59 protein-coding genes and 1 pseudogene (1 of these 60 cut by a window edge) are annotated in these 52,356 nt (G+C 65.4%); 52 read left to right on the top strand and 8 right to left on the bottom strand.

Annotated features, from left to right (window positions below; translation table 11 throughout):
- From tuf to dsbD, 32 genes and pseudogenes are all read left to right on the top strand, one after another.
- Positions 1–312, top strand: a pseudogene (gene tuf / locus QTN24_RS23030) (elongation factor Tu); the annotation flags it as partial.
- 79 nt (positions 313–391) lie between these two features.
- Positions 392–700 carry a 30S ribosomal protein S10 gene (gene rpsJ / locus QTN24_RS23025; protein WP_006160488.1) on the top strand — a complete coding sequence of 103 codons (309 nt, stop codon included), beginning with the start codon at positions 392–394 and terminating at the stop codon, positions 698–700.
- Positions 701–1,049: 349 nt separating this feature from the next.
- The gene (gene rplC, locus QTN24_RS23020) at positions 1,050–1,694 is read left to right on the top strand and encodes a 50S ribosomal protein L3 (protein WP_066731279.1); all 645 of its coding nucleotides are present in this window, start codon (positions 1,050–1,052) and stop codon (positions 1,692–1,694) included.
- A gap of 12 nt (positions 1,695–1,706) precedes the next feature.
- A complete protein-coding gene (gene rplD, locus QTN24_RS23015; protein WP_313839996.1) occupies positions 1,707–2,327 on the top strand; it encodes a 50S ribosomal protein L4 in 621 nt (206 codons plus the stop codon).
- A complete protein-coding gene (gene rplW, locus QTN24_RS23010; protein WP_061956557.1) occupies positions 2,324–2,638 on the top strand; it encodes a 50S ribosomal protein L23 in 315 nt (104 codons plus the stop codon). The genes rplD and rplW overlap by 4 nt, the downstream gene beginning before the upstream one ends.
- 2 nt (positions 2,639–2,640) lie before the next feature.
- Entirely contained in the window at positions 2,641–3,471 is an 831-nt protein-coding gene (rplB, locus tag QTN24_RS23005) for a 50S ribosomal protein L2 (protein WP_124683031.1), read from the top strand.
- Positions 3,472–3,493: 22 nt separating this feature from the next.
- Positions 3,494–3,769 (top strand): 30S ribosomal protein S19, encoded by a 276-nt coding sequence (gene rpsS, locus QTN24_RS23000; protein WP_124683032.1) that lies wholly within the window; start codon positions 3,494–3,496, stop codon positions 3,767–3,769.
- Positions 3,770–3,778: 9 nt separating this feature from the next.
- Positions 3,779–4,108, top strand: coding sequence for a 50S ribosomal protein L22 (rplV, locus tag QTN24_RS22995; protein ID WP_092602198.1), 330 nt, complete (start codon positions 3,779–3,781; stop codon positions 4,106–4,108).
- A gap of 9 nt (positions 4,109–4,117) precedes the next feature.
- Positions 4,118–4,915 (top strand): 30S ribosomal protein S3, encoded by a 798-nt coding sequence (rpsC, locus tag QTN24_RS22990; protein WP_092602196.1) that lies wholly within the window; start codon positions 4,118–4,120, stop codon positions 4,913–4,915.
- Positions 4,916–4,917: 2 nt separating this feature from the next.
- Positions 4,918–5,334, top strand: a complete 417-nt coding sequence (gene rplP / locus QTN24_RS22985) for a 50S ribosomal protein L16 (protein ID WP_006576240.1) — start codon at positions 4,918–4,920, stop codon at positions 5,332–5,334.
- A 10-nt stretch (positions 5,335–5,344) separates the two neighbouring features.
- The gene (gene rpmC / locus QTN24_RS22980) at positions 5,345–5,539 is read left to right on the top strand and encodes a 50S ribosomal protein L29 (protein WP_008642937.1); all 195 of its coding nucleotides are present in this window, start codon (positions 5,345–5,347) and stop codon (positions 5,537–5,539) included.
- Positions 5,536–5,814, top strand: coding sequence for a 30S ribosomal protein S17 (gene rpsQ, locus QTN24_RS22975; RefSeq protein ID WP_008642939.1), 279 nt, complete (start codon positions 5,536–5,538; stop codon positions 5,812–5,814). Before rpmC ends, rpsQ begins: the two co-directional genes overlap by 4 nt.
- 271 nt (positions 5,815–6,085) lie before the next feature.
- Entirely contained in the window at positions 6,086–6,454 is a 369-nt protein-coding gene (gene rplN, locus QTN24_RS22970) for a 50S ribosomal protein L14 (protein WP_006576237.1), read from the top strand.
- A gap of 9 nt (positions 6,455–6,463) precedes the next feature.
- On the top strand, positions 6,464–6,772 hold the full coding sequence (rplX, locus tag QTN24_RS22965; protein WP_313839995.1) for a 50S ribosomal protein L24: 309 nt from the start codon (positions 6,464–6,466) through the stop codon (positions 6,770–6,772).
- Between the two features lie 25 nt (positions 6,773–6,797).
- Complete coding sequence (gene rplE / locus QTN24_RS22960; RefSeq protein WP_124683034.1) at positions 6,798–7,340, top strand: 50S ribosomal protein L5; 543 nt, start codon at positions 6,798–6,800, stop codon at positions 7,338–7,340.
- A gap of 9 nt (positions 7,341–7,349) precedes the next feature.
- Positions 7,350–7,655 carry a 30S ribosomal protein S14 gene (gene rpsN / locus QTN24_RS22955; RefSeq protein ID WP_008642942.1) on the top strand — a complete coding sequence of 102 codons (306 nt, stop codon included), beginning with the start codon at positions 7,350–7,352 and terminating at the stop codon, positions 7,653–7,655.
- A 27-nt stretch (positions 7,656–7,682) separates the two neighbouring features.
- Positions 7,683–8,078 carry a 30S ribosomal protein S8 gene (gene rpsH, locus QTN24_RS22950; RefSeq protein ID WP_124683035.1) on the top strand — a complete coding sequence of 132 codons (396 nt, stop codon included), beginning with the start codon at positions 7,683–7,685 and terminating at the stop codon, positions 8,076–8,078.
- Between the two features lie 9 nt (positions 8,079–8,087).
- On the top strand, positions 8,088–8,621 hold the full coding sequence (rplF, locus tag QTN24_RS22945; protein WP_124683036.1) for a 50S ribosomal protein L6: 534 nt from the start codon (positions 8,088–8,090) through the stop codon (positions 8,619–8,621).
- An 11-nt stretch (positions 8,622–8,632) separates the two neighbouring features.
- Entirely contained in the window at positions 8,633–8,989 is a 357-nt protein-coding gene (gene rplR, locus QTN24_RS22940) for a 50S ribosomal protein L18 (RefSeq protein ID WP_061956591.1), read from the top strand.
- Between the two features lie 21 nt (positions 8,990–9,010).
- Positions 9,011–9,529 carry a 30S ribosomal protein S5 gene (rpsE, locus tag QTN24_RS22935; RefSeq protein WP_124683037.1) on the top strand — a complete coding sequence of 173 codons (519 nt, stop codon included), beginning with the start codon at positions 9,011–9,013 and terminating at the stop codon, positions 9,527–9,529.
- 10 nt (positions 9,530–9,539) lie between these two features.
- Positions 9,540–9,722 (top strand): 50S ribosomal protein L30, encoded by a 183-nt coding sequence (gene rpmD / locus QTN24_RS22930; RefSeq protein ID WP_008642953.1) that lies wholly within the window; start codon positions 9,540–9,542, stop codon positions 9,720–9,722.
- Between the two features lie 19 nt (positions 9,723–9,741).
- Positions 9,742–10,176, top strand: coding sequence for a 50S ribosomal protein L15 (gene rplO, locus QTN24_RS22925; RefSeq protein ID WP_313839994.1), 435 nt, complete (start codon positions 9,742–9,744; stop codon positions 10,174–10,176).
- Positions 10,177–10,225: 49 nt separating this feature from the next.
- The gene (gene secY, locus QTN24_RS22920; RefSeq protein ID WP_124683039.1) at positions 10,226–11,569 is read left to right on the top strand and encodes a preprotein translocase subunit SecY; all 1,344 of its coding nucleotides are present in this window, start codon (positions 10,226–10,228) and stop codon (positions 11,567–11,569) included.
- 28 nt (positions 11,570–11,597) lie between these two features.
- On the top strand, positions 11,598–11,816 hold the full coding sequence (gene infA, locus QTN24_RS22915; protein ID WP_010812378.1) for a translation initiation factor IF-1: 219 nt from the start codon (positions 11,598–11,600) through the stop codon (positions 11,814–11,816).
- A gap of 31 nt (positions 11,817–11,847) precedes the next feature.
- Positions 11,848–11,964 carry a 50S ribosomal protein L36 gene (gene rpmJ, locus QTN24_RS22910; protein WP_008642959.1) on the top strand — a complete coding sequence of 39 codons (117 nt, stop codon included), beginning with the start codon at positions 11,848–11,850 and terminating at the stop codon, positions 11,962–11,964.
- Positions 11,965–11,983: 19 nt separating this feature from the next.
- The gene (gene rpsM / locus QTN24_RS22905) at positions 11,984–12,349 is read left to right on the top strand and encodes a 30S ribosomal protein S13 (protein ID WP_010812377.1); all 366 of its coding nucleotides are present in this window, start codon (positions 11,984–11,986) and stop codon (positions 12,347–12,349) included.
- A gap of 24 nt (positions 12,350–12,373) precedes the next feature.
- Positions 12,374–12,775 carry a 30S ribosomal protein S11 gene (gene rpsK, locus QTN24_RS22900; RefSeq protein ID WP_008642963.1) on the top strand — a complete coding sequence of 134 codons (402 nt, stop codon included), beginning with the start codon at positions 12,374–12,376 and terminating at the stop codon, positions 12,773–12,775.
- A 281-nt stretch (positions 12,776–13,056) separates the two neighbouring features.
- The gene (gene rpsD / locus QTN24_RS22895; protein ID WP_313839993.1) at positions 13,057–13,680 is read left to right on the top strand and encodes a 30S ribosomal protein S4; all 624 of its coding nucleotides are present in this window, start codon (positions 13,057–13,059) and stop codon (positions 13,678–13,680) included.
- 175 nt (positions 13,681–13,855) lie between these two features.
- Positions 13,856–14,836, top strand: a complete 981-nt coding sequence (locus QTN24_RS22890; RefSeq protein ID WP_124683041.1) for a DNA-directed RNA polymerase subunit alpha — start codon at positions 13,856–13,858, stop codon at positions 14,834–14,836.
- A gap of 160 nt (positions 14,837–14,996) precedes the next feature.
- A complete protein-coding gene (gene rplQ, locus QTN24_RS22885) occupies positions 14,997–15,392 on the top strand; it encodes a 50S ribosomal protein L17 (protein WP_011299296.1) in 396 nt (131 codons plus the stop codon).
- A gap of 101 nt (positions 15,393–15,493) precedes the next feature.
- Positions 15,494–15,874: a divalent-cation tolerance protein CutA gene (gene cutA, locus QTN24_RS22880; protein ID WP_313839992.1), complete on the top strand. Its 381-nt coding sequence runs from the start codon at positions 15,494–15,496 to the stop codon at positions 15,872–15,874.
- A gap of 99 nt (positions 15,875–15,973) precedes the next feature.
- Positions 15,974–17,869: a protein-disulfide reductase DsbD gene (dsbD, locus tag QTN24_RS22875; protein WP_313839998.1), complete on the top strand. Its 1,896-nt coding sequence runs from the start codon at positions 15,974–15,976 to the stop codon at positions 17,867–17,869.
- A gap of 30 nt (positions 17,870–17,899) precedes the next feature.
- Here the strand turns inward: dsbD and QTN24_RS22870 are convergent, their stop codons facing one another.
- The 3 genes from QTN24_RS22870 to yihA form a co-directional block, all read right to left on the bottom strand.
- Positions 17,900–19,189, bottom strand: coding sequence for a magnesium transporter CorA family protein (locus tag QTN24_RS22870; protein ID WP_313839991.1), 1,290 nt, complete (start codon positions 19,187–19,189; stop codon positions 17,900–17,902).
- Positions 19,190–19,199: 10 nt separating this feature from the next.
- Positions 19,200–20,198: a porphobilinogen synthase gene (hemB, locus tag QTN24_RS22865; RefSeq protein ID WP_124683044.1), complete on the bottom strand. Its 999-nt coding sequence runs from the start codon at positions 20,196–20,198 to the stop codon at positions 19,200–19,202.
- Between the two features lie 316 nt (positions 20,199–20,514).
- Positions 20,515–21,183, bottom strand: coding sequence for a ribosome biogenesis GTP-binding protein YihA/YsxC (yihA, locus tag QTN24_RS22860; protein ID WP_124683045.1), 669 nt, complete (start codon positions 21,181–21,183; stop codon positions 20,515–20,517).
- Between the two features lie 330 nt (positions 21,184–21,513).
- Here yihA and QTN24_RS22855 point away from each other — a divergent pair, with 330 nt between their 5' ends.
- The 6 genes from QTN24_RS22855 (at position 21,514) to msrQ (ending at position 28,407) form a co-directional block, all read left to right on the top strand.
- The gene (locus tag QTN24_RS22855; protein WP_124683046.1) at positions 21,514–22,176 is read left to right on the top strand and encodes a c-type cytochrome; all 663 of its coding nucleotides are present in this window, start codon (positions 21,514–21,516) and stop codon (positions 22,174–22,176) included.
- Between the two features lie 198 nt (positions 22,177–22,374).
- Entirely contained in the window at positions 22,375–24,618 is a 2,244-nt protein-coding gene (locus QTN24_RS22850; RefSeq protein ID WP_124683047.1) for a cytochrome c biogenesis protein ResB, read from the top strand.
- A 73-nt stretch (positions 24,619–24,691) separates the two neighbouring features.
- A complete protein-coding gene (ccsB, locus tag QTN24_RS22845) occupies positions 24,692–25,909 on the top strand; it encodes a c-type cytochrome biogenesis protein CcsB (RefSeq protein ID WP_313839990.1) in 1,218 nt (405 codons plus the stop codon).
- Positions 25,910–26,117: 208 nt separating this feature from the next.
- Positions 26,118–26,549: a hypothetical protein gene (locus tag QTN24_RS22840; RefSeq protein ID WP_124683049.1), complete on the top strand. Its 432-nt coding sequence runs from the start codon at positions 26,118–26,120 to the stop codon at positions 26,547–26,549.
- A 140-nt stretch (positions 26,550–26,689) separates the two neighbouring features.
- Entirely contained in the window at positions 26,690–27,700 is a 1,011-nt protein-coding gene (msrP, locus tag QTN24_RS22835; protein WP_313839989.1) for a protein-methionine-sulfoxide reductase catalytic subunit MsrP, read from the top strand.
- Entirely contained in the window at positions 27,700–28,407 is a 708-nt protein-coding gene (gene msrQ / locus QTN24_RS22830; protein ID WP_124683051.1) for a protein-methionine-sulfoxide reductase heme-binding subunit MsrQ, read from the top strand. Before msrP ends, msrQ begins: the two co-directional genes overlap by 1 nt.
- A gap of 56 nt (positions 28,408–28,463) precedes the next feature.
- Here msrQ and lysA read toward each other — a convergent pair whose 3' ends face one another.
- Together lysA and lptM are read right to left on the bottom strand one after the other, a co-directional pair.
- Positions 28,464–29,726 carry a diaminopimelate decarboxylase gene (gene lysA / locus QTN24_RS22825; RefSeq protein WP_313839988.1) on the bottom strand — a complete coding sequence of 421 codons (1,263 nt, stop codon included), beginning with the start codon at positions 29,724–29,726 and terminating at the stop codon, positions 28,464–28,466.
- A 14-nt stretch (positions 29,727–29,740) separates the two neighbouring features.
- The gene (lptM, locus tag QTN24_RS22820) at positions 29,741–29,992 is read right to left on the bottom strand and encodes an LPS translocon maturation chaperone LptM (protein ID WP_124683053.1); all 252 of its coding nucleotides are present in this window, start codon (positions 29,990–29,992) and stop codon (positions 29,741–29,743) included.
- Positions 29,993–30,120: 128 nt separating this feature from the next.
- Here lptM and cyaY point away from each other — a divergent pair, with 128 nt between their 5' ends.
- Entirely contained in the window at positions 30,121–30,453 is a 333-nt protein-coding gene (gene cyaY / locus QTN24_RS22815; RefSeq protein ID WP_313839987.1) for an iron donor protein CyaY, read from the top strand.
- Between the two features lie 107 nt (positions 30,454–30,560).
- On the opposite strand, the gene QTN24_RS22810 is transcribed toward cyaY, so the two are convergent.
- The gene (locus QTN24_RS22810) at positions 30,561–32,939 is read right to left on the bottom strand and encodes a penicillin-binding protein 1A (protein ID WP_313839986.1); all 2,379 of its coding nucleotides are present in this window, start codon (positions 32,937–32,939) and stop codon (positions 30,561–30,563) included.
- Between the two features lie 454 nt (positions 32,940–33,393).
- On the opposite strand from QTN24_RS22810, the gene pilM reads away from it, so the two are divergent.
- The 11 genes from pilM (at position 33,394) to QTN24_RS22755 (ending at position 49,084) form a co-directional block, all read left to right on the top strand.
- Positions 33,394–34,464 carry a type IV pilus assembly protein PilM gene (pilM, locus tag QTN24_RS22805; RefSeq protein ID WP_172966022.1) on the top strand — a complete coding sequence of 357 codons (1,071 nt, stop codon included), beginning with the start codon at positions 33,394–33,396 and terminating at the stop codon, positions 34,462–34,464.
- Between the two features lie 19 nt (positions 34,465–34,483).
- Positions 34,484–35,128 carry a PilN domain-containing protein gene (locus tag QTN24_RS22800; RefSeq protein WP_124683057.1) on the top strand — a complete coding sequence of 215 codons (645 nt, stop codon included), beginning with the start codon at positions 34,484–34,486 and terminating at the stop codon, positions 35,126–35,128.
- A gap of 2 nt (positions 35,129–35,130) precedes the next feature.
- On the top strand, positions 35,131–35,802 hold the full coding sequence (locus QTN24_RS22795; protein WP_124683058.1) for a type 4a pilus biogenesis protein PilO: 672 nt from the start codon (positions 35,131–35,133) through the stop codon (positions 35,800–35,802).
- A gap of 62 nt (positions 35,803–35,864) precedes the next feature.
- Positions 35,865–36,338 carry a pilus assembly protein PilP gene (locus tag QTN24_RS22790; RefSeq protein ID WP_124685021.1) on the top strand — a complete coding sequence of 158 codons (474 nt, stop codon included), beginning with the start codon at positions 35,865–35,867 and terminating at the stop codon, positions 36,336–36,338.
- Positions 36,335–38,467: a type IV pilus secretin PilQ gene (gene pilQ, locus QTN24_RS22785; protein ID WP_313839985.1), complete on the top strand. Its 2,133-nt coding sequence runs from the start codon at positions 36,335–36,337 to the stop codon at positions 38,465–38,467. Before QTN24_RS22790 ends, pilQ begins: the two co-directional genes overlap by 4 nt.
- Positions 38,468–38,768: 301 nt before the next feature.
- Complete coding sequence (locus QTN24_RS22780; protein ID WP_253700056.1) at positions 38,769–39,329, top strand: shikimate kinase; 561 nt, start codon at positions 38,769–38,771, stop codon at positions 39,327–39,329.
- A complete protein-coding gene (gene aroB, locus QTN24_RS22775) occupies positions 39,326–40,432 on the top strand; it encodes a 3-dehydroquinate synthase (protein ID WP_313839984.1) in 1,107 nt (368 codons plus the stop codon). Before QTN24_RS22780 ends, aroB begins: the two co-directional genes overlap by 4 nt.
- A 54-nt stretch (positions 40,433–40,486) precedes the next feature.
- On the top strand, positions 40,487–41,647 hold the full coding sequence (locus QTN24_RS22770; protein WP_313839983.1) for a deoxyguanosinetriphosphate triphosphohydrolase: 1,161 nt from the start codon (positions 40,487–40,489) through the stop codon (positions 41,645–41,647).
- 58 nt (positions 41,648–41,705) lie between these two features.
- Positions 41,706–42,425 (top strand): transposase, encoded by a 720-nt coding sequence (locus tag QTN24_RS22765; protein ID WP_313839982.1) that lies wholly within the window; start codon positions 41,706–41,708, stop codon positions 42,423–42,425.
- Positions 42,426–42,834: 409 nt separating this feature from the next.
- Positions 42,835–47,502, top strand: coding sequence for a glutamate synthase-related protein (locus QTN24_RS22760; protein ID WP_253700057.1), 4,668 nt, complete (start codon positions 42,835–42,837; stop codon positions 47,500–47,502).
- A gap of 115 nt (positions 47,503–47,617) precedes the next feature.
- Positions 47,618–49,084 (top strand): glutamate synthase subunit beta, encoded by a 1,467-nt coding sequence (locus QTN24_RS22755; RefSeq protein ID WP_124683064.1) that lies wholly within the window; start codon positions 47,618–47,620, stop codon positions 49,082–49,084.
- A gap of 270 nt (positions 49,085–49,354) precedes the next feature.
- Here QTN24_RS22755 and QTN24_RS22750 read toward each other — a convergent pair whose 3' ends face one another.
- Positions 49,355–49,891, bottom strand: coding sequence for a hypothetical protein (locus QTN24_RS22750; protein WP_313839981.1), 537 nt, complete (start codon positions 49,889–49,891; stop codon positions 49,355–49,357).
- Between the two features lie 131 nt (positions 49,892–50,022).
- Complete coding sequence (locus tag QTN24_RS22745; protein ID WP_313839980.1) at positions 50,023–50,535, bottom strand: GNAT family N-acetyltransferase; 513 nt, start codon at positions 50,533–50,535, stop codon at positions 50,023–50,025.
- A 173-nt stretch (positions 50,536–50,708) separates the two neighbouring features.
- Here QTN24_RS22745 and QTN24_RS22740 point away from each other — a divergent pair, with 173 nt between their 5' ends.
- Both QTN24_RS22740 and QTN24_RS22735 read left to right on the top strand, forming a co-directional pair.
- A complete protein-coding gene (locus QTN24_RS22740; protein ID WP_313839979.1) occupies positions 50,709–51,797 on the top strand; it encodes a tripartite tricarboxylate transporter substrate binding protein in 1,089 nt (362 codons plus the stop codon).
- A 149-nt stretch (positions 51,798–51,946) separates the two neighbouring features.
- On the top strand, positions 51,947–52,356 hold the 5' end (the start) of the coding sequence (locus QTN24_RS22735; RefSeq protein ID WP_313839978.1) for an ABC transporter ATP-binding protein. 442 nt of this gene lie beyond the right edge of the window; only the first 410 of its 852 coding nucleotides appear in the window; the start codon lies at positions 51,947–51,949; its stop codon lies beyond the right edge, outside the window.

The following is a 52,356-nucleotide window of genomic DNA, read 5'->3' as shown; positions in this document are numbered from 1 at the left end:
GTCCTGTGCAAGCCGGGCTCGATCAAGCCGCACACGCACTTCACCGGCGAGGTGTACATCCTGTCGAAGGACGAAGGTGGCCGTCACACGCCGTTCTTCAACAACTACCGCCCGCAGTTCTACTTCCGCACGACCGACGTGACCGGCTCGATCGAGCTGCCGAAGGACAAGGAAATGGTCATGCCGGGTGACAACGTGTCGATCACCGTCAAGCTGATCGCCCCGATCGCCATGGAAGAAGGCCTGCGCTTCGCTATCCGCGAAGGCGGTCGTACCGTCGGCGCCGGCGTTGTGGCAAAGATCCTCGACTAAGCAACCTTCCCGGGACATGCCTTCGGGCATGTTCCCGACAATCCGGGCACGCTGCCCATCGCTCTTTTAAGGAACAATCATGCAGAACCAGAAGATCCGTATCCGCCTGAAGGCTTTCGACTACCGCCTGATCGACCAGTCGGCCGCCGAAATCGTGGATACCGCCAAGCGTACCGGCGCGATCGTCAAGGGCCCGGTGCCCCTGCCGACCCGCATCCAGCGCTTCGACATCCTGCGTTCGCCGCACGTCAACAAGACCAGCCGCGATCAGTTCGAGATCCGCACTCACCAGCGCCTGATGGACATCGTCGATCCGACGGACAAGACCGTCGACGCGCTGATGAAGCTCGACCTGCCGGCCGGCGTGGACGTCGAGATCAAGGTGTAATCATGTGTCGGGCCGCCTGGCGGCCTGGTGCAGCGGAAACGGCGGACGCAAGTTCGCCGTTTTTGTTTATGCGGCGCCTGCCGCGCCGGCATATGCCCGGAACACCACGGCTTCGGCATGCAAAGTGCCGCATCGGACGCCGTCCCGGCGATTTCTACGCTTCCCAGCCAGAAAAAGCGCCACACATCTTGCCCTTTCCAAAAGCCTGCGTTATATTGTAAGGCTACCCGTTTCTCCGGGTAGTGGGGGCCGTTTTGGCCGGCGCAGTCCTTTTCGCGCAACCCGCAAATCGCACAGTTTTCGTGTATCAATCAGCCCCGGCCAATCGCAGCTGGGAATGGAGCAAACCATGAGCCTTGGCCTTGTAGGTCGCAAGGTTGGCATGACCCGTATTTTCACGGACGACGGTGATTCGATTCCCGTTACCGTGGTCGAGGTCGGCGACAACCGCGTGACGCAAATCAAGACGGACGAGACCGACGGTTACACCGCGGTTCAAGTCACCTTCGGCAGCCGACGCGCAAGCCGCGTTACCAAGCCGCTGGCGGGTCATCTCGCCAAAGCCGGCGTGGAAGCTGGTGAAATCATCAAAGAATTCCGCATCGATGCAGCCAAGGCTGCCGAACTGCAAGCTGGCGGTTCGCTGTCGGTCGACCTGTTCCAGGTCGGTCAGAAGATCGACGTGCAGGGCGTGACCATCGGTAAGGGCTACGCCGGTACCATCAAGCGCTACCACTTCGCATCGGGTCGTGCCACCCACGGTAACTCGCGTTCGCACAACGTGCCGGGTTCCATCGGTATGGCGCAGGATCCGGGTCGCGTGTTCCCGGGCAAGCGCATGACGGGTCACCTCGGTGACGTCACCCGTACCGTGCAAAACCTCGAGATCGCCAAGATCGACGCAGAGCGCAAGCTGTTGCTGGTCAAGGGCGCCATCCCCGGTTCCAAGGGCGGCAAGGTCATCGTGACCCCGGCCGTCAAGGCCAAAGCTTAAGGAGCGCATGTAATGGAACTCAAGCTCCTCCAGGATAACGGTCAAATCGGCGCCGGCGTTGCTGCCTCGCCCGAAGTGTTCGGCCGTGACTACAACGAAGCGCTGGTTCACCAGATCGTCGTTGCGTACCAGGCGAACGCCCGTAGCGGTAACCGCAAGCAGAAGGACCGCGAAGAGGTCAAGCACACGACCAAGAAGCCGTGGCGCCAGAAGGGTACGGGCCGTGCTCGTGCCGGTATGTCGTCCTCGCCGCTGTGGCGTGGCGGTGGCCGTATCTTCCCGAATACGCCGGAAGAGAACTTCAGCCAGAAGGTCAACAAGAAGATGTTCCGTGCCGGCATGCGCTCGATTTACTCGCAGCTCGCACGTGAAGGTCGTATCAATGTGGTGGACGGTTTCGCTGTCGACGCGCCCAAGACCAAGCTGCTGGCCGACAAGTTCAAGGCCATGGGCCTGGACTCGGTGCTGATCATCACCGACAGCCTCGACGAAAACCTCTACCTGGCTTCGCGCAACCTGCCGAACGTGGCAGTCGTGGAGCCGCGTCACGCTGATCCGCTGTCGCTGGTGCACTACAAGAAGGTGCTCGTGACGAAGGCAGCCGTTGCGCAGATCGAGGAGTTGCTGAAATGACGCAAGTAGCCAAGAACGATCATCGTTTGATGCAGGTGCTGCTCGCGCCGGTGGTTTCCGAAAAGGCAACCCTGGTCGCCGACAAGAATGAACAAGTCGTGTTCGAAGTGGCTCGCGATGCCAACAAGGCAGAAGTGAAGGCCGCCGTCGAACTGCTGTTCAAGGTCGAGGTGCAGTCCGTTCAGATCCTGAACCAGAAGGGCAAGCAAAAGCGCTTTGGCCGCTTCATGGGCCGTCGCAACCACGTCAAGAAGGCATACGTGGCGCTCAAGCCGGGTCAGGAAATCAATTTTGAAGCGGAGGCCAAGTAATCATGGCACTCGTCAAGACCAAGCCGACTTCCCCGGGTCGTCGCTCGATGGTGAAGGTGGTCAACAAGGACCTTCACAAGGGCGCCCCGCACGCTCCGCTGCTGGAAAAGCAATTCCAGAAGTCGGGCCGTAACAACAATGGTCATATCACCACCCGCCACAAGGGCGGTGGTCATAAGCACCACTACCGCGTGGTCGATTTCAAGCGCAGCGACAAGGACGGCATCCCCGCCAAGGTCGAGCGCCTGGAATACGATCCGAACCGCAGCGCCAATATCGCGCTGGTGCTGTTCGCCGACGGCGAGCGCCGCTACATCATCGCCACCAAGGGCATGGTAGCCGGCCAGTCGCTGATGAATGGCTCGGAAGCGCCGATCAAGGCCGGTAACAACCTGCCGATCCGCAACATCCCGGTCGGTACCACGATCAACAACGTCGAAATCCTGCCTGGCAAGGGTGCGCAAGTCGCACGCGCTGCCGGTGGTTCCGCCGTGCTGCTGGCCCGCGAAGGCCTGTACGCCCAGGTTCGTCTGCGCTCCGGTGAAGTGCGTCGCGTTCACATCGAATGCCGCGCCACCATCGGTGAAGTGGGCAACGAAGAGCACAGCCTGCGCGTGATCGGCAAGGCCGGTGCCACGCGCTGGCGCGGCATTCGCCCGACCGTTCGCGGCGTGGTGATGAACCCGGTCGACCACCCGCACGGTGGTGGTGAAGGCAAGACTGCTGCTGGTCGCGATCCCGTGTCGCCGTGGGGTACCCCGGCCAAGGGTTACCGTACCCGCAGCAACAAGCGCACGGACAGCATGATCGTCCAGCGCCGTCACAAGCGCTAATCGGTAGGTAGGAGCTAAAGATATGACTCGTTCCGCAAAAAAGGGTCCGTTCTGCGACGACCACCTGCTGAAGAAGGTGGAAGCGGCTGCAGGCGGCAAGGACAAGAAGCCCATCAAGACATGGTCGCGCCGTTCGACGATCATGCCTGAGTTCATCGGTCTGACGATCGCCGTGCACAACGGCCGTCAACACGTGCCGGTGTACGTGACGGAAAACATGGTTGGCCACAAGCTCGGCGAATTTGCGATTACCCGCACGTTCAAGGGCCACGCGGCTGACAAGAAAGCGAAGAGGTAAGGTGCCATCATGGAAGTGAAAGCGATTCATCGCGGTGCCCGTATCTCCGCCCAGAAGACGCGTCTGGTCGCTGACCAGATCCGCGGTCTGCCGATCGAGCGCGCGCTCAACATCCTGACGTTCAGCCCGAAAAAGGCTGCCGGGATCGTGAAGAAGGTGGTCGAGTCGGCCATCGCCAACGCCGAGCACAACGAAGGCGCCGATATCGACGAACTGAAGGTCAAATCGATCTTCGTCGACAAGGCAACCTCGCTCAAGCGCTTCACCGCACGGGCGAAGGGCCGCGGCAACCGCATCGAGAAACAAACCTGTCACATCACTGTGACGCTCGGCAACTAAGGAGTCACGATGGGACAGAAGATTCATCCGACTGGCTTCCGTCTGGCCGTCAGCCGTAACTGGGCTTCGCGTTGGTACGCCAACAACACGAAGTTCGCCGGCATGCTGAAAGAAGACATCGAAGTTCGCGACTTCCTGAAGAAGAAGCTCAAGAACGCATCGGTTGGCCGTGTCGTGATCGAGCGCCCGGCCCGTAATGCTCGCATCACCATTTACAGCTCGCGTCCGGGCGTGGTGATCGGCAAGAAGGGCGAGGACATCGAACTGCTGAAGGCCGAGCTGCAGCGTCGCATGGGTGTGCCCGTGCACGTGAACATCGAGGAAATCCGCAAGCCGGAAACCGATGCGCAGCTCATCGCCGATTCGATCACGCAGCAGCTCGAGCGCCGCATCATGTTCCGTCGCGCCATGAAGCGCGCGATGCAGAACGCGATGCGTCTGGGTGCCCAGGGCATCAAGATCATGAGCTCGGGCCGTCTGAACGGTATCGAAATCGCACGTACCGAGTGGTACCGCGAAGGCCGTGTGCCCCTGCACACCCTGCGTGCCGACATCGACTACGGCTTCTCGGAAGCCGAAACCACCTACGGCATCATCGGTGTCAAGGTGTGGGTCTACAAGGGCGATCACCTGGGCCGCAACGACGCGCCCGTGGTGGAAGAGCCGCAAGAAGACCGTCGTCGTCGTCCGGGTCGCCCGGAAGGCCGCCGCCGTGAAGGCGAAGGCCGTCCGTCGGGTAACCGCCGCGGTGGTGCCGGTGCTGGTCGTCGTGCTGCGCCTGGCGCAGACGCGAAGAGTGGAGAATAACAATGCTGCAACCGAAGCGTAGGAAGTATCGCAAGGAGCAGAAGGGCCGCAACACGGGTAAGGCTACCCGTGGCAACGCCGTGTCTTTCGGCGAATTCGGCCTGAAGGCAATGGGCCGTGGCCGCCTGACCGCTCGTCAGATCGAGTCGGCACGTCGTGCGATGACCCGTCACATCAAGCGTGGCGGCCGCATCTGGATCCGGATTTTCCCGGACAAGCCGATTTCGAAGAAGCCTGCCGAAGTCCGTATGGGTAACGGCAAGGGCAACCCGGAATACTACGTGGCTGAAATTCAGCCGGGCAAGATGCTGTACGAGATGGATGGCGTGAGCGAAGAGCTGGCGCGTGAGGCGTTCCGCCTCGCGGCCGCCAAGCTGCCGATCGCCACGAATTTCGTGGTGCGTCAGGTCGGTACGTAAGGAGATTGGGATGAAAGCATCCGAACTGCGCGGCAAGGACGCCGCAGGCCTGAACCAGGAGCTCTCCGAGCTGCTGAAGGCTCAATTTAGCCTGCGCATGCAAAAGGCCACCCAACAGCTGCAGAACACCAGCCAGCTGAAGAAGGTGCGCAAGGACATCGCGCGCGTGCAAACCGTGCTGACCGAGAAGGCGAACGCGAAATGACTGAAGCTGCGAAGACTGAAACGTCGCTTCGCCGGACCCTCGTGGGCCGTGTCGTGAGCGACAAGATGGACAAGACCGTCACGGTCCTGATCGAAAACCGCGTCAAGCATCCTCTGTACGGCAAGTACGTGCTGCGTTCGAAGAAGTACCACGCACACGACGAAGCCAACCAGTACAAGGAAGGCGACAAGGTCGAGATCCAGGAAACGCGTCCGCTGTCGCGGACCAAGTCCTGGGTGGTTTCCCGGCTGGTAGAAGCGGCGCGCGTCATCTAAGTACAACAGTACGACGTTGACTTGCAAGTCCAGGATTGTGTTGCTATAATCCTGGACTTCCGCTTTATTGCGCTCGCCTTGCAACATCACCCGGCGGCCTGTGAAGCGAGCCAAGGGCAGGCATCCGGCAGGTTTGGATGCGGCCACTACCGACTTCCAAGTTGATCAACCCAAGCGGCGCTGGCGCAATGCCTGGCTCCGACGGGACCAAGACTGACCGGCTGTCCTCAATTACAGAAGGACTGGCGGATTAAGTTGGGAAGATAACACCATGATTCAGACAGAAAGCCGGCTCGAAGTGGCCGATAACACCGGTGCGCGCGAAGTGCTGTGCATCAAGGTACTGGGTGGGTCCAAGCGCCGCTATGCGAGCGTGGGCGACATCATCAAGGTGACCGTGAAGGACGCGGCGCCGCGCGGTCGCGTGAAGAAGGGCGACATCTACAACGCAGTCGTCGTGCGTACCGCCAAGGGCGTGCGCCGCGCTGACGGTTCGCTCGTCAAGTTCGACGGCAACGCCGCCGTACTGCTGAACAACAAGCTCGAGCCGATCGGCACCCGTATCTTCGGGCCGGTGACTCGTGAACTCCGTACCGAGCGCTTCATGAAGATCGTGTCGCTCGCTCCGGAAGTGCTGTAAGGAGCCGCCATGAACAAGATTCGCAAAGGCGACGAAGTCATCGTGCTGACCGGCAAGGACAAGGGCAAGCGCGGTGTCGTCCAGGCAGTGCAAGGCGACAAGGTCGTGGTCGAAGGCGTGAACGTTGCCAAGAAGCACGCTCGCCCGAACCCGATGCTGGGTACCACCGGTGGCGTGGTCGACAAGGTGATGCCGCTGCATATTTCCAACGTTGCGCTCGTGGATGCCAATGGCAAGCCGTCGCGTGTCGGTATCAAGGTCGAAGACGGCAAGCGCGTGCGCGTGCTGAAGTCGACCGGTGCCGTCCTGGCCGCTTGATTCTGGGCACAGATAGGAGTTGAGCATGACAGCACGTCTGCAAGAGTTTTACAAAGAACAAGTTGTGCCGGCGCTGATGAAGCAGTTCGGCTACAAGTCGATCATGGAAGTGCCGCGTTTCACCAAGATCACCCTGAACATGGGTCTCGGTGAAGCCATCAATGACAAAAAGGTCATTGAGCTGGCCGTTGGCGATCTGACCAAAATCGCCGGTCAGAAGCCCGTGGTGACGAAGGCCAAGAAGGCCATCGCCGGCTTCAAGATCCGTCAGGGCTACCCCATCGGCGCGATGGTGACCCTGCGTGGCGAGCGCATGTTCGAATTCCTGGATCGTTTCGTGACCGTGGCCCTGCCGCGCGTGCGTGACTTCCGTGGTGTCTCGGGCAAGTCGTTCGACGGTCGTGGCAACTACAACATCGGTGTGAAAGAGCAGATCATTTTCCCCGAAATCGAGTACGACAAGATCGACGCACTGCGTGGTCTGAACATCAGCATCACGACGACGGCAAAGAACGACGAGGAAGCCAAGGCTCTCCTGAACGCGTTCAAGTTCCCGTTCCGTAATTAAGGGGTAACCGTGGCTAAACTGGCTCTGATTGAACGTGAGAAGAAGCGCGCAAAGCTCGTGGCGAAGTATGCCGACAAGCGCGCAAACCTCAAGGCCATTATTGACGACCAAGAAAAGTCGGAAGAAGAGCGTTATCTGGCGCGTCTCGAGCTGCAAAAGCTCCCGCGCAACGCGAACCCGACCCGCCAGCGCAATCGCTGCGCGATCACCGGTCGTCCCCGCGGTACCTTCCGCAAGTTTGGCCTGGCGCGTAACAAGATCCGCGAAATCGCCTTCAAGGGCGAAATCCCGGGTCTGACGAAAGCCAGCTGGTAATTACGCACAGGCTACAGGAGAAACAGTATGAGCATGAGCGATCCTATCGCCGATATGCTGACGCGCATTCGCAACGCCCAGGGCGTGCAGAAGGCGTCGGTGGTCATGCCCTCGTCCAAACTGAAGGTTGCGATCGCCAAGGTCCTGAAGGACGAAGGCTACGTCGAAGACTACTCGGTGCAGGAAGACGGCGGCAAGGCGCAACTGACCATTGGTCTGAAGTACTACGCCGGCCGTCCGGTGATCGAGCGCATCGAGCGCGTCTCGAAGCCCGGCCTGCGCGTGTACAAGGGCCGCAGCGACATCCCCCAAGTGATGAACGGCCTGGGTGTGGCGATCATCTCGACCCCGCAGGGTCTGATGACCGACCGCAAGGCACGTGCCACTGGCGTGGGCGGTGAAGTTCTCTGCTACGTCGCGTAAGGAGCAAACATGTCCCGTGTAGGTAAGGCTCCCATCGCGCTGCCGAAAGGCGCGGAAGTGAATGTGGCGGCTGGCGTGCTCTCCGTGAAGGGCCCGCTCGGTACGCTGTCCCAGCCGATTCACAGCCTGGTGAAGGCCAACGTTGCCGACGGCACGCTGACTTTCGAACCGGCTGACGAGTCGCGCGAAGCGAACGCCCTGCAAGGCACCATGCGCGCCCTGGCGGCAAACATGGTCAAAGGCGTGACCACCGGTTTCGAGCGCAAGCTGACGCTGGTTGGCGTGGGTTACCGCGCTCAACTGCAAGGCTCCGCGCTGAAGCTCCAGCTTGGTTTCTCGCACGACGTGATCCACGAAATGCCGGAAGGCGTGAAGGCCGAAACGCCGACGCAGACCGAGATCGTGATCAAGGGTGCTGACAAGCAGAAAGTCGGTCAGGTTGCCGCGGAAGTCCGCGCGTACCGTCCGCCCGAGCCCTACAAGGGCAAGGGTGTCCGTTACGCCGACGAGCGCGTCATCCTGAAGGAAACCAAGAAGAAGTAAGGGGTGCAATGATGAACAAGAAAGACGCTCGTTTGCGCCGTGCACGTCAGACCCGCGCCAAGATCGCGGAACTGAAGATCAATCGTCTGACCGTGTTCCGTACGAATTCGCATATTTACGCTCAGGTGTACTCGCCGTGCGGCACGCAAGTGCTGGCTTCGGCCTCGACCGCCGAAGCAGAAGTGCGCAAGGAACTGACTGGCAGCGGCGCTACCGTTGCCGCCGCCACCCTGGTGGGCAAGCGCGTTGCCGAGAAGGCAAAGGCCGCTGGCGTGGAAACCGTCGCGTTCGATCGCGGTGGCTTCCGCTTCCACGGTCGCGTGAAGGCCCTGGCTGATGCCGCGCGTGAAGCCGGCCTCAAGTTCTAAGCGCTCAAAGAGAGATACGTCATGGCAAAGATGCAAGCAAAAGTCCAACAGGACGAACGCGACGACGGCCTCCGCGAGAAGATGATCTCGGTCAACCGTGTCACCAAGGTGGTGAAGGGTGGCCGTATCCTCGGTTTCGCTGCGCTGACCGTGGTGGGTGACGGCGACGGCCGCATCGGCATGGGCAAGGGCAAGGCCAAGGAAGTTCCGGTGGCCGTGCAGAAGGCAATGGACGAAGCCCGTCGCAAGATGGTCAAGGTCGCACTGAAGAACGGCACGCTGCAGCACGAAGTCGTTGGCAAGCACGGCGCCGCCAAGGTGCTGATGATGCCTGCCAAGGAAGGTACTGGCGTGATCGCCGGCGGCCCGATGCGCGCGATCTTCGAAGTGATGGGTGTGACGAACGTGGTGACCAAGTCGCACGGTTCGACGAACCCTTACAACATGGTTCGTGCCACCCTCGATGGTCTGCAAAAGATGAGCACGCCGGCGGAGATCGCCGCCAAGCGTGGCAAGTCGGTTGAAGACATCCTCGGCTAAGGTGAACGAAATGTCGCAGAAAACCGTAAAAGTGCAACTCGTGCGCAGCCTGATCGGCACGCGCGAGGATCATCGCGCCACCGTACGTGGCCTGGGCCTGCGTCGCCTGAACTCCGTTTCGGAGCTGCAGGACACGCCCGCCGTGCGCGGCATGATCAACAAGGTCTCGTACCTGGTCAAGGTTCTGGCCTGATCGGGACTTGGAGAGCAACATGCAACTGAACAACCTGAAACCGGCTGCCGGTTCGAAGCACGCCAAGCGTCGCGTCGGCCGCGGTATCGGCTCCGGCCTGGGCAAGACGGCCGGTCGCGGTCACAAGGGTCAGAAGTCGCGTTCGGGCGGCTTCCATAAGGTCGGCTTCGAAGGCGGTCAAATGCCGCTGTACCGTCGCCTGCCGAAGCGTGGCTTTACCTCGCTGACCAAGGCTTTCACGGCCGAGGTGACCCTGCGCGACATCGAACGCCTGGAAGCTGCCGAAGTGGACCTGCTGGTCCTGAAGCAGGCTGGCCTGGTGGGCGAGCTGGTCAAGAGCGCGAAGGTGATCAAGGCCGGCGAACTGTCCCGCAAGGTGACGATCAAGGGTCTGGGTGCCACCGCTGGCGCCAAGGCTGCGATCGAAGCCGCTGGCGGCCAGATCGAAGCGTAATTACGCAGTAGCATTCGCAGCATAGGCGAAGTCACAGTCGGAGCATCGTTTGGCCACGGCGAAACCCAATGCAAGCGCGCAGGCCAGGAACACGGCGAAGTACGGCGATCTCAAGCGCCGGCTGATGTTCCTGGTGCTGGCCCTGATCGTCTACCGCATCGGTGCACATATTCCGGTGCCGGGGATCGATCCGGACCAGCTTGCGAAGCTTTTCCAGAGTCAGTCGGGTGGCATCCTCGGGATGTTCAACCTGTTCTCGGGCGGTGCGCTGTCGCGCTTTACCGTCTTCGCGCTCGGCATCATGCCGTACATCTCGGCGTCGATCATCATGCAGTTGCTGACGATCGTGCTGCCGCAGCTGGAAGCGCTGAAGAAGGAAGGGCAGGCAGGGCAACGCAAGATCACGCAGTACACGCGCTACGGCACCGTGGTTCTGGCCACGTTCCAGGCGCTGTCGATTGCGGTGGCGCTGGAGTCGCAGCCAGGGCTGGTTAACGATCCGGGCCTGATGTTCCGGGCAACGGCGGTCATCACGCTGGTGACCGGGACGATGTTCCTGATGTGGCTGGGTGAGCAGATCACCGAGCGTGGTCTGGGCAACGGCATCTCGATCATCATTTTCGGCGGTATCGCGGCGGGCCTGCCCAACGCGATCGGCGGACTGTTCGAACTGGTCCGCACGGGTTCCATGAGCATCATCGCGGCGATCCTGATCGTTGCGATCGTGGCTGGTGTGACCTTCGCCGTGGTGTTTATCGAACGTGGCCAGCGCAAGATCCTGGTGAACTATGCCAAGCGTCAGGTCGGCAACAAGGTGTACGGCGGTCAGTCGTCGCACCTGCCGCTGAAGCTGAACATGGCAGGGGTGATTCCGCCGATCTTCGCATCGTCGATCATTCTGTTCCCGGCGACGATTGCGGGCTGGTTCACGTCTGACTCGACGGGCACGGTGGGACGGTTCATCAAGGACCTGGCCGCCACGCTGTCGCCGGGCCAGCCGGTCTACATCCTGCTGTATGCGGCTGCGATTGTATTCTTCTGCTTCTTCTATACGGCTCTGGTCTATAACAGCCGGGAAGTTGCGGATAACCTGAAGAAAAGCGGAGCCTTCATTCCGGGCATCCGTCCGGGCGAGCAAACGACGCGCTATATCGACAAGATCCTGGTGCGCCTGACGCTGGCCGGTGCGATTTACATCACACTGGTTTGCCTGTTGCCGGAATTCCTGGTGCTGCGCTGGAACGTTCCGTTCTATTTTGGCGGGACCTCGCTGCTGATCATCGTGGTCGTCACGATGGACTTCATGTCACAGGTTCAGTCCTATGTCATGTCGCAGCAGTACGAGTCGCTGCTGAAGAAGGCGAATTTCAAGGGTAACCTGACCTTGCGCTAGAACTGCCGGGTTGGGACGGGCACCAGGTATGGCAAAAGACGACGTCATCCAGATGCAGGGGGAGGTCCTGGAAAATCTCCCCAACGCGACGTTCCGCGTCAAGCTTGAAAACGGCCACGTAGTACTCGGGCATATCTCGGGCAAGATGCGAATGAACTACATCCGGATTCTTCCGGGTGACAAGGTGACGGTTGAGCTGACTCCATATGATCTGTCGCGCGCACGTATCGTCTTTCGGACTAAGTGACGCGAACTGGAATTGAAGGAAGAGGAAAATCATGAAAGTGCTGGCTTCTGTTAAGCGCATTTGCCGCAACTGCAAAATCATCAAGCGCAACGGTGTCGTGCGCGTGATCTGCTCGTCGGATCCCCGCCACAAGCAACGCCAAGGCTAATCGGAAAGAGGATTGACGAATGGCACGTATCGCAGGGGTTAACATCCCGAACCATAAGCACACCGAAATCGGTCTGACGGCCATTTATGGTGTCGGCCGCTCGCGCGCCCGCAAGATTTGCGAGGCTACCGGTGTACCGTTTGACAAGAAGGTCAAGGATCTGACCGACGCCGACCTGGAAAAGCTTCGTGACGAAGTGGGCAAGGTCACGGTCGAGGGTGACCTGCGTCGTGAAACCACGATGAATATCAAGCGTCTGATGGACCTTGGTTGCTATCGTGGCATGCGTCACCGCAAGGGTCTGCCGATGCGCGGTCAGCGTACCCGCACCAATGCACGTACTCGCAAGGGTCCGCGCAAGGCCGGCGTGGCACTGAAGAAGTAAAGCCGAAGGCATAGGAAGAATCGAATGGCAAAAGGTCCGAATAACGCCGCCCAGCGCGCGCGTAAGAAGGTCAAGAAGAACGTTGCCGACGGCATCGCACACGTCCACGCTTCGTTCAACAACACCATCATCACCATCACCGATCGCCAGGGCAACGCCCTGTCGTGGGCAACCGCCGGTGGCCAGGGCTTCAAGGGTTCGCGCAAGTCGACCCCGTTCGCTGCCCAGGTCGCTGCCGAGAACGCCGGCCGTGTGGCGCAAGACCAGGGTATCAAGAACCTGGAAGTGCGCATCAAGGGTCCGGGTCCGGGTCGCGAGTCGGCTGTCCGTGCGCTGAACGCGCTGGGCATCAAGATCGCCGTGATCGAGGATGTGACGCCGGTGCCGCACAACGGCTGCCGTCCGCCGAAGCGCCGCCGTATCTAAGCGCCAGGCTGGGCCTGCGGGGCGAGGGGCTTTGCCCTATGCCTCCGGGCTGTGGTAGTATCCCGCGTTGGCCTGCTGCAATTCGTTGCGGCGGGCTTTCGTTTTGCGTCCGCGTGCCGAGACTGCCGTCTCGGGCGAGGGCGATTTCGTCATGCTTTTGCGTTGCCTCCGCGTGGCTTGCCCACGGCGGATGAAGAACCATAAGCCCACCGTCCGCCACGATCTGATGGCGGACTCGCGGCGCGTCTCGATGGCGTCGCGATCGATCAAAGGAAGATAAAGTGGCACGTTATACCGGCCCGAAGGCCAAACTTTCCCGCCGCGAAGGCACCGACCTGTTCCTGAAGAGCGCCCGTCGCTCGCTGGCCGACAAGTGCAAGCTGGACAGCAAGCCGGGCCAGCACGGCCGCACCTCGGGTGCCCGTACGTCGGACTACGGCAACCAGCTGCGTGAAAAGCAGAAGGTCAAGCGCATCTACGGCGTGCTGGAGCGTCAGTTCCGCCGCTACTTCGCCGAAGCCGACCGCCGCAAGGGCAACACCGGCGAAAAGCTGCTGCAACTGCTGGAATCGCGCCTGGACAACGTTGTGTACCGCATGGGCTTCGGCTCGACCCGCGCCGAAGCGCGCCAACTGGTGTCGCACAAGGCGATCCTGGTGAACGGTCACACGCTGAACGTGCCGTCGGCGCAGATCAAGGCTGGCGACATCGTGTCGATCCGCGAGCAGTCGAAGAAGCAGGTCCGTATCGCCGAGGCCCTGTCGCTGGCCGAGCAGTCGGGCTTCCCGAGCTGGGTGAGCGTTGACGCCAAGAAGTTCGAAGGCACGTTCAAGCAGGCTCCGGATCGCGCCGATATCTCTGGCGACATCAACGAAAGCCTGATCGTCGAACTGTATTCGCGTTAATCGCGGACCGACATTCGAACGGTTCAGCGCTTGCCTGGTTATCAAGGCTTCGCTTTCAGCCCGGCGCGCCCTGCGGCGCGCCGGGCTTATTGCCCATCATGCGATGGGTTTTCTCAGGTTCCAAACGTCAGCCTTATCGGTGTAACGAGCCGAGGGTATTGAAAAGGACAACCTAATGCAAACAGCACTCCTCAAGCCAAAAATCATCGCCGTCGAACCGCTGGGCGACCACCACGCCAAAGTCGTGATGGAGCCGTTTGAGCGCGGTTATGGGCATACGCTTGGTAACGCGCTGCGTCGCGTCCTGCTGTCGTCGATGGTCGGCTATGCCCCGACCGAAGTCACGATCGCTGGGGTCGTCCACGAGTATTCCACCATCGATGGCGTGCAGGAAGACGTCGTCAACCTGCTGCTCAACCTGAAGGGCGTGGTGTTCAAGCTGCACAACCGCGACGAAGTCACGGTGTCGCTGCGCAAGGATGGCGAAGGCGTGGTCACGGCAGCCGATATCGAGCTGCCGCACGACGTCGAGATCATCAACCCGAACCACGTGATTGCCCACCTGTCCGCCGGCGGCAAGCTCGACATGCAGATCAAGGTCGAGCAAGGCCGTGGCTACGTGCCGGGCAACGTGCGCAAGTTCGGCGACGAATCGGGCAAGGTCATCGGCCGCATCGTGCTGGACGCCTCGTTCTCGCCGGTCCGCCGCGTGTCGTACGCCGTGGAATCGGCCCGTGTGGAGCAGCGTACGGACCTGGACAAGCTGGTGATGAACATCGAAACCGACGGCGTGATCTCGCCCGAGGAAGCGATTCGCCAGTCGGCGCGCATCCTGGTGGACCAACTGTCGGTGTTCGCCGCGCTGGAAGGCACGGAATCGGCCGCCGAGGCCGCGTCGAGCCGCGCGCCGCAGATCGATCCGATCCTGCTGCGTCCGGTGGACGACCTGGAACTGACGGTGCGTTCGGCCAACTGCCTGAAGGCCGAGAACATCTACTACATCGGCGACCTGATCCAGCGTACCGAGAACGAACTGCTCAAGACCCCGAACCTGGGTCGCAAGTCGCTCAACGAGATCAAGGAAGTCCTGGCTTCGCGTGGCCTGACCCTCGGCATGAAGCTCGAGAACTGGCCGCCCGCAGGTCTGGAGAAGTAATTGGCAGGGCGAGGCTGCCGCAAGGTGGCTTCGCCGGTCATGTGCCCCGGGCAATTCCGCCCGTGGCAATGAAGCACTACCGGCCCGCGCCGACGTCCGCGATCTCGCAGGCGGCAGCGATAGAAGAGCTGGTCAAACACTGTAATCGAAAGGAATCATCATGCGTCACCGTCATGGCCTGCGGAAACTGAACCGCACCTCGTCGCACCGTCTCGCGATGCTGCGCAACATGTCCAACTCGCTGTTCCAGCACGAGCTGATCAAGACCACCCTGCCCAAGGCCAAGGAACTGCGCAAGGTTGTCGAGCCGCTCATCACGCTGGCCAAGAAGGACACCGTTGCCAACCGCCGCCTGGCTTTCGCTCGCCTGCGCGACCGCGACATGGTCACCAAGCTGTTCACCGAACTGGGCCCGCGCTACAACGCTCGTCCGGGCGGCTACACCCGCATCCTGAAGTTCGGCTTCCGTCAGGGCGACAACGCGCCGATGGCGCTGGTCGAACTGGTGGATCGTCCGGAAATCACCGAAGCCCCGGCCGAAGAAGCCGCGGAATAAGTGATGCCCGGTCCGTCGCACGCTGACGGGCCAGCGGACACCGCACTACAATCGAGCCAGGCTTTTGCCTGGCTCTTTTGTTTTGTGCTTCCCGACCTGTCATGACCGTCACACCTGCCCTCAGCGGCACCGCGCAGCCCGCACCCCCCGAAGTCGTCTGGATGGCGATGACCAACCTGCCGGACGAGCCGTCGGCCATCCGCGTGACGCGGGCGATACTGTCCGCCCGGGTGGCCGCGTGCGTGAACCGGCTGGCGCCGTGCCAGTCGGAGTACTGGTGGCAAGGCAAGCTGGAGCAGGCGCAGGAATGGCCCCTGCTGATCAAGACGACCGCCGGCCAGTACGCGGCCCTGGAGGCCATCATCCGCGCCGAGCACCCTTACGACGTGCCCGAGGTGGTTGCATGGCCGCTGCAGGCGGGATTGCCGGCCTACCTGGGCTGGGTGCGAGCGGAAACGACCGGGCCGGCACCGCGTACCTGACGCCAGAACACATAACGGAAAAACATGGGAATGACGGGGATCTGTATCGGTGCGGCGTCGCGGCAAGGCGACAGCCGGGGCTTGGGGCTGCGGTCGGGCATGCGGCATATCGTCGCATTGGTGCTGGCGATGCTGGCCTGTCTGATCGGGCTCGGCGGCGCCCATGCCGCCACCGAGGACGACTTCCTGCCGCCCGAACAGGCGTTCAAGTTCGCCGCGCGCCAGATCGATCCGACGACGATCGAAGTCCGCTTCGACGTGGCCGACGGCTACTACCTCTACCGCGAGCGCTTTGCGTTTGCCGCCCAGCCGGCCGGGGTGGTGCTCGGCAAGCCGTCGATGCCGGCGGGCAAGGTGCATTTCGACGAGACCTTCGGCAAGGACATGGAGACATACCGCGGCGCCGTGGTCGTCAGGGTGCCGGTGGAGCAGGCGCCCGCCGACGGCCGCTGGACGCTGGTCGTGACCTCCCAGGGCTGCGCGGACAAGGGGCTCTGCTATCCGCCGATGGAGAGCGTCTACAAGGTGGGCGGATCGGTCCTCGGCAACCTGTTCGGCGACCGCAACGCGCCGGCGCGCTCCAGCCCCGTCGCGCCCCAGGCCGATAGCCCCGCGGCCGAGCCGCCAGCCGGCGAATCGTCGGCCGGACGCGTGCGCGGTGCGCCGGTCGACGAGAACGACCGTATTGCCGGCGCGCTGGCCAGCCGCAGCCTGCCGCTGATCGCCGGGCTGTTCTTCGGGCTGGGGCTGCTGCTGACGTTCACGCCGTGCGTGCTGCCGATGGTGCCGATCTTGTCGTCGATCGTCGTCGGCGAGCATGTCACGCGCGGCCGCGCCTTCGTCGTGTCGCTGGCCTATGTGCTTGGGATGGCGGTGGTCTACACCGCCGTGGGCGTGGCTGCGGGCCTGGCGGGCGAGGGCCTGTCCGCGGCGCTGCAGACCCCCTGGGTGCTCGGCCTCTTCGCGCTGCTGCTGATCGCGCTGTCGCTGTCGATGTTCGGCCTCTACGAACTGCAGTTGCCGCAGCGCTGGCAGACGCGACTGACCGAGTCGTCGAACCGTCGCCAGGGCGGCCAGATCGCGGGCGCAGCGGCGATGGGCGCCATTTCGGCGCTGATCGTCGGCCCGTGTGTCACCGCGCCGCTGGCGGGGGCGCTGGCCTATATCGCGCAGACCGGCGATGCGCTGGTCGGCGGCGCCGCGCTGCTGGCCATGGCGCTGGGCATGGGCGTGCCGCTGCTGCTGGTCGGCGTCGGGGCGGGCAACCTGCTGCCGCGCGCCGGCAAGTGGATGGAAGCCACCAAGCGCTTTTTCGGATTCCTGCTGCTCGGGGTGGCAATCTGGATGGTCACGCCAGTGCTGCCGGCCTGGCTGGTGATGCTCGCGTGGGCCGCGCTGCTGATTGTTGCCGCGGTCTATCTCGGCGCCTTCGACGCGCTGGGCCCCGACCCCCGCGGCTTGCTGCGCCTGGGCAAGGGTCTCGGCCTGGTTGCGGCGCTGGCCGGCGCGATCCAGGTCGTCGGCGTCGCCTCGGGCGGACGCGATCCGCTGCAGCCGCTGTCCCACATTGGCGGATTCTCCGGCGCCGTGTCGGGCGCGCCGGCGGGCAAGGATGCCGCGCTCAGGTTCGACCGCGTGCGCAGCGTGGCGGAACTCGATGCGCGGGTCGCGCAGGCGGCGGCCGCAGGCCGGCCGGTGCTGCTCGATTTCTATGCTGACTGGTGCGTGAGCTGCAAGGAAATGGAAAAGCTGACGTTTCCCGATCCGAGGGTCCGCGCGCGGCTGGCCAACGTGGTGCTGCTGCAGGCCGACGTGACAGCCAACAATGCGGACGACAAGGCGCTGCTCAAGCGGTTCGGGCTGTTCGGCCCGCCCGGCATCATCCTGTTCGGCCCGGACGGACGCGAGCGGCCGGTGCGGGTGATCGGCTACCAGTCGGCCAACCGCTTCCTGGACAGCCTGGAGCGGGCCCTGGGCAAGGCGCCGCAGACCTGAGCGCGCCCCGCTGGCGGCCGCCCAGGCCGCCTAGCGGTCCAGCCAGCGCCCGAGCGCCCAGATGGTGCCGATCGTCGCCACCACGCCGCCCATCAGTCCGATCGACCACCAGAAACCGTTGGGCTCCTGCAGCCACGGCATGCGCGCGAAGTTCATGCCGAAGACGCCTGTGATCAGCGTCAGCGGCATGAACAGGGCCGTGATGACGGTCAGCGCCCGCATCGTGCGGTTGGTGCGGTGGGCAACCGCCGAGAAGTGGATCTGCACCGCCGATTCGATCGAGTCTTCCAGCCGCCGCGCGTGCGCCAGCACGCGCAGGATGTGCTCCATGAGGTCCGTCAGCCGTACCAGCAGCACTTCGTCGCGGCTGGCGGCGCCGGGATCGGCATCGCCGGAGCTGTAGCGGTTGTCCAGCAGGCTATCGCGGAATTCCTGCAGCGCGTCGCGCTGTTCCTCGCTGAGGTTTTCAAGCCGGCGTAGCTGGATGCGGGCGTCGAGCAGCCCCTCCCAGCTCGAAAAACTCTGGCGCGTGCTCAGCAGCGCGCGCTGCCAGCGGTCGAGCTGGCGCGTCAGCGGCGTCCGCAGGTCCAGGTAGCGGTCCACCATCGCGTTCAGCAGCCGCAGCATCAGGTCCTCTGGCCGCGTGGGCGGGCGCACGCCATGCAGCAGCGAACCGCTGCCATTCGGGCGCGCGGCCGACGCCGGCGCGCCGCACGTATCCAGCAGCCGCTGCCTGACCTGCTCGATGGTCCGCGAGGGCGCGGGCCGCACGGTGACCAGCACGTTGTCGAAGACGAAGAAGGCCACCGGCTGTGTGTCGATGCGCGCCAGCGCGGGCAGGAACCCGGGCGGGTACTTGCGCGATGCCTTGCGCGGCGCGGGCAGCGGCGCCGCGCCCACAGCACCGGCCGGCGGCGCGCCGGCAACGCTTCCGTTGACGTTGCCGGCCGAAGGGGCCTCCGTGGCGCCCGTCGCCAGCCGCTCGCCGGCCCCGTCTCCCGGCGCCGCGTCGGCCTCGGCAAACTGCCGGCTGGTCTCGAACGTCAGCTTGCGGAAGATCACCATGTCGTACGCGTTCGTCGTGTCGAAGAACGACGGATGCGCGGGATTGGTGGCGTCGGCCAGGTGCAGGTCGAGGATCGGGGCGCCGGTCAGCGCCTCCAGCCGGTCGCGCCACGCGCCGGGTGCGGGCGTGACTTCGTCCGTCGAGCAGTCGGCCCACACGAAGCGGGCTGCCGCGTTGCCGGCCAGGAAGTCGCGCGCGGCGTCCAGCGTCGCGAGCGGATGCACCTGGCTGGCTGAAAAGCCGAGTAGCTGCATGCGGCGGCTGTCAGGCCGTGGCCTTCAGCAGGCGCGCGGCGTCGCGCGCGAAGTAGGTGAGGATGCCGTCGGCGCCGGCGCGGCGGAACGCCAGCAGCGATTCCATCATGACCTTGTCGTGGTCCAGCCAGCCGTTCTGCGCGGCGGCCTTGAGCATGGCGTACTCGCCGCTCACCTGGTAGACGTAGGTCGGATAGCGGAACTCGTCCTTCACGCGGCGCACGATGTCCAGGTACGGCATGCCCGGTTTCACCATGACCATGTCGGCGCCTTCCAGGATGTCCTGCGCCACTTCGCGCAGTGCCTCGTCGGTGTTGGCCGGGTCCATCTGGTAGGTCATCTTGTTGCCCTTGCCCAGGTTGGCCGCGGAGCCCACCGCATCGCGGAACGGGCCGTAGAACGCCGACGCGTACTTGGCCGAGTAGGCCATGATCCGGGTGTGGATGTGGTCGGCGTTTTCCAGCGCCGTGCGCACGGCCCCGATGCGGCCATCCATCATGTCGGACGGCGCGACGATATCGACGCCGGCCTCGGCCTGCACCAGCGCCTGGCGCACCAGGATGTCGACCGTGACGTCGTTGATCACGTAGCCGTTCTCGTCGAGCACGCCGTCCTGGCCGTGGCTCGTGTACGGGTCCAGCGCCACGTCGGTCAGCACGCCCAGTTCGGGAAAGCGGTCCTTCAGCGCCCGCACGGCGCGCGGCACCAGGCCGTCGGCGCGCGTGGCCTCGATGCCGTCGGGCGTCTTGATCGACGGATCGATGACCGGGAACAGCGCGATCACGGGAATGCCCAGCTTCACGCAATCCTCGGCCACCGGCAGCAGCAGATCTACCGACACCCGTTCCACGCCCGGCATCGACGCCACGGCTTCGCGCTTGTTCTGGCCTTCCAGGATGAACACCGGATAGATCAGGTTGTCGGCCGACAGGCGGTTCTCGCGCATCATGCGACGCGAGAAGTCATCGCGGCGCATGCGGCGGGGACGATACTCGGGGAACGTGGACATGGCAGAAACGGGGAGGATTGGGTCGTGGACGGATGGCGTGGGCCCGTCGCCGCGACAACGCGCGGCGTGCCGGGAATCCACGCACCGAAAGAAAAAAGAACTTTTGTGCGTGCCCGCTATCATACTCGCGGACACCTTGTGTTGCTTCGCGCAGCACGGTGTCCCCCGCTACTCCTCCCTGAGCGGGTACCCGCCCTGAACCGGTGGGAAAGTTGGACCCCGTTGCTTGCAACGGGGCTTTTTTTTGTCCGGCGTGCTTGGGCGACCGGCGGCGCGACCGGCGGCGTGACGGGCTGGGCAGGTGTGCGCGCCGTACCTAGGCCTGCGGGGCGGCGGCCTCGGGCGGCTGGGCCTCGGGCAGTGCCAGCCAGCCAGCCACCACGCGCTGGGCTTCCTCGATGCCGCGGCGCTTGAGGCTGGAGAACAGCTGGGCGGTCAGCGCCGGCGGATGCTCCAGTTGCCGCGCGTAGTCGGCCAGCATCTGCCGGGTCTCGCGCAGCGCGTTGGCGTTCTCGTTGTTCGTGAGCTTGTCGGCCTTCGTCAGCAGCACGTGGATCGGCTTGCCGGTGGGCAGGAACCACTCGACCATCTGGCAATCGAGGTCGGTAAACGGCCGCCGCGCGTCCATCATCAGGATCAGGCCGGCCAGCTGCGCACGGCTCTGCACGTAGTCGGACAGCAGCCCCTGCCAGTGGAACTTGGCGCTGCCCGACACCTCGGCATAGCCATAGCCGGGCAGGTCCACCAGGAACCCGAGCGGATCGGTCGCCTTGACCGGCGCCACGGTGAAGTAGTTGATATGCTGCGTGCGGCCCGGCGTGCGCGACGAGAACGCCAGCCGCTTCTGGTTGCACAGCGTGTTGATGGCCGTCGACTTGCCGGCGTTGGACCGGCCGGCGAACGCCACCTCCGGAACGGCCGTGGCGGGCAGGTCGCGCAGATGGTTGACGGTATTGAAGAATCGGGCCTGGTGTAGGAGGGACATGCGCGGTTGCGTTGGAGCGGCTAGACCCGGGACTGGCAAGAGGCCAGTGCAGACGTCGCCACAGAGACTGACCTAAGTCAATCCGGAAAGCGATTTATTGTACAATAACCCGGTTTACGGTCTCCTGAGCGGGTGACGTGTGGCATCCTTGCCGGATGTCATCGGCGAAGCCTGAAATTGGTTGTCGGTATTGTCCGCGATCAATTTTTCGGCATTCGCGCAGCCGCGTAACCAGCTCTTGCCCCATGGCGCCTCCTCACCGCCGGGCAGGGGGAGAAAGGAGACCGGCATGCATTACGGTGTTCATAACAAATCTGACAAGGTGTAAGGATGAACCGCATTGCGAAACTTCTGGGTGTCATGGCGCTGGCCGTTCCGCTGGGGGCAATGACAGGGCTGGCATCTGCCGCAGAGCAGGCCCAGGCCGCCAAGGCGGATCCCGCCAAGGGCGAGACGCTCTATACGCAGGGTGTTCCCGATCGCAATGTTCCCGCATGTTTCTCCTGCCACGGCACGGCCGGCAACAGCACCGCCGCCGTCAATCCCAAGCTGGCGGGCCAGCAGCCCGAGTACACGCACAAGCAGCTTGCCGATTTCAAGGCCAAGACCCGTGACAACCCCATCATGTCGCTGTACGCCCAGGCACTGAGCGACCAGGACATGAAGGACATCGGCGCCTACCTGGGCAAGCAGCAGCTCAAGCCTGCCACGGCCAAGAACAAGACGACGATCGAGGACGGCCAGAAGATCTACCGCGCGGGTATCGCCGCCAAGGGCGTGCCGGCCTGCGCGGCCTGCCACGGCCCCACCGGCGCCGGCATCCCGTCCCAGTATCCGCGTATTGGAGGCCAGTATTCCGAGTACACCGAAGCGCAACTGGTGGCGTTCCGCCAGGGCACCCGCAAGAACAATTCGGTCATGAGCACGATTGCCGCCAGGATGTCGGATGCCGAGATCAAGGCGGTGGCGGATTACGTCGCCGGCGTCCGCTAAGTCGTACCTGGGCGGCGCGTCCGGGGATTCCCGCAGGGGATGAACCGCCCGCGCGGCCGACAATCGAAGAGGGTGGCCTGCTTGCCGAAGCATGTCCACCCTTTTTCATTTTCCGCGCCACCACGTCGCGTCACATCGGCGCGTGACACTGGCGGGCTCCCGATCAGCGCGCCAAACCGGCCTTAGGCTTTACCGTACATGTCCACCCCTTCCACTTCGGGCCTGCACCTGAAGACCCAACACCGCGTGCTGCGCGACGGCGTCGAGCTGTTGTCCTCGATGCGCTTCGCCATCACGTTGCTGACGGTGATTGCCATCGCAAGCATCATCGGCACGGTACTGAAGCAGAACGAACCGTACCCGAACTACGTGAACCAGTTCGGGCCGTTCTGGGCGGACCTGTTCCACGCGCTGTCGCTGCAGAAGGTGTACAGCTCGTGGTGGTTCCTGCTGATCCTCGGCTTTCTGGTCGTGTCGACGTCGCTGTGTATCGCGCGCAACGCGCCGAAGATGATCGTCGACATGCGCTCGTGGAAAGACCACGTGCGCGAGCGCAGCCTGCGGGCGTTCCACCACCGGGGCGAGTTCGATGCCCCGCGCCCCCGTGCCGAGGCCGCCGCGCGGCTGGGCGCGCTGCTGCGCAACCGCGGCTACCGCGTCAAGCCCGTGGCGCACGACGGCGCCACGCTGCTGGCGGCCAAGGCCGGCGCGGCCAACAAGCTTGGCTACATCCTCGCGCACACGGCCATCGTCGTGATCTGCGTGGGCGGCCTGCTGGACGGCGACATGCTGATCCGCGCCCAGATGTGGTTCGGCGGCAAGTCCCCCATCTCGGGCAACGCCATCATCAGCGAGATCCCGGCCAAGCACCGGCTGTCGGCGTCGAACCCGGGCTTCCGCGGCAATGCATTCGTGCCGGAGGGCGCCACCGTGTCGACGGCCATCCTCAACGTCGCCGACGGCGCGCTGGTGCAAGACCTGCCGTTCTCGATCACGCTCAAGAAGTTCACGGTCGACTACTACTCCACCGGCATGCCCAAGCTGTTCGCGTCCGACGTGGTGGTGACGGACCGCGCGACCGGCAAGCAGACCGCGGCGACGATCAAGGTCAACGAGCCGCTGATCGTCGACGGCGTGGCGATCTACCAGTCCAGCTTCGAGGACGGCGGGTCGCGGCTCAAGTTCGTCGGCTATCCGATGGCGGGCAGCACGCACGCCACGTTCCCGCTGGCCGGCACGGTAGGCGGCAACGTCCAGCTGACCGGCACGGGCACCGCGGCCGACCAGGAAAGCCTGACCGTCGAGTTCAGCGACTTCCGCCAGATCAACGTCGAGACCGTGACCGATGCGTCGGGCAAGGCCGACGTGCGCGGCGTGGCGCGCAAGTCCACGCTGGAGCAGCACCTGGGCGCCGCCGCCAGCCTGGACAAGGACAAGGACCTGCGCAACGTCGGGCCGTCGGTCCAGTACAAGCTGCGCGATCGCAACGGTCAGGCGCGCGAATTCAACAACTACATGCTGCCGGTGCAGCTCGACGGTCAGACGCTGTTCCTGGCCGGCATGCGCGAGTCACCGAGCGAGCCGTTCCGCTACCTCCGCATCCCGGCCGACGACCAGATGAGCGTGGCCGACTGGATGCGCCTGCGCGCCGCGCTGCAGTCCAGCGCGATGCGGGGCGAGGCGGCACGGCGCTTTGCGCTGGTGTCGATGCCCGGCGCGGACAAGGAAACGCTGCGCCACCAGCTTGCCGAGAGCGCGCTGCGCGCGATGGACCTGTTTGCCGGCGCCACGCGCGCCGCGCCGGACGCGCCGCCGGGTGGCTTCACGGCCATCGCCGCCTTCCTGGAGAAATCGGTCCCGCAGGCCGAGCAGCAGAAGGCCGCCGACGTGCTGCTGAAGATTCTCAATGGTTCGATGTGGGAACTGTGGCAGCTGGCGCGCGAGCAGGACAAGCTGCCGGCCGTGCCGAACGACGCCAAAAGCGGCCAGTTCCTGCAGCAGTCGATCAACGCGCTGTCAGACAGTTTTTTCTACGCCGCGCCGGTGTTCCTGCAGCTCGACGACTTCCAGAAGGTCAACGCCAGCGTGTTCCAGATGACCCGTGCGCCGGGCAAGAACATCGTGTATCTTGGCTGCCTGCTGCTGGTCCTGGGCGTGTTCGCGATGTTCTATATCCGCGAGCGGCGCGTCTGGATCTGGATCAAGGACAGGCAGCCCGGCGACCTCGACCATTCGGCGGGCAGCCATGTGCTGATGGCGATGTCCACCCAGCGCCGCACCATGGATTTCGAAAAGGAATTCGTCACCTTGCGTGACGACGTGGGGCGCGCCGTCGGGGCCGAAGTGACGGCGGTGCCAGCCAGCGGCCCGGCGCCGATGACGCCGGACGCACCGCGATCCGGGCCATCAGGCGCCGATGATAGGCCGGGGCCCTCGCTATAGTAGAAAGTGAGTGGCCGCCTGTGCCGGCCAACCGCAGACATAACAGTGCTTCAACAAGCAGAGCAGGAATGCCATGTCCTCCAATCTCCATCACGCCGATCCTGGCCTGACGCCGCGACAATCCGCCGCACCTGACGAAGGCGCCGGCGCGGCCCTGGAAGCCGACTTCCTGGAACCGTCGTTCCTGCGCCGGCTGGGCTGGGTGGACTGGTTGTTTGCCGTGCTGCTGGCCGTGGGCGCCGGGTTTGCGCTGATGCAGTACGGTCACTGGATGAACGGCTACGACAAGGCGGTGCTGATTGCCGCCGTGCCGACGTTCGCGCTGCTCGGCTGGCACTGGAAGGCGGTGCGGCCGCTGATGGCAGGTATCGCGGTGCTGTCGCTGTTCGCCATCCAGTTGTACCAGGGCAGCCTGGCGCGCGCCGACCAGGCGTTCTTCCTCAAGTACTTCCTGTCGAGCCAGTCGGCCATCCTGTGGATGAGCGCGCTGGTGTTCCTGTCGACGCTGTTCTACTGGGTCGGGTTTGCGTCGAAGTCCGATACGGGCTCCAGCATCGGCAGCAAGCTGTGCTGGGCGGCCGTGGTGCTCGGTTTCACCGGCCTGATGGTGCGCTGGTACGAGTCGTACCTGATTGGCGCCGATATCGGGCACATCCCCATCTCGAACCTCTACGAGGTCTTCGTCCTCTTCACGCTGATCACGTCGCTGTTCTACCTCTACTACGAGCGCCGCTACGCCACGCGGGCGATGGGGCCGTTCGTGATGCTGGTGGTGTCGGCGGCAGTCGGCTTCCTGCTCTGGTACACGGTCAGCCGCAACGCGCAGGAGATCCAGCCGCTGGTACCGGCGCTGCAAAGCTGGTGGATGAAGATCCACGTGCCGGCGAACTTCATCGGCTACGGCACGTTTGCGCTGGCGGCGATGGTGTCGGTGGCGTACCTGCTCAAGCAGCGGGGTATCCTGGCCGAACGCCTGCCGTCGCTGGAGCTGCTCGACGATGTGATGTACAAGGCCATCGCCGTGGGTTTCGCGTTCTTCACGATCGCCACGATCCTGGGCGCGCTGTGGGCGGCCGAGGCGTGGGGCGGCTACTGGAGTTGGGACCCGAAGGAAACCTGGGCGCTGATCGTCTGGCTGAACTATGCGGCGTGGCTGCACATGCGGCTGATGAAGGGGCTGCGCGGCACGGTGGCGGCGTGGTGGGCGCTGGTGGGCCTGCTGGTGACGACCTTCGCGTTCCTCGGCGTCAACATGTTCCTGTCCGGCCTGCACAGCTACGGCGAACTCTGAGCCGGCGTGTCGCCAGTCGTACAAAAGCCTGCCCTTGCCCGGCAGGCTTTTTTTCGTTCGCTTCCCGGTCGATAGATGCCGATAAATCCACTTTTCGCGCCGAAGCAGCACTTTTTTTCGCGCAAACGGAATAAACAAGTCACATCGGGTGTTTACTGAGGGAGAACGGGGCCGACTGGCGGCACCGACCCGAGAAGGAGACCTGAAGATGACCAATCGTCACACTGCTGTATCCGCGCTGCGTCCGTTTGCCCTGGCCGTGGGAGCCGCCGCCGTGTTGCTGGCCGGCTGCTCCGGGATGGGCATGGGCGGGTCCGGCGCGGGCAACATGCCGCCTACGGTGAAGGTGACCAACGGCGTGCTGACCGATCCGCAGGGCCTGACGCTCTACACGTTCGACCGCGACACCGCCAATAGCGGCAAGAGCGCCTGCAATGGCATGTGCGCCACCAACTGGCCGCCGCTGCTGGCCGAGCCGGGCCGCACCGCATCGGGCAGCTACTCGATCATCACGCGCGACGACGGCGCGCGCCAGTACGCGTACAAGGGCATGCCGCTGTACCGCTTTGCCAAGGACGCCAAGCCGGGCGACAAGACCGGCGACAATCTCAACAACGTCTGGCACGTCGCCAAGCCCTGACGGGCACGGCGGCTGGACGCCAGCCGCCTGCGCAGGGTGCCGCGCGCCTGCGCACCCTGCGGACAGCAAAACCGGGGCGCCGCACCTTCGCCCCGGTTTTGCTGTCCAATGCTCCAGGCTCCCCCAACACGCTGCGAATCATGCTGATCCCTTCCCCCAAATGGCTGCGCGGTGACGATATCGCCGCGTCGGAAATCACGCCCCAGTCGCTCTACCTGTCGCGCCGCCGCCTGCTGGCGCTGGGCGGCGCGGCGGCCGCCACGGGCCTGGCGTCGCCCTGGTTCGCGCGGCAGGCGTTTGCGCAGGAAGCGCCGGGCAAGCTGGCCAAGCTGCCGGGCACGCTCAACAGCGCCTACGCCGTGACCGAGAAACGCACGCCGTACGCCGACGTCACCACCTACAACAACTTCTACGAATTCGGCACCGACAAGGCCGATCCGGCGCGCCACGCCGGCACGCTGCGGCCCCGGCCCTGGCAGGTGGCCGTGGAGGGGCTGGTCAAGCATCCGAAGGTCTACGACCTCGACGAACTGCTGAAACTGGCGCCGATGGAAGAGCGCGTCTACCGCCTGCGCTGCGTGGAGGGCTGGTCGATGGTGATCCCGTGGACGGGCTATCCGCTGGCCGAGCTGATCCGCCGCGTGGAGCCCCAGCCGGGGGCCAAGTTCGTCCAGTTCATCACGCTGGCGGACAAGAAGCAGATGCCGGGGCTGTCCAGCGGCGTGCTCGACTGGCCGTATAGCGAGGGCCTGCGCATGGACGAGGCGATGCACCCGCTGGCGCTGCTGACCTTCGGCCTGTACGGCGAGGTGCTGCCGAACCAGAACGGCGCGCCGGTGCGCATGGTGCTGCCGTGGAAATACGGCTTCAAGAGCGCCAAGTCGATCGTCAAGATCCGCTTCCTGGACAAGCAGCCGCCCACCAGCTGGAACCTTGCGGCGCCCAGCGAGTACGGCTTCTATTCGAACGTGAACCCCGAAGTCGACCACCCGCGCTGGAGCCAGGCCACTGAGCGCCGCATTGGCGAGGACAAGGGCGGCGGCGGGTTTGCCGCGCTGTTCGCGCCCAAGCGCAAGACGCTGCCGTTCAACGGCTACGCGGCCCAGGTGGCGTCGCTGTACCAGGGCATGGACCTGAGGAAGAACTTCTGATGGCTGAGCGCGACCTGCAGGCCGCCGCGCGGGCCCGGGCGGCATCGGACGGCGGGCGCCCGGCGGGCGGGCTGGCGATGCTGGCCCCGGCGCGTGTGCGCGCGGTGAAGGTCGTGGTCTGGATCGTGGCGCTGCTGCCGTTCCTGCGGTTGCTGTACCTGGGCGCCACGTCGCAATTCGGCGCCAATCCGCTGGAATTCGTGACGCGCTCGACCGGCACCTGGACGCTGGTGATGCTCTGCGTGACGCTGTCGGTCACGCCGCTGCGCCGGCTCACCGGCTGGCCGTGGCTGCTGCGGCTGCGCCGCATGCTGGGCCTGTTCACGTTCTTCTACGCCTTGCAGCACTTCCTGCTCTGGCTGGCCGTCGACCGCGGGTTCGACGTCGCCTACATGATCCAGGACATCGGCAAACGGCCATTTATCACGATGGGCTTCGCGGCCTTCGTGCTGATGGTGCCGCTGGCGGCCACGTCGTTCAATGCGGCCATCCGCTGGCTGGGCGGCAAGCGCTGGCAGGCGCTGCACCGGTCGATCTATGCAATCGCCGTGCTGGCCATCCTTCATTACTGGTGGCACAAGGCCGGCAAGAACGATTTCGGCGAGGTGTCGATCTACGCGGCCGTCGTGTTCGTGCTGCTGGCCATGCGGGTGTGGTGGTGGGCGCGCAAGCCGAAGCTGCCGAAGGCGCAGGCCGTGGCACGATGAAAAAAGGGCGACGCGCAGTGCGTCGCCCTTTGGCTTTGCTTGAGGCTGGCCGGGCGTCAGTCGTTCAGCAGGCGCTCGCCGCGGAACAGGTCGGCCGGCAGTTCGCGCTCGCGCACGAGGTGCACGGCGTCGCCATCGACCATCACCTCGGCCGCCCGGCCGCGCGTGTTGTAGTTCGAGCTCATCACAAAGCCATAGGCGCCGGCCGACATCACGGCCAGCAGGTCGCCCGGCTGCACCGCCAGCGCGCGGTCGCGGCCCAGCCAGTCGCCCGATTCGCAGACCGGCCCCACCACGTCGTAGGTGGCTGGCGCGTCGGCGCGCGGCGCCACGGGCTCGATGCGGTGGTACGCCTCGTACATGGCCGGACGCGCCAGGTCGTTCATCGCGGCATCGACGATGCAGAAGTTCTTGGCCGCGCCCGGCTTCAGGAATTCCACGCGCGTCAGCAGCACGCCGGCGTTGCCCACCAGCGACCGGCCCGGCTCGAACAGCACCTCGCGGTGGCCGTGGCCCCGCGCGGCCACGCGGTCGATCAGCGTGGTGGCGAAGCCGGTGATGTCCGGCGGCGTCTCGTCGTCATAGGTAATGCCCAGCCCGCCGCCCACGTCGATGTGCGCCAGACGGATGCCTTCGGCTTCCAGCTGCTCCACCACGTCCAGCACCTTGTCCAGCGCTTCCAGGTACGGCGCCACCTCGGTGATCTGCGAGCCGATATGGCAGTCGATGCCAGCCACTTCCAGGTGCGGCAGCGCGGCGGCGGCGCGGTAGGTCGGCAGCACGTCCTCGAACGCCACGCCGAACTTGTTGCCCTTGAGCCCCGTGGAGATATACGGGTGGGTCTTGGCGTCGACGTCCGGGTTGATGCGCAGCGACACGCGCGCGCGCTTGCCCAGCCGGCCGGCCACGGCGTTCAGGCGGTCCAGCTCGGGAATCGACTCGACGTTGAAGCCGCGCACGTCGTGCTCCAGCGCCAGCGCCATGTCGGCCTCGCTCTTGGCGACGCCCGAGAACACGACCTTGCGCGGATCGCCGCCGGCGGCCAGCACGCGCAGCAGTTCGCCGCCCGACACGATGTCGAAGCCCGCGCCCAGCCGGGCAAACACCTGCAGCACGGCCAGGTTCGAATTGGCCTTGACCGCGTACTGTACGTGGGCGTTGCGGCCCTGGCAGGCGGCCGCGTAGGCGTTGTACGCGGTGGTCAGGGCCGCGCGCGAGTAGACGAAGGCGGGCGTGCCGAAGTCGGCGGCGATGCGCGCCAGCGGTACCTGTTCGACGGTCAGGGCGCCGTCTTGCCGGCGATGGAAAAAATCAGTCATGTCGGAGCGGGCACTCAACGTGCCGAGGGGGCGGAGCTGTTCTTGGCGGGTTCGGTGCGCACCGGCGCGGACGTGGCCGGCTCGCCCATGGGCGTGGTGGCCGGCGGCGTGGCGCCGGGCTGGCCCAGGCCAGGGTCGGGCACGGTGGGCGGCGTGGGGGCCGGCGGCACGCGCGGCATGTACAGCGGGCCACGAATGCCGCACCCGGCCAGGGGTATCGCGAGCAGGGCGGCAAACGCCGATACAATCGCAGCACGACGCAGCATCGGGGAGTCTTTCATTGTTGGATGGCTTCCGGATGGCTTGGAAAGCGCGTGGCTTTCCTGTTTCCGATCAATTTGATGCCGGCCGAGTGGTCCCGTCCTGAGGGCTGCCGGCGGCCTTGGAGTGTAGCATGCCCCCCCTTAGCGAGACCGAGTTCCTGGCGCTGGCCAGCGCGGCCCTGGACAAGCTGGAAGCCGACATCGAGGCTGCCGCCGATGCCGCCGACGCCGACGTGGAGATCAACCGCACCGGCAACGTAATGGAACTGGAATTCGAGGACGGCTCCAAGATCATCGTCAACAGCCAGGCGCCGATGCAGGAGCTGTGGGTGGCGGCCAAGGCCGGCGGCTTTCACTTCCGTCACGACGGCAGCCGCTGGGTTGACACGCGCAGCGGCGCCGAGTTGTACGCGGCGCTGTCCGGCTACATGAGCCAGCAGGCCGGCACCACGCTGGCACTGTGACGCCGTGATGCTGTGACACTGGCGCAAGCCACAAAAAAGCCGGCCCTTCTGGGCCGGTTTTTTTTCGCCCGCCCCAGGCAGGGACGGGCGGCAGGTCGGGCGGGCCGTCAGGCGCCGCCGAACATTTCCAGGATCTTCTTCTTTTCCTGCTCGGTGTCCTGCGGCGGGCGCGAGCTTTCCTCGGGCTTGCCGGGCCACGGGTCGCCCAGGCCCACCGACGCCACGCCGGCGCCGGCCGCATTCTCCTCCAGCGTCCAGTCGCCCGCGGCCATCACCACGCCCTCGGGCGGCTGGCGATCCGGGCTCTCCGGCACGCCCTTGAGCGCCTTGCTCATGTAGCCGACCCAGATCGGCAGGGCCAGGCCGCCACCGGTCTCGCGCACGCCCAGGCTCTTGGGCTGGTCGTAGCCCATCCAGGCGATGGCCACCAGCTTCGGCGTGTAGCCGGCAAACCAGGCATCGACGGCGTCGTTGGTCGTACCGGTCTTGCCGGCCATGTCGTTGCGGCCCAGGCGCTGCTTGGCCGGGTTGGCCGTGCCGCTGCGCACCACCTCGCGCAGCATGCTGTCGGCGATGAAGGCGGTACGGGCGTCCAGCACGCGCACGGCGTCCTCGCCGGCCTTCTGCGGATGCGTCTCGGAGATGACCTTGCCGCGCGAGTCTTCCACGCGCTGGATCAGGTACGGATTGACGCGGTAGCCGCCGTTGGCGAACACCGAATAGGCGCCGGCCATTTGCAGCGGCGTGACGCTGCCCGAGCCCAGCGCCATCGGCAGGTAGGCCGGGTGCTTGTCGGCCTCGAAGCCGAAGCGCGTGATGTAGTCCTGCGCGTACTGGGTGCCGATCGCGCGCAGGATCCGCACCGAGACCAGGTTCTTCGACTTGGCCAGCGCGCGGCGCATGGTCATCGGGCCCTCGAACTTGCCGTCGTAGTTTTTCGGCTCCCAGACCTGGCCGCCGGTGTCGGGGCCGATGCTGAGCGGGGCGTCGTTGATGACCGTCGCGGGCGAAAAGCCCTTTTCCAGCGCCGCCGTGTAGATGAACGGCTTGAAGCTGGAGCCCGGCTGGCGCCAGGCCTGCGTCACATGGTTGAACTTGTTGCGGTTGAAGTCGAAGCCACCCACCATCGAGCGGATCGACCCGTCCTCGGGGTTCAGCGAAATGAACGCGGCCGCCACCTCGGGCAGCTGCGTGACCGACCAGCTGTTGTCCTTCGGGTCCTGCGTCACGCGGATGATCGCGCCCGGCCGGATCTTGACCTTGGGCTGGGCATTGGCCGACAGCGACGGCGCGATGAAGCGCAGCGCCGAGCCCTCGATCGTCGCCACCTCGCCGGACAGCAGCGTCGCCTTGACCTGCTTGGCCGACACGCTGGTCACCACGGCCGAGCGCAGGTCGTCGCTGCCCGGATGCTCGACCAGCGCGTCGTCGATGGCCTGCTCGCGCTCGGCGGCGCCGGACGGCAGGTCGATGAACGCCTCCGGCCCGCGGTAGCCGTGCTTGCGTTCGTAGGTCATGATGCCGTTGCGCACGGCCTCGTAGGCGGCGTCCTGGTCGGTCTTGTTCAGCGTCGTGTAGACCGTCAGGCCGCGGGTGTAGGTTTCCTCGCGATACTGCGCGTACATCAGCTGGCGCACGATCTCGGCCACGTACTCGGCATGCGTCGAGAACTCGTTGCCTTCGCTGCGCACCTTCAGTTCCTCGCGCACGGCCTGGTCGTATTGCTCCGGCGTGATGTAGCGCAAGTCGCGCATGCGCTGGAGGATGTATTCCTGGCGCACCTTGGCACGGCGCGGGTTCACCACCGGGTTGTAGGCCGACGGCGCCTTGGGCAGCCCGGCCAGCATCGCGGCCTCGGCCGGCGTCACGTCCTTGATCGACTTGCCGAAGTAGACGCGCGCGGCGCTGGCAAAGCCGTAGGCGCGCTGGCCCAGGTAGATCTGGTTCATGTACAGCTCGAGGATCTGGTCCTTGCTCAGGTTGGCCTCGATCTTGTACGCCAGCAGCATCTCGTAGATCTTGCGCGTGTAGGTCTTCTCGCTGGACAGGAAGAAGTTGCGCGCCACCTGCATCGTGATCGTCGACGCGCCCTGCGACAGCCCGCCGCGCAGGTTGGCCAGGCCGGCCCGCATCACGCCCACGAAGTCCACACCGCCGTGCTCGTAGAAGCGGTCGTCCTCGATGGCCAGCACGGCCTTCTTCATGACGTCGGGAATCTCGCTGATCGGCACGAAGTTGCGGCGCTCCTCGCCAAACTCGCCGATCAGCACGTTGTCGGCGGTGTAGATGCGCAGCGGGATCTTGGGGCGGTAGTCGGTGATCGTGTCGAGCGACGGCAGGTTCGGCGCGGCCACGACCAGCGCATAGCCAACCAGCAGCGCCACGGCGACGGCGCCGGCAGCAAGCAGCCCAAGTACCCAGAACATGACGCGCGCCCACAACGGACGGCGGACGGGGAGGGACGGCTTCTGTTGTGCTGTGGCCATAAGGGTTTACCTAACAAGAGTGCCGCGATTATATCGTCGGTGCCCGTGCGCCCCGGCCCGGCAGTGCCGCCGGAGACGCTACGACGCTGTTACAAGATGTAATGGCGCTGATATCAGATGGTCACGCGGTGAAAGAGGCGGGCGGGGAGGCGGGCTGGCCGTCGTCGGACGCGGCGGGCGGGGCGATGCGGAGGATGACCGGGAGCGTTCGTGTTGGCCCGATGCCACCCGATCGCGGGGTTGCGGACCGTGGGATTTTGACAACGGATTCGGGGGCGCATTCTCAAAAAGAAAGCGTGGTCAGAGCGGCACATTGCCAGCGCCTCCGGATTTTGTGAGAATCCACGAACATAAAAGAGCAAACGTTTCATCCAAAGAAACTGGCTCGCACCATTAGAGCAAACATGCCGTGGGCGAGTTCAAATGTCAGGGGGTCACCTTGCGACGGGGCATCTTGTCGGGTCTTCTGCGCCGCACTACGGTCGGCGTGGATATCGGGTCGTCCAGCGTCAAGGTCGTCGAGCTGTCCGTCGGGGCAGGCAAAAACGACTTCAGGCTGGAAAAATGCGCCAGCGAACTGCTGGACCGCAACGCCGTTGCCGATGGCAACGTGGTCAACATCGAGGCCGTGGGCATCGCGCTCAAGCGCGCGCTCGGCAAGGCCGGCATCCGCACAAAGGACGTGGTCCTTGGCGTGCCGTCCATGCTGACGGAATCCCAGACGGTCAGTCTGCCGGACAACCTGTCCGAAGACGAACTGTATTCGCAGGTCGAATCGGAGGCGCACCGCCTCTATCCGCCTTCCCAGGCGGTGAACTTCGACTTCGCGGTGATTGGTCCCAGCGAAACGGAAGGCGGCATCGGTGTGCGTGTCACGGCCGCCAACAGTGATCGTGTCCAGGAGCGCGTGACGGCGGCCGAGATGGCCGGCCTGAAGCCGCAGGTGATGGACGTGGAGGAATTCGCCGTGCAGCGCTCGGTGGTCCAGATGCTCGGCGTACCCGCCGGGCTGACGGAGACCGACGCCAAGGACATGCCCGTGGTGGCAGTGGTCCACCTCGGCGGCAGCCGCTCCAAGGCCATCTTCTACCAGGGCTGGAAGGAACTCTACGAGCAGCCGCTCAACAGCTACGGCGACCAGTTGACGCAGAGCGCGGCGCGCATGTTCACGCTCGACGCGCTCAAGGCGGAAATCAAGAAGCGCAAGAACACGCTTCCCGATGCCTGGCGCGCGCAACTGCTCAAGCCGTCGCTCGAGGCGCTGGCCATGGAGGTGCAGGGCGCCATCGGCAACTTCATCGCCAGCTCCAGCCTCGGCCGCGTCGACGAGATCCTGCTTTCCGGCGGGCACGCATCGCTGCTGGGTGTCCAGGCGGCGATCCAGCAACAGACGCAGATCACGACCACGCTGGCCAATCCTTTCGCAAACATGACGACCGCAGGCAAGGTCAACGAGCGCTATCTCCAGCGCGACCTGCCCGCCTACATCGTCAGTGCGGGACTGGCGCTGCGCGGCCTGCAATAAGCCACCCGGGGGGACACCCATGTCCACGACGACGAATACCATTCCGTCGGTCAACCTGCTGCCGTATCACGAGGCGCGCAAGGCCGCCCGGCGCAAGAAGGTCTACACCATGCTCGGCGGCGCGGCGGGCGCCGGCGCGCTGGTAGTGCTGATCGGCGGCTTCTACATCGACGCGCAGATCGACGAGACGACGGCGCTGAACCAGACGCTGACGACCGAGAACGCCCGCATGGACGGGCAGATCCGCGAGGTCAACACGCTGAAGAAGGACATCGAGGCCCTGCTGGATCGCCAGCGCGCCATCGAGAGCCTGCAGGCGCAGCGCAACCTGCCGGTGCAGCTGCTGGAGGAACTGGTGCGCCAGGTGCCCGAAGGCGTGTACCTGAACGGACTCAAGCAGACCGGCGACGACTTCGTCATGTCCGGCGTGGCCCAGTCCAACGAGCGCGTGTCCGAACTGCTGCGCAACATCGGCCAGGTGCAATGGCTCGACCGCGCCGAGCTGGTGGAGTCCAAGGCGATCATGATGACCAACAACCTGCGCGAGCAGCGCCGGCTGTTCGACTTCTCGATGCGCTTCTCGTACCGTGCCCCGGAGCAGCCGGGCGACAAGAAGAAGGGCGCCTCCGACGCGGCGGCCAAGCCCGCGGGAGGCAAGGTCTGATCATGGCACTCAATTCCGATATCTCGCTGCAGGACCTGACCGCGCAGTTCCGCGGCCTGAACCTCAACGAACCCGAGACCTGGCCCGCCGCCCCGCGCGTGCTGTTCTCCGTGCTGGCCGCGCTGATCGTGCTGGTGCTGGGATGGCAGTTCTACTGGAGCGACAAGCAGGACGAACTGGAACGCAAGCACGCCGAGCACGAGCAGCTACGCCAGCAGTTCGCGTCGAAGGTCGCCCAGGTGGCCAATCTCGACGAACTGCGCAAGCAGAAGGTGGAGGTGGAAAAGCGCGTGGCCCTGGCCGAGCGGCAACTGCCGAACAGCACGGAAATGGACGCGCTGCTGGCCGACGTCAACCACGCCGGCGTGGCCCGTGGGCTGCAGTTCGAGCTGTTCAAGCCCCAGGCCGCCGTCGTGAAGCCGTACTTCGCCGAAATCCCGGTCAACCTCAAGGTCACGGGCCGCTACCACGACGTGGCGTTGTTCAACGCCGACGTGGCGGCGCTGTCGCGGATTGTGTCGATGCGTAACCTGAACATGACGACGGGCAAGGACGGCACGCTGTCGATGGAAGCCGTGGCAATGGCCTACCGGGCACTGGATCCGGACGAGCAGGCCGCGCAGCGCAAGGCTGCCGCCGATGCCGCCGCCAAGAAGAAGGGAGGCGCCAAGTGAGCCGCCTGACCCGACGCCCGCCGGTTGCCCTGCACACGTTCGCCGCCGCGGCCTTGGCCGTGATGGCCCTGGCCGGCTGCGGCCAGAGCGACGACGCCGGCCTGCAGCAGTGGATGGCGCAGACCCGCGCCGCCAAGGCTCCGCCGCCCGAGCCGTTGCCCGAGGTCAAGCCGTACACGCCGCGCGAGTACGGCGGGCGCACGTCGCCGGAGCCGTTCGCGCAGACCAAGATCGGCGAGCTGAACAAGACGATGTCCGAGTCGCCGGAGGCCGGCCGGCGACACGAGCCACTTGAAGACTATCCGCTGGAGAACTTCAAGATGCTCGGCATGCTGAAGAAAAACGGCGAGACCTACGGTGTCGTACGCGTAGATAACAAGATCCACCACGTCAAGGTGGGTCAGTATCTCGGCCAGAGCTATGGCCGGGTGGTCCGCATCAGCGATCAGGAGATCGTGTTGCGCGAATTGGTTCGGGAAGGGGTCTCAGATTGGAAAGAGAAAATGACCAGCCTGAAGCTGGAGGCATCCGCATGATCACGGCACGTTGGGTCCGGGCGCTTGCGCGCGCTTCAGCGATGGCGCTGGTGCTGGCCTCTCCGGCCGCACTGGCACAGAACAACCAGCTCAAACAGGTGGAGGCCAACGTCGTTGGCGAGCAGACCGTGTTCACGGTCGACCTGAAGAGCCCGCTGGCGCAGAAGCCGGTGGATTTCACGACGCAGAACCCGGCGAAGATCGCGATCGACTTCTTCGACACCGGCTTCGCGGCGGGCCGCGCGCAGTACGAGTACGCCGGCAAGCTGCTGAAGAGCGCCAACGTGATGCAGATCGGGGACCGCACCCGCGTGGTGCTGAACCTGGCCCGCACGGCCACGTACCGAACGGAAATGCGCGGCACGCAGTTCGTGGTGCTGATGGACAACGTGGCGCAGTCCGCCACGGCGGCCGCGCCGACGTTCGCGCCGGCGGCCCCGGTCATGCAGCCCGTGGCGGTCAACCGCACGCTGATCCGCAACATCGACTTCCGCCGCGGCACCGACGGGGCGGGGCGCGTGGTGGTGGACCTGTCGTCGCGCGACTCGGGGATCAACATCCAGCAGCAGGGACAGAACCTGGTGGTCGACTTCATCGGCACGGGGCTGCCGGCGGACCTGCGCCGCCGCTTCGACGTGACCGACTTCGGCACGCCGGTCCAGGCCATGCGCGCCACCGACGCCAACGGCGCCGCGCGCCTGACGATCGAGCCGCGCGGCAACTGGGAATACAGCTCGTACCAGACGGACAACCAGTTCGTGGTGGAGGTGCGCCAGGTCAAGGAAGATCCGAACAAGCTGATTGCCGGCCAGGGGTATCGCGGCGAGCGGCTGTCGCTGAACTTCCAGAACATCGACATCCGGTCGCTGCTGCAGGTCTTTGCCGATTTCACGAACCTGAACATCATCACGAGCGACACGGTGCAGGGCAACCTGACGCTGCGCCTCAAGGATGTGCCGTGGGACCAGGCGCTGCAGATCGTGCTGGATTCGAAGGGCCTGGCATCGCGCCGCAACGGCAACGTGCTGTGGGTGGCCCCGAAGGCCGAGCTGGCGACCAAGGAAAAGCTGGAGCTGGAAGCGCAGCAGCAGATCAACGAGCTGGAGCCGATCCGCAGCCAGGTGTTCCAGTTGAACTACCAGCGCGCCGAGGACGTGCGGCGGATGCTGCTGGGCCTCTCTGCCGGGGGCGGCGGCGTGTCGGCCGCGGCGGCCGGCGGCGCGGGCGCCAGCGGTGGCGCCACGCGGATGCTGTCCAAGCGCGGCTCGCTGACGGCCGATCCGCGGACGAACCAGTTGTTCGTGTCCGACATCGGCTCCAAGCTGGAAGAGGTGCAGGGCTTCCTGCAGAAGATCGACATCCCGGTGCGCCAGGTGGTGATCGAGGCACGCATCGTCGAGGCCAGCGACACGTTCAGCCGCAACCTCGGCGTCAAGCTCGGGTTTGCGTCGCGCCGGTCGGGCGCCGGCTACGGCAACACGTACGAGAACGTGGCGTCGCCGTTCACCCAGGACGCGCAGTGGACCACGAGTCCGGCGGTCAGCCTGCCGGCGGCGGCGATCAACGGCACGAATCCGGCGTCGGTGGCGTTCAGCATCTTCAACACGGCGGCCGGCCGCTTCCTGGATCTGGAACTGTCCGCGCTGGAAGCCGACGGCAAGGGCAAGATCATCTCCAGCCCGCGCGTGGTGACGGCCAACAACATCAAGGCGCTGATCGAGCAGGGTACGGAACTGCCGTACCAGTCGGCCACGTCGAGCGGCGCCACGTCGGTGCAGTTCCGCAAGGCCAACCTGAAGCTGGAGGTCACGCCGCAGATCACGCCGGAAGGCAACGTGCTGCTCGACGTCGACGTGAACAAGGACAGCGTGGGTATCCAGACCGTCAACGGGTTCGCCATCGACACCAAGCACGTGCAGACGCAGGTGCTGGTGGAAAACGGCGGCACGGTGGTGATCGGCGGCATCTACAGCCAGGACGAGAGCAACAACTACAGCAAGGTGCCGTTCCTGGCCGAGATCCCGGTGCTGGGCTACCTGTTCCGGAATAACGCCAAGGTCAACAACCGCACCGAGTTGCTGGTGTTCCTGACGCCGCGGATCCTGAACGACAGCGTCTCGCTGAAGTAAGTCCGCAAGCAGGCCGGAGGGCGCCGCCCGCCGGCTTGAGACGACTCTGAAAACGGGCGCCCGGGTGCAGTTGGGGCCCCGGATGCAGTAGACTGGCAGGCCGCGTCGCATGTGACGCGGCCTTTTTCTTTTTGGCGGCAACGCGGGAAACCGGCGGCCAGCCGGAGCCGGTCACGACACGGCGCAATGGCGTATGCAGCACGCCGGCGCGGCGGACCGGCCGGGTGGCCGGGGCCCGAGCCTTATCGTGCAAGACAGTCCAGTGACAGCCAATCGCCCGAATCTTTTCTTTGTTGGCCTGATGGGCGCCGGCAAGACCACCGTCGGCCGTTCGGTGGCCCGACGCCTGAACTACCCGTTCTTCGACTCGGACCACGAGCTGGAAGCGCGTTGCGGCGTCAAGATTCCCGTGATCTTTGAGCACGAGGGCGAGGACGGTTTCCGGGATCGCGAGGCGCAGATGATCGCCGAGCTGACCGGCCGGACCGGCATCGTCCTGGCCACGGGCGGCGGCGCGGTGCTGCGCCCGGCCAATCGGGAAGCGCTGAAGGCGAACGGCACCGTGGTCTACCTGCGGGCCAGCCCGCACGACCTCTGGCTGCGCACGCGCCATGACCGCAACCGTCCGCTGCTGCAGACTGAGGACCCGAAGGGCCGGCTGGAGGCGCTCTACGCCCAGCGTGACCCGCTCTACCGCGAAGTGGCGGACTTCATCATCGAAACCGGCAAGCCGACCGTGGCGCAGCTTGCTAATATGGTTCTCATGCAACTTGAAATGGCCGGCTTCACGTTTCCGCCCGAGGAAACCGTGCCCGACACCGAACCGGTGGCCGGGCAGCCGGCGCAGGACACCCATTCATGATCACGCTGGAAGTCGATCTCGGGGCGCGTAGCTACCCCATCCATATCGGCGGCGGCCTGCTGGACCGCGCCGACCTGCTGCAGCCGCACGTGCGCGGCCAGCACGCCGTCATCGTGACCAACGAGACGGTCGGTCCGCTGTACGCGGCGCGCGTGGAGGCGGTGCTGGCCGGGCTCGGCAAGACCGTCCGCACCGTGGTGCTGCCCGATGGCGAGCGGTTCAAGCAGTGGGAAACGCTGAACCTGATCTTCGATGCGCTGCTGCAGGCGGGGGCCGACCGCAAGACCACGCTGATCGCGCTGGGCGGCGGCGTGGTGGGCGACATGACCGGCTTCGCGGCGGCCTGCTACATGCGCGGCGTGCCGTTCGTGCAGATGCCGACGACGCTGCTGTCCCAGGTGGATTCGTCGGTGGGCGGCAAGACCGGCATCAACCATCCGCTCGGCAAAAACATGATCGGCGCGTTCCACCAGCCCAACGCGGTGATCGCCGACATTGACACGCTGCGCACGCTGCCGCTGCGCGAGCTGGCGGCCGGTCTGGCCGAGGTCATCAAGCACGGCGCGATTGCCGACGCCGGGTACTTTGGCTGGATCGAGGCCAATATCGCGGCGCTCAACGCCTGCGACACGGTGGTGATGGCCGAGGCGGTGCGCCGCTCGTGCGAGATCAAGGCGGCCGTGGTGGCGCAGGACGAGCGCGAGGGCGGCCTGCGCGCCATCCTGAACTTCGGCCACACCTTCGGCCATGCGATCGAGGCCGGCATGGGCTACGGCGAATGGCTGCACGGCGAGGCCGTGGGCTGCGGCATGGTGATGGCGGCGGACCTGTCGCACCGGCTCGGGTTCATCGACACCGAGACGCGCGCCCGTATCCGCGAGCTGACGCAGGCGGCGATGCTGCCCGTGGTGGCGCCGGACCTGGGCATCGACCGCTACATCGAACTGATGAAGGTGGACAAGAAGGCGGAAGCCGGCAGCATCAAGTTCATCCTGCTGCGCAAGCTGGGCGAGGCGTTCATCACCACCGTGCCCGACCCGGACCTGCGCGACACGCTGCGCCACGCCGTCCTGAAACCTCCCACCGAGGCACCGGTCGCCTGAGCGCCTGGTTATGCCTTGCAACCCCGAACCAGCCACGGAACCACGGATTGCCGCATGACCCACACGCCAGTGACCGACCTCGACGCCCATCTCGCCCCCTTTGCCGCGCGTTCCGCCAACACGCGCGGACGGGTGCATGCCGAGCCGGCGTCGTCCTCGCGCAGCGAATTCCAGCGCGACCGGGACCGCGTCATCCACAGCACGGCCTTCCGCCGGCTGGAATACAAGACGCAGGTGTTCGTCAACCACGAGGGCGACCTGTTCCGGACGCGCCTGACGCATAGCCTGGAGGTGGCGCAGATCGCGCGGTCGATCGCCCGCAACCTGCGGCTCAACGAGGATCTGGTCGAGGCGATCTCGCTCGCGCATGACCTGGGCCACACGCCGTTCGGCCATGCCGGCCAGGACGCGCTGAATGGGTGCATGAAGAACCATGGCGGCTTCGAGCACAACCTGCAGAGCCTGCTGGTCGTGGACGAGCTGGAAGAGCGCTACGGCGGCTTCAACGGGCTGAACCTGACGTTCGAGACGCGCGAAGGCATTCTCAAGCATTGCTCGCGCGTCAACGCGGCGGCGCTGGGCGAGCTGGGCCGGCGGTTCCTGGAGGGCAGCCAGCCGTCGCTGGAGGCCCAGTTGGCCAACCTGGCCGACGAGATCGCCTACAACAACCACGATATCGACGATGGCCTGCGCTCGGGCCTGCTGACGCTGGACCAGCTGGACGAAGTGCCCATGTGGGCGCGGCACCGGGCCGAGGTGTCGGCCGCGTTCCCGGGCATCAACGGGCGGCGCGCGATCAACGAGACGGTCCGGCGCATGATCAACACGCTGATCGTCGACCTGATCGAGACGACGGGGCGGAATATCGCCGCCGCCAATCCGAAGTCGATCGACGATGTGCGGGCGGCCGGCCCGCTGGTGTCGTTCAGCCCAAAGATCCACGAGGAGGCGGCCGCGCTGAAGCGCTTCCTGTTCCGCCACCTGTACCGGCACTACCTGGTGATGCGCATGTCCGCCAAGGCGCAGCGGATCATCGTCGACCTGTTCAACGCGTTCATGCAGGATTCGCGGCTGCTGCCGCCCCAGTACCAGGCGGCCCACGGCGCCGACCAGCCCCGGCTGATCGCGCACTACATCGCCGGCATGACCGACCGCTATGCGATCCGCGAGCATCGCCGCATCTTTGCCGTCACCGAGAGCCATTCGATTGGCTGACTGAAAACGGGGACAGATCACGGTATCATCCGGGCATCGCTCAACGAGGGATGCCCCGATGGCCCGCCTTCCCCGCTTTTCCCCCGCCGGCCTGCCGGCCCTGGTGTTGCAACGTGGCAACAACCGCCAGCCAGTGTTCCTGGGGAACGAAGACTACCTGCACTACCTCGACTGCCTGCGCATGGCGGCGCGCGAGCATGAGCTTGCCATCCATGCCTATGCGCTGCGGCCCAACCACATCCACCTCGTGGCGACGCCGAAGGGTCCGGATTCGCTGAGTCTGACGATGCAGGCGGTGGGCCGCCGCTATGCGCGGCACTTCAACCGCGTGGCGGAGCGCACCGGCACGCTGTGGGAGGGGCGCTTCCGCTCGGCGGTGATCGAGCCGGAAACGTGGCTGCTGCCGGCCATGCTCTACGCCGAAGGCAACGCCGTGCGCGCCGGCGACGTCCTGTCGCCCGAGAACGATCGCTGGAGCAGCTATCGCCATCACGCCGGCATCGAGGCCAGCGCCATTGTGAGCGATCACTCCAGCTATTGGGACCTCGGCAACACGCCATTCGAGCGGCAATCGAATTACCGCGCGCTCATGGCCGAGGGCCTGTCCGGCCGGACGCTCGCCACCTTGCAGAAGCACGCGCACAGCGGCTGGCCGCTGGGCGGCGAAGCATTCCTGGCGCAACTGGAGCGGCATGCCACACGCCGCGTGCAGCCGCTGCCGAAAGGCCGACCACGGAAGTCGACTATTCCTGACGAAGACATCGCGACGACCGACTGACTTCCGGAAATCCAAAGGAATCGCACCAAATCAGTGCAAATGCGGCCGCAATTTAATGTGTCCCCATTAAAAATTCACACCGAAACTGTGCGAAGAAAAATGTATTCCGACCCCATTTAATAATTTTGCGAGCAGTAGGGCTTTCTCTTATAGTTGCTCCACCCACAGTCATTGTGCGGCGCGTCACGCTCGTGTACGCCGCTGCGGTCCCGTTGTCCGTCCAAGCCCGTCCGAAGAGACAGAGGTGCCCCCGCGACAGCCATCCCGTTCGGTCTGCCTTGCTGGCTGCGCAGCCTTCACCGGAATTCAGCCCGTGGACCACTCGCAACAACCTTCCGATCTCGCCGCCCGCCCGCAGGCCCAGGGCCTCTACGACCCGACCAACGAGCACGACGCCTGCGGCGTCGGCATGGTCGCGCACATCAAGGGCAAGAAGTCCCACGAGATCATCTCGCAGGGCCTGAAGATCCTGGAGAACCTGGACCACCGGGGCGCCGTGGGCGCCGACGCGCTGATGGGCGACGGCGCGGGCATCCTGATCCAGATCCCTGACCAGTTCTACCGCGAGGAAATGGCCAGGCAGGGCGTGACGCTGCCGCCCAATGGCGAGTACGGCGTGGGCATGATCTTCCTGCCAAAGGAACACGCCTCGCGCCTGGCCTGCGAGCAGGAACTGGAGCGCACCGTACGCCTGGAAGGCCAGGTCGTGCTGGGCTGGCGCGACGTGCCGGTGGACTGCAACATGCCGATGTCCCCGACCGTGCGCAAGACCGAGCCGGTGATCCGCCAGATCTTCATTGGCCGTGGCCGCGACATCATGACCACGGACGCGCTGGAGCGTAAGCTCTACGTGATCCGCAAGACGGCCAGCCACGCCATCCAGGCGCTCAAGCTCAAGCACGGCAAGGAATACTTCGTGCCGTCGATGTCGGCCCGTACCGTCGTGTACAAGGGCCTGCTGCTGGCCAACCAGGTGGGCGAGTACTACCTGGACCTGCAGGATTCGCGCGCCGTGTCGGCCCTGGCCCTGGTGCACCAGCGCTTCTCGACCAACACGTTCCCGGCCTGGGAACTGGCCCACCCGTACCGGATGGTCGCCCACAACGGCGAAATCAACACGGTCAAGGGCAACGTGAACTGGGTGAACGCCCGGACCGGCGCCATCTCGTCGCCGGTGCTCGGCGACGACCTGCCCAAGCTCTGGCCGCTGATCTACCCGGGCCAGTCGGACACGGCATCGTTCGACAACTGCCTCGAACTGCTGACGATGGCCGGCTACCCGCTCGTCCACGCGATGATGATGATGATCCCGGAAGCCTGGGAACAGCACACGCTGATGGACGACAACCGCCGCGCGTTCTACGAGTACCACGCCGCGATGATGGAGCCGTGGGACGGCCCCGCCGCCATCTGCTTCACCGACGGCCGCCAGATCGGCGCCACGCTGGACCGTAACGGCCTGCGTCCGGCCCGCTTCTACGTGACCGAGGACGATTTCGTCGTGCTGGCGTCGGAAGCCGGCGTGCTGCCGTTCCCCGAGTCGCGGATCGTCCAGAAATGGCGCCTGCAGCCGGGCAAGATGTTCCTGATCGACATGGAGCAGGGCCGCATCATCGACGACAAGGAGCTCAAGGACAACCTGGCCAACGCCAAGCCGTACAAGAGCTGGATCGACGCCGTGCGCATCAAGCTCGACGAGATCGACGCCAAGCCCGAGGACGTGGCCGCCGAGAAGAAGCCGGTGTCGCCGCTGCTGGACCGCCAGCAGGCGTTTGGCTACACGCAGGAAGACGTCAAGTTCCTGATGGCGCCGATGGCGCTGGCCGGCGAGGAAGCCACGGGCTCGATGGGCAACGACTCGCCGCTGGCCGTGCTGTCGTCCAAGAACAAGACGCTGTACCACTACTTCCGCCAGCTGTTCGCCCAGGTGACCAACCCGCCGATCGACCCGATCCGCGAGAACATGGTCATGTCGCTGGTGTCGTTCATCGGTCCGAAGCCGAACCTGCTGGAGCTGAACAACATCAACCCGCCGATGCGGCTTGAAGTGTCCCAGCCGGTGCTGGACTTCAAGGACATCGCCAAGATCCGCAACATCGAGCACTACACGGGCGGCAAGTTCCGGTCGTACGAGCTGAACATCTGCTACCCGGTGGCATGGGGCAAGGAGGGCATCGAGGCCCGCCTGGCGTCGCTGTGCGCCGAAGCGGTGGACGCCGTGCGCTCGGGCTACAACATCCTGATCGTGTCCGACCGCCGTGTCGACGACACGCAGGTGGCCATCCCGGCGCTGCTGGCCACGTCGGCCGTGCACCACCACCTGGTGGAAAAGGGCCTGCGCACGTCCACCGGCCTGGTCGTGGAAACCGGCTCGGCCCGCGAGGTGCACCACTTCGCGCTGCTGGCCGGCTACGGCGCCGAAGCCGTGCACCCGTACCTGGCCATGGAAACGCTGGCCGACATGGCCGCGGGCCTGTCGGGCGACCTGTCGCCCGAGAAGGCGGTCAAGAACTTCGTCAAGGCGATCGGCAAGGGCCTGTTCAAGGTGATGTCGAAGATGGGCATCTCCACGTACATGTCGTACACGGGCGCCCAGATTTTCGAGGCCATCGGCCTGTCGCGCGAACTGGTGCAGAAGTACTTCCACGGCACGCCGTCGAACGTCGAGGGCATCGGCATCTTCGAGGTGGCCGAGGAAGCGCTGCGCCTGCACACCGACGCCTTCGGCAGCAACCCGGTGCTGAGCAACATGCTCGACGCCGGCGGCGAGTATGCATTCCGGATCCGTGGCGAAGAACACATGTGGACGCCGGATTCGATCGCCAAGCTCCAGCACGCGGTGCGCGCCGAGGACGGCCGCGGCCAGTACCAGACGTACAAGGAATACGCGAACATCATCAACGACCAGAGCCGCCGCCACATGACGCTGCGCGGGCTGTTCGAGTTCAAGGTGGACCCGTCGCGCGCCATTCCGCTGGAGGAAGTGGAACCGGCCAAGGAAATCGTCAAGCGCTTTGCCACGGGCGCCATGTCGCTGGGCTCGATCTCGACCGAAGCCCATGCCACGCTGGCCGTGGCGATGAACCGCATCGGCGGCAAGTCGAACACGGGCGAAGGCGGCGAGGACGAGAAGCGCTACCGCAACGAACTGCGCGGCATCCCCATCAAGCAGGGCGACTCGCTGAAGAGCCTGCTGGGCGACCACGTGGTGGAAAAGGACCTGGCACTGCAGCCCGGCGATTCGCTGCGCTCGAAGATCAAGCAGGTGGCGTCGGGCCGCTTCGGCGTGACCGCCGAATACCTGGCTTCGGCCGACCAGATCCAGATCAAGATGGCGCAGGGCGCCAAGCCGGGCGAAGGCGGCCAGCTGCCGGGCCACAAGGTGTCCGACTACATCGGCAAGCTGCGCTACTCGGTGCCGGGCGTGGGCCTGATCTCGCCGCCGCCGCACCATGACATCTACTCGATCGAGGATCTGGCGCAGCTGATCCACGACCTGAAGAACGTCAACCCGTCGTCCGACATCTCGGTCAAGCTCGTGTCCGAAGTGGGCGTGGGCACCGTGGCGGCCGGCGTGGCCAAGGCCAAGGCCGACCACGTGGTCATCGCCGGCCACGACGGCGGCACCGGCGCCTCGCCGTGGTCGTCGATCAAGTACGCGGGCTCGCCGTGGGAACTGGGCCTGGCCGAGACGCAGCAGACGCTGATGCTGAACGGCCTGCGCAACCGCATCCGCGTGCAGGCCGACGGCCAGATGAAGACCGGCCGCGACGTGGTGATCGGCGCGCTGCTGGGCGCCGACGAGTTCGGCTTTGCCACGGCGCCGCTGGTGGCCGAGGGCTGCATCATGATGCGCAAGTGCCACCTGAACACCTGCCCGGTGGGCGTGGCCACGCAGGATCCGGCGCTGCGCCAGAAGTTCCAGGGCAAGCCCGAGCACGTGGTGAACTTCTTCTTCTTCGTGGCCGAGGAAGCGCGCGAGATCATGGCGCAACTGGGCATCCGCACGTTCGACGAACTGATCGGCCGCGCCGACCTGCTCGACATCCGCGCCGGCATCGAACACTGGAAGGCACGCGGCCTGGACTTCGGCCGCATCTTCTACCAGGCCCCGATCCCGGCCGACGTGCCGCGCTACCACACCGACGTGCAGGACCACGGCCTGTCGGTGGAAGCCGGCAAGGCGCTGGACCACACGCTGATTGCCAAGGCCCGTCCGGCCATCGACAAGGGCGAGCGCGTGTCGTTCATCCAGCCGGTCAAGAACGTGAACCGCACGGTGGGCGCGATGCTGTCCGGCGTGGTGGCCAAGCAGTACGGCCACGAAGGGCTGCCCGACGACACGATCCACATCCAGCTCCAGGGCACGGCCGGGCAGTCGTTCGGCGCGTTCCTGGCGCACGGCATCACGCTGGACCTGGTGGGCGACGCCAACGACTACGTCGGCAAGGGCCTGTCGGGCGGCCGCGTGATCGTGCGCGCCCCGCACGAGTTCCGCGGCGACCCCACGCGCAACATCATCGTCGGCAACACGGTGCTGTACGGCGCGCTGGCCGGCGAGGCGTTCTTCAACGGCGTGGCCGGCGAGCGCTTTGCGGTGCGTAACTCGGGCGCCACGGCCGTGGTGGAAGGCACCGGCGACCACGGTTGCGAGTACATGACCGGTGGCACCGTGGTGGTGCTGGGCGGCACGGGCCGCAACTTCGCGGCCGGCATGTCGGGCGGCGTGGCCTACGTCTATGACGAGGACGGCCTGTTCGACAAGCGCTGCAACACGTCGATGGTGGCGCTGGAAGCCGTGCTCGCCTCTGCCGACCAGCAGAAGGGCCAGCCGGAATCGCAGTGGCACAAGGCCGGCGGCAAGCGCCAGCTGGACGAAGTGATCCTGCGCAACCTGATCGAGCAGCATTTCCGCTACACCGGTTCGGAGCGCGCCAAGGCGCTGCTGGCCGACTGGACCACGGCACGCCGCAAGTTCGTCAAGGTCTTCCCGACCGAGTACAAGCGCGCGCTGGGCGAGATGTACGAGAAGGAACAGGCAGCCCGCGACAGCGATCGCGAAGCGGTCGCCGCCTGACCGGCAGCCCCACGACGAGAGGTGCCCGCGGCCAAGCGCCGCGGCATCGACAAGATACTGACCCCACGCGAGGCCGGCCCGGCCGCCTCGCGCCAAGCAAGACCAAGGATGCAACATGGGTAAGGCGACTGGCTTTCTCGAATTTCCGCGCCAGAACGAAGGCTACGAACCCGTAGTCAAGCGCGTGAAGCACTACAAGGAATTCGTGTTCGCGCTGTCCGACAGCGAAGCGAAGATCCAGGGTGCGCGCTGCATGGACTGCGGCATCCCGTTCTGCAACAACGGCTGCCCGGTCAACAACATCATTCCGGACTTCAACGACCTCGTGTATCGCCAGGACTGGAAGCAGGCGATCGAGGTGCTGCACCAGACCAACAACTTCCCCGAGTTCACGGGCCGCATCTGCCCGGCACCGTGCGAGGCGGCCTGCACGCTGGGCATCAGCGAGCTGCCGGTGGGCATCAAGTCGATCGAGCACGCCATCATCGACAAGGCCTGGGAAGAGGGCTGGGTGGCGCCGCAGGTGCCGAAGCACAAGACCGGCAAGACCGTGGCCGTGGTGGGCTCGGGCCCGGCCGGCCTGGCCGCCGCGCAGCAACTGGCGCGCGCCGGCCACGACGTGACCGTGTTCGAGAAGAACGACCGCATCGGCGGCCTGCTGCGCTACGGCATCCCCGACTTCAAGATGGAGAAGACGCTGATCGACCGTCGCATCGAGCAGATGCAGACCGAGGGCGTGACCTTCCGCGCGGGCGTGATGGTGACCGATGGCGACAAGCTGCCGGCCGGCATCAAGAACTACGCCCGCGAGACCATCTCCGCCCAGGCGCTGATGGACCAGTTCGACGCCGTGGTGCTGGCTGGCGGCTCCGAAGTGCCGCGCGACCTGCCGGTGCCGGGCCGCGACCTGGCCGGCGTGCACTACGCGCTGGAATTCCTGATCCCGCAGAACAAGGAAGTGGCCGGCGACGGCGTGAACGAGATCCGCGCCGAAGGCAAGCACGTGATCGTGATCGGCGGCGGCGATACGGGTTCGGACTGCGTGGGCACGTCGAACCGCCACGGTGCTGAATCGGTCACCCAGTTCGAACTGCTGCCGCAGCCGCCGGAAGAAGAGAACAAGCCGCTGGTGTGGCCGTACTGGCCGATCAAGCTGCGCACGTCGTCGTCGCACGACGAAGGCTGCTCGCGCGACTGGTCGGTCGCCACCAAGGAACTGATCGGCGAAAACGGCAAGGTCACGGCGCTCAAGGCGTGCCGCGTGGAGTGGAAGGACGGCCGCATGCAGGAAGTGCCGGGCAGCGAGTTCGTGCTGAAGGCCGACCTGGTGCTGCTGGCCATGGGCTTCACGAACCCCGTGGGCTCGATGCTGGAGGCATTCGGCGTGGACACGGACGCGCGCAAGAACGCCAAGGCCGCCACGGAAGGCGACCGCGCCTATCACACCAACGTGCCGAAGGTCTTTGCCGCGGGCGACGTCCGCCGCGGCCAGTCGCTGGTGGTCTGGGCCATCCGCGAAGGCCGCCAGGCCGCCCGCTCGGTCGACACCTTCCTGATGGGCCACTCGGAACTGCCGCGCTGAGCGCCGCAGGGTCCGATGGGCAAAACCCCCGCATGCCGGAAGGCTGCGGGGGTTTTTTGATCGAACCCGCTGGCTCTGCCATGCGGGGAGCGCGCGTGCCCAAGCATCGTGGTAAGCTTTGGCCCGTTAGCGTGTGAACGGAACAGCGAAAGCTGTGCGCTATCCCCGCCCCGCAAGGGGTCCGCACCCAAGTGTGCGGATATCAAAGAGGCCCGATTAGCGGTTCGGCAAAAGGCTCCAGCAATGGAGCCTTTTCCTTTTGGCGATCGCTCACGGGGGCATCCTGATGGGCTTTCCCGCCAGCGTATTGAACAGAATCACGTGCAGCCGGATTGGCTTCCGCCTGGGCCGGTTTGCGTGCGTATCGTCCCGGACGTAGGCGCTCTGTACGTAGAGGTTCACCACGCCACGTTCCGGCGCCCGCGAGGCGGCGAAGTAGATTTCGTATTGCCGGGTCGTCGCGGTCTCGTCGACAAATTCCACCACGAAGAAGTTGCCCCGGCCCGTGTGGTAGCAGGGACGCAGCGCCAGGTTGTCGATGATTGCGGGCAAACGTTTCGAATGATGCCAGCGGGTCAGGCAGAACACCCGCGTCTCGCGGCTGTCAGCGTAGTGCCAGCCGGGCTCGACGACTTCCCCTGGCTTGCTGGACCGCGTGAAGCAATGCAATCCGAAGACGACGTGCACGGCGTAGTGGCGCGGCGGCAGCGCGTTTCTTCCCGGCTGCATGACGTTTACCCGCCGCGGATGCAGGTGCGTCAGGTCATAGACCTCGCCATGTAAGGTAAAGGCACGCCACGCAGTCACTGCCGCCGCTCGCTCGAAGAGAATGTGGCGCAGTATCGACTTGCTGACTAAGCAGGGACAATCACCGATCTACGATATTTGCGCGTTGACGCTGGATTTCCCTGCCGCACGCGTCGGGCACGGTGGGCGCGTTACGCCAGCCGACACCCCATCACCACCGCCCCCTCCCCATAACTCGCCAGCTTCTCCGCATGCCGGGCCGCGTCGACGGGGGCGTACCCGAGCCTGCGCCAGTAGGCGTCGGCGGACTGTACGGCGATCAGGTGCGAGGTGCGCAGGCCGGCGGTCATCGCCACGTCACGGGCGGCGTCGTAGAGTCGGGTGGCCAGCCGGGCGCCGCGGCCGGCTGGCGCCACGGCCATGTCGTGGATAAACCAGGTCAGGGGTTCGGTGGCGGGCCAGGCGGCCGCCAGGTGGCCGTTCCACGGTGGCAGCGTGGCCTGGGGCCAGGCGTGGCTGAACAGGTAGGCGGCCGGTGCCTGGCCGCGCAGGGCGGCCACCCAGCACGTGTCGGGCGCCAGCGCCAGGCGGCTGGCCAGTGCATCGGCCGATTCCTGGAGTGCCGGGCCGTAGCACCGGGCCTGGATGGCGAGGATGGCGGGCAGGTCGGTGGCCTGCATGGGCCGCAGGTCGAAATCTGACATCGGGCGATTATACGGGCGCTCACATCCGGGTCCTCCCGGAGAGCGTTTACGCGGTCTGTGCCGGGTGGTGCGATCTCCTTACAATCGTTCCAAACTAGATAAGAAGAGACTGCCTCGAAATCCCTTTCAGCCGATTTGGTGCCGTAGCGGTGGGTGCGGCCCGGAGGAAATTGATGTCCGAAGTACGCATATCCCTGCGGCTTTGGCGAGGTATAGCGAAGTTGCCAATACTCGCTGCCAGATGGCTGTCACCTGCGGCCGCCGTTGCGCTCTGCACGGCGACGGCCCTCGCTCAGCCTCCCGCTTTTGCCCAGCTCGCCAGCATTCCGTCGCCCACGCGCGCCGACGTGGCCAGCCGCCAGATGACCTATCCCGCCCGTCCGCTGCGCCTGATCGTGCCATTCCCGGCCGGTGGCGTGGCCGATGCGGTGGCGCGGCTGCTGGCCGAGCGGCTGGCCGTCCGGCTCGGCGTCTCCGTCGAGGTGGACAATCGCCCCGGCGCGGCCGGCACCATGGCGGGCGACCTCGTCGCCAAGGCCAGTTCCGACGGCCACACGCTCCTGTTCCACCAGGCCAACATGCTGATCCAGCCCGGACTGGAGCCCGTGCCCTACGACGTGATGCGCGATTTCACGCCGGTCGTGCGCGTGGCGGCCACGCCGTTGTTCCTGGTCATCGACGGCCATCTGCCGATGACCACGCCGCAGCAGTGGGTCACGGCCGTGCGGTCGAACCCGGCGTCGTACAGCTACGGCTACGGCCAGCCGGGCAGCCCGGCCCATCTCTACGCCGAATACGCCGTGCGCGGCCTGCCGAACAGCGTGCCGCTGGTGATGGCCAAGGGCGAGAGCGCCGTGGTCCAGGAGATGCTGGCCGGGCGGATCAGCGCGTGCTTCTGCTCGTGGTCGGCTGTCCAGTCGCATATGCGCTCGGGAGCACTGAAGATCCTTGGCGTGACCGGCCCGGTGCGCTCGCCGCTGACCCCGCAGGTGCCGACGTTGCAGGAAGGCGGGCTCGACGGGTATGCCGCGCTGTCCTGGTATGGCGTGATGGCGCCGGCCAAGACGCCGCGTGCCATCGTCGCCCGATTGGCCAACGAGCTGGACAATGTGACCAACGAGCGCGAAGTCCGCGCGCAATTGCTGGCGGCCGGCCTGACGCCGGTGCGCGACTCGCCCGAGGCATTCGCCACGGCCATCCGTGCCGAATCCGTGCAGTGGCAGGTCATCCTGCGCCAGGCCCCGCCGCGCGGCGAACCTTGAGCCGGCCGGGGGCGCGCGGGCGTCCCGGGCTGTCGTCACAGCCCTGTCACCGATTGTTGTCGCCAGTGCAATGGTGAGATCACCACACCGCGCGGCGACCGATAGGTAGTAGCCCTTATAATGGCGCCCTGTCCAAATCCGGTGACAACGTGACCGCTACCGTGCCGAACCCGTCTGGCCAGGGCTTTTCAGGCCCGAACGTCGTCGAACTCGCGGATGTCGATTTTGCATACGCGGCTGGCGACAAGCCCATCCTGTCCGGCCTTTCCATGCGGTTTCCGCGCGGGAAGGTGGTGGCCGTCATGGGCGGATCGGGCTGCGGCAAGACCACCGTGATGCGCCTGATCGGCGGCATGGTGCGCCCGCAAAGCGGCCGCATCACGTTCAATGGCACCGACATCGACGCGCTGGACCAGACCGGCCTGTACGTGGTGCGCCGCCAGATGGGCATGCTGTTCCAGTTCGGCGCGCTGTTCACCGACCTCTCGGTGTTCGACAACGTCGCCTTCCCGCTGCGCGAGCACACCGACCTGCCCGAATCGATGATCCGCGACCTGGT

It is taken from the genome of Cupriavidus sp. SZY C1, from assembly GCF_032190535.1.
In the GTDB taxonomy this organism is placed as follows: domain Bacteria; phylum Pseudomonadota; class Gammaproteobacteria; order Burkholderiales; family Burkholderiaceae; genus Cupriavidus; species Cupriavidus pauculus_C.
This window is presented reverse-complemented; position numbering and strand designations above follow the sequence as displayed.

What these genes read in the sequence shown, in the direction of transcription:
- rpsQ (WP_008642939.1), top strand. Translation starts at nt 5,536, where the DNA reads ATGACTGAAGCTGCGAAGACTGAAACGTCGCTTCGCCGGACCCTCGTG.
- rplE (WP_124683034.1), top strand. Translation starts at nt 6,798, where the DNA reads ATGACAGCACGTCTGCAAGAGTTTTACAAAGAACAAGTTGTGCCGGCG.
- rplB (WP_124683031.1), top strand. Translation starts at nt 2,641, where the DNA reads ATGGCACTCGTCAAGACCAAGCCGACTTCCCCGGGTCGTCGCTCGATG.
- infA (WP_010812378.1), top strand. Translation starts at nt 11,598, where the DNA reads ATGGCAAAAGACGACGTCATCCAGATGCAGGGGGAGGTCCTGGAAAAT.
- pilQ (WP_313839985.1), top strand. Translation starts at nt 36,335, where the DNA reads ATGATCACGGCACGTTGGGTCCGGGCGCTTGCGCGCGCTTCAGCGATG.
- QTN24_RS22790 (WP_124685021.1), top strand. Translation starts at nt 35,865, where the DNA reads ATGGCCCTGGCCGGCTGCGGCCAGAGCGACGACGCCGGCCTGCAGCAG.
- rpmJ (WP_008642959.1), top strand. Translation starts at nt 11,848, where the DNA reads ATGAAAGTGCTGGCTTCTGTTAAGCGCATTTGCCGCAACTGCAAAATC.
- rpsE (WP_124683037.1), top strand. Translation starts at nt 9,011, where the DNA reads ATGGCAAAGATGCAAGCAAAAGTCCAACAGGACGAACGCGACGACGGC.
- QTN24_RS22870 (WP_313839991.1), bottom strand. Translation starts at nt 19,189, where the DNA reads ATGCAGCTACTCGGCTTTTCAGCCAGCCAGGTGCATCCGCTCGCGACG.
- rpsK (WP_008642963.1), top strand. Translation starts at nt 12,374, where the DNA reads ATGGCAAAAGGTCCGAATAACGCCGCCCAGCGCGCGCGTAAGAAGGTC.
- rpsS (WP_124683032.1), top strand. Translation starts at nt 3,494, where the DNA reads ATGACTCGTTCCGCAAAAAAGGGTCCGTTCTGCGACGACCACCTGCTG.
- QTN24_RS22810 (WP_313839986.1), bottom strand. Translation starts at nt 32,939, where the DNA reads ATGGCCACAGCACAACAGAAGCCGTCCCTCCCCGTCCGCCGTCCGTTG.
- QTN24_RS22745 (WP_313839980.1), bottom strand. Translation starts at nt 50,535, where the DNA reads ATGTCAGATTTCGACCTGCGGCCCATGCAGGCCACCGACCTGCCCGCC.
- hemB (WP_124683044.1), bottom strand. Translation starts at nt 20,198, where the DNA reads ATGTCCACGTTCCCCGAGTATCGTCCCCGCCGCATGCGCCGCGATGAC.
- QTN24_RS22765 (WP_313839982.1), top strand. Translation starts at nt 41,706, where the DNA reads ATGGCCCGCCTTCCCCGCTTTTCCCCCGCCGGCCTGCCGGCCCTGGTG.
- dsbD (WP_313839998.1), top strand. Translation starts at nt 15,974, where the DNA reads ATGCGGCATATCGTCGCATTGGTGCTGGCGATGCTGGCCTGTCTGATC.
- rpsC (WP_092602196.1), top strand. Translation starts at nt 4,118, where the DNA reads ATGGGACAGAAGATTCATCCGACTGGCTTCCGTCTGGCCGTCAGCCGT.
- rpsH (WP_124683035.1), top strand. Translation starts at nt 7,683, where the DNA reads ATGAGCATGAGCGATCCTATCGCCGATATGCTGACGCGCATTCGCAAC.
- msrP (WP_313839989.1), top strand. Translation starts at nt 26,690, where the DNA reads ATGCTGATCCCTTCCCCCAAATGGCTGCGCGGTGACGATATCGCCGCG.
- QTN24_RS22840 (WP_124683049.1), top strand. Translation starts at nt 26,118, where the DNA reads ATGACCAATCGTCACACTGCTGTATCCGCGCTGCGTCCGTTTGCCCTG.
- QTN24_RS22760 (WP_253700057.1), top strand. Translation starts at nt 42,835, where the DNA reads ATGGTCGCGCACATCAAGGGCAAGAAGTCCCACGAGATCATCTCGCAG.
- msrQ (WP_124683051.1), top strand. Translation starts at nt 27,700, where the DNA reads ATGGCTGAGCGCGACCTGCAGGCCGCCGCGCGGGCCCGGGCGGCATCG.
- lptM (WP_124683053.1), bottom strand. Translation starts at nt 29,992, where the DNA reads ATGCTGCGTCGTGCTGCGATTGTATCGGCGTTTGCCGCCCTGCTCGCG.
- QTN24_RS22755 (WP_124683064.1), top strand. Translation starts at nt 47,618, where the DNA reads ATGGGTAAGGCGACTGGCTTTCTCGAATTTCCGCGCCAGAACGAAGGC.
- QTN24_RS22770 (WP_313839983.1), top strand. Translation starts at nt 40,487, where the DNA reads ATGACCCACACGCCAGTGACCGACCTCGACGCCCATCTCGCCCCCTTT.
- QTN24_RS22850 (WP_124683047.1), top strand. Translation starts at nt 22,375, where the DNA reads ATGTCCACCCCTTCCACTTCGGGCCTGCACCTGAAGACCCAACACCGC.
- QTN24_RS22800 (WP_124683057.1), top strand. Translation starts at nt 34,484, where the DNA reads ATGTCCACGACGACGAATACCATTCCGTCGGTCAACCTGCTGCCGTAT.
- rpmD (WP_008642953.1), top strand. Translation starts at nt 9,540, where the DNA reads ATGTCGCAGAAAACCGTAAAAGTGCAACTCGTGCGCAGCCTGATCGGC.
- cyaY (WP_313839987.1), top strand. Translation starts at nt 30,121, where the DNA reads ATGCCCCCCCTTAGCGAGACCGAGTTCCTGGCGCTGGCCAGCGCGGCC.
- rplQ (WP_011299296.1), top strand. Translation starts at nt 14,997, where the DNA reads ATGCGTCACCGTCATGGCCTGCGGAAACTGAACCGCACCTCGTCGCAC.
- rplW (WP_061956557.1), top strand. Translation starts at nt 2,324, where the DNA reads ATGACGCAAGTAGCCAAGAACGATCATCGTTTGATGCAGGTGCTGCTC.
- rplC (WP_066731279.1), top strand. Translation starts at nt 1,050, where the DNA reads ATGAGCCTTGGCCTTGTAGGTCGCAAGGTTGGCATGACCCGTATTTTC.
- QTN24_RS22795 (WP_124683058.1), top strand. Translation starts at nt 35,131, where the DNA reads ATGGCACTCAATTCCGATATCTCGCTGCAGGACCTGACCGCGCAGTTC.
- ccsB (WP_313839990.1), top strand. Translation starts at nt 24,692, where the DNA reads ATGTCCTCCAATCTCCATCACGCCGATCCTGGCCTGACGCCGCGACAA.
- QTN24_RS22890 (WP_124683041.1), top strand. Translation starts at nt 13,856, where the DNA reads ATGCAAACAGCACTCCTCAAGCCAAAAATCATCGCCGTCGAACCGCTG.
- rplP (WP_006576240.1), top strand. Translation starts at nt 4,918, where the DNA reads ATGCTGCAACCGAAGCGTAGGAAGTATCGCAAGGAGCAGAAGGGCCGC.
- rplN (WP_006576237.1), top strand. Translation starts at nt 6,086, where the DNA reads ATGATTCAGACAGAAAGCCGGCTCGAAGTGGCCGATAACACCGGTGCG.
- rpsM (WP_010812377.1), top strand. Translation starts at nt 11,984, where the DNA reads ATGGCACGTATCGCAGGGGTTAACATCCCGAACCATAAGCACACCGAA.
- rplX (WP_313839995.1), top strand. Translation starts at nt 6,464, where the DNA reads ATGAACAAGATTCGCAAAGGCGACGAAGTCATCGTGCTGACCGGCAAG.
- rplV (WP_092602198.1), top strand. Translation starts at nt 3,779, where the DNA reads ATGGAAGTGAAAGCGATTCATCGCGGTGCCCGTATCTCCGCCCAGAAG.
- rplF (WP_124683036.1), top strand. Translation starts at nt 8,088, where the DNA reads ATGTCCCGTGTAGGTAAGGCTCCCATCGCGCTGCCGAAAGGCGCGGAA.
- rpsJ (WP_006160488.1), top strand. Translation starts at nt 392, where the DNA reads ATGCAGAACCAGAAGATCCGTATCCGCCTGAAGGCTTTCGACTACCGC.
- rplO (WP_313839994.1), top strand. Translation starts at nt 9,742, where the DNA reads ATGCAACTGAACAACCTGAAACCGGCTGCCGGTTCGAAGCACGCCAAG.
- QTN24_RS22855 (WP_124683046.1), top strand. Translation starts at nt 21,514, where the DNA reads ATGAACCGCATTGCGAAACTTCTGGGTGTCATGGCGCTGGCCGTTCCG.
- cutA (WP_313839992.1), top strand. Translation starts at nt 15,494, where the DNA reads ATGACCGTCACACCTGCCCTCAGCGGCACCGCGCAGCCCGCACCCCCC.
- rpmC (WP_008642937.1), top strand. Translation starts at nt 5,345, where the DNA reads ATGAAAGCATCCGAACTGCGCGGCAAGGACGCCGCAGGCCTGAACCAG.
- QTN24_RS22740 (WP_313839979.1), top strand. Translation starts at nt 50,709, where the DNA reads ATGTCCGAAGTACGCATATCCCTGCGGCTTTGGCGAGGTATAGCGAAG.
- yihA (WP_124683045.1), bottom strand. Translation starts at nt 21,183, where the DNA reads ATGTCCCTCCTACACCAGGCCCGATTCTTCAATACCGTCAACCATCTG.
- rplR (WP_061956591.1), top strand. Translation starts at nt 8,633, where the DNA reads ATGAACAAGAAAGACGCTCGTTTGCGCCGTGCACGTCAGACCCGCGCC.
- rplD (WP_313839996.1), top strand. Translation starts at nt 1,707, where the DNA reads ATGGAACTCAAGCTCCTCCAGGATAACGGTCAAATCGGCGCCGGCGTT.
- aroB (WP_313839984.1), top strand. Translation starts at nt 39,326, where the DNA reads ATGATCACGCTGGAAGTCGATCTCGGGGCGCGTAGCTACCCCATCCAT.
- QTN24_RS22780 (WP_253700056.1), top strand. Translation starts at nt 38,769, where the DNA reads ATGGGCGCCGGCAAGACCACCGTCGGCCGTTCGGTGGCCCGACGCCTG.
- lysA (WP_313839988.1), bottom strand. Translation starts at nt 29,726, where the DNA reads ATGACTGATTTTTTCCATCGCCGGCAAGACGGCGCCCTGACCGTCGAA.